Here is a 43,294-nt window from a genome sequence, read left to right as displayed (position 1 = left end):
CGGCCATCTTTGTGTGCTCCTCAATCGCAACCCCTCAGCGTAGATTCAACTACGCCTTCGGGTTTGCTCAATCGGTCGCACTCAAACCTGACCGAAATCTGAGCGCCTAAATGCACAAGTTATTTCATGACAGACCCTTAGAGAACACGGTTTAAAGCTCAGGGTAATGACACCAAAAGGGCTGAATGAAGGGATAGAGTCTGTCCTGATAATAGCAACAAAAGAAGCGAAACATTTCTTAACTGATACAGATATACAAAACCCTACAATATCTGATTTAATGAAAGAGCTGTCAGTGCTTGACCCGGTGTCATGGGCTGAAAAGACCATTGGATATGAGGTGAGGAAATAGAAGAGTGCTATTATAATCTATCTCCCTTGAGGGGGTAGGGTTCTTATATTATTCCCCCTCCCTTGACGGGAGGGGGGTAGGGGGAGGGTGAGCTATGGAGATTTTCGGATGAACTGTCATGAGCGGGGCGCTCACAAAGGGACATGAAAATCAGCGGGACAAGAATGTCCCGCCTATCCTCGTAGAAATGGATAGGCGGGGTTTTCTTACCCCGCCGGAAGAGATTTTCGGATGAAACACTGCGGGAATGACAACAGGAATAAAAACTTCTATGTTGAATCACTTCAAAAGGTAATAATGTCAGGCTGTTTTCTTATAATGTGAAGCATACCAGTCTATCACCTGTCTAATCATTTTTTGATACGAGGTACGCTGTTTTTTTGCCTCATCCTTGAAAAAATCAATACTCGATTTTTTCAAGGCTATTGTTACCTTAACATTCTCCTCTTTCAACACCAGTTGATCCGGAGGTGGAAGGAAATCCTCAATAACTTTCAACTCACCCATTGGTTCTTCTTTGTATTTTATTTTGCTTTTCATATAGCTTCCTCACTTTTCTCCAATATCCTGCGCCATAGATACGACATAACACTGCCTCTGTATGTAAACCTCACGGTTATTATTCCGGCATCAACACGGCCAATGCAATAATATCGTTCTTCATTTGTGTTATGATTAACGTCTTCTGCAATAATACGTTTAGGATCAAGAAACGCATGTTGTGCCAATGAAAAAGAAACCCCGTGCTTTGCCTGGTTTTTCTTATCCTTCTCTTAATCCCATTCAAAGCTGGTTTTCTTCATAGGTACAATATACTACAGGTATGGCAATGGAAGCAATATAAAGATATGGTTGGGAAAATCTAAAGGGGACGGTCATGGCGGCTCTCTGAGGCAACACCAAAGCAGCGGCTTAATTATGAAATCATTGGAGATGGTCAGGGAATACATTGGCCTGACGTTGATGAAGACATTAGTGTTGAAGGTATGTTATACGGCTCACCTGCCCCAAGGCAAAAAAAAATTATTAAGTAATTCTGAAAGTGTAATAAGTCATAGTACAAAACCTCTCTTCAAGGTCTTTTATTCCTCGTTCAAATTCATTCAGGACATCTGTTGAGGAGACAGGATACCTGTGATACCTTGATTTTTGCAAATCTGAGGAGTAATTTAAAGATACCAACAGGATTCTTCCAAATTAGGAGGTGATAACAATGAATGTAGTATCATTAGTGGAAAGGATGAAACAGGGGATTAAAAAGATTAAAGGTGACCTTGAAAAGGATTCCGTTTATCACGGTAGTCATAAACCTCACTGCTGCGACCTCCCAGAGGAATTGCTTCATAAAGAACCTGAACATCATATTGATAAAAAGGCCGCTTGAAAGAAATCCGCATGAGATGGTTTCAAGTTTCAATCAATTCTCAGAGAGATAACCTTAATCTTATTGAGAATACCCTTACAGAGGCAGGTGCATTGTCTGTGTCCATTTCAAATGCAGATAATCAGACAATGCTTTTTCAATCATCAAACGAAGATATTATATGGGAGCATGTCAGAATTACCGGTCTGTTTGATGAAAATACAGACATAGAGTCTGTTAAAGATTTCATCTATTCCGTCATTGATATTAACTCAATACCTGATCTTCATATTGAGCAGATAGAAGATCGTGACTGGACTACTACATGGATGGAGAACTTCAAGCCCATTAAGGTTGGAGATAGAATGTGGATTGTTCCTGAATGGTATACCCCTCCTGAGCCTTCTGCTATCAACATATTAATCAATCCCTGTCAGGCATTTGGTACTGGAACACATCCTACAACGGCATTATGTCTTGAATGGATAGCCGGGGCAAATGTTCTTGGGCTGGATGTTATTGATTACGGCTGTGGTTCAGGGATACTTGCGATTGCAATGGAAAAATCGGGTGCAGGGAGGGTATGGGCAGTGGATAATGACCCGCAGGCCATTATTGTAACAGGAGAAAACATAAAGAAGAATATGTGCGGCCCACGAATAGTTACGACAACACCGGAATCAATAAACGGATTAAAGGTAGATTTAATAATTGCGAATATCCTTGCAACCCCGCTGATAACACTTGCGCACACATTTGCGGGTATGGTACATAAGGGAGGTACAGTCATACTTTCCGGCATCCTGGATGAACAGGCGGATGAGGTAAAAAAGGCTTATGAGCCATGGTTTGATATTATAAAGTGTATCAACAAGGAAAGCTGGATGCTCATTGAAGGGAGATTAAGATGAACACTCATGAGCGGGGCGCTCACAAAGGGGGATGAAAACCCCACCCTCACCCTAACCCTCTCCCTGAGGGAGAGGGGGCTACGTTGATTCCCTCCCCTTCAAGGGGAGGGGTAGGGTGGGGATGGGGTTGATTTTCAAATGAACTCATTACAGGAGCCTGCAAAGCTATTAAAAGATTTTCTGCCGATTCTCCCGATGGGGAAGGCTCTGGACGTGGCAATGGGAAAAGGGAGGAATACAATATTCCTTGCATCACACGGCTTTGAGGTGACAGGACTTGAAAGGGATGAAGAATCCATAAAGATATGTAAGGATGATGCAAAGACAGCAGGCGTTCAGATTGACGCAAGGTGTGTGGATTTAGAAGACCTTGAGTCATACAAGATAGAAAAATCTGCTTATGATTTGGTTATATGCTTTTACTACCTCCAGAGAAATCTTTTTTCACGGATAAAAGATGCCCTCAAGCCGCAGGGAATGATTATTTATGAAACCTTCCTGATTGACCAGCACATCAAAACAGGTCATCCCCGAAGAAGGGAGTATTGCTTTGAACATAACGAGCTTTTAAGACTCTTCCCTGACTTCCGCATCCTTTATTACCATGAAGGACAGGACTCAAAAGGGACTTACAAGGCCGGACTTGTTGCACAGAAAGTCTGATTTGTTTTGAACTTGTAACTTCCTCAAAGGTTCTTGTTACATTATATTGTAATTATGAAATAAATTGTGTTATTATACCTTTTAACAAATCTAACCTGATAACATTAAACCGGAGACATAATATAGACAATGAATTCTTTTTATAAAAATCTAGGGTTATGGATCGTTATAGGCGGTGTAATGATCCTGCTTTATTATCTTTCTCAGCACACCACTGGACCTTCAAAAGAGATAGTTTTCAGTGATTTTCTTAACAGGGTTGAGCAGGGGCAGGTAACAGAGGTCGTTATTAAGCAGAACCAGATAAGCGGCACGATGAAGGACGGTGCCCAGTTCAGCACTTATACGATGGATTATCCGAACCTTGTAACCAGCCTGAGAGACAAGGGTGTCAAGATAACTGTTAAACCGCCTGACGAGACACCATGGTATATCGCATTCTTATTCTCATGGGGGCCGATTCTCCTTCTTGTCGGGGTATGGATATTCTTTATGCGGCAGACCCAGATGGGGGGAAACCGTGCGCTTTCTTTCGGTAAAAGCCGTGCGAGACTCCTGACTGAAGACCGGAAGAAGGTAACGTTTGCGGATGTGGCCGGTGTTGATGAGGCAAAGGATGAGGTGCAGGAGGTTATTGAGTTCCTTAAAGACCCTCCAAAGTTCCAGAAGCTCGGCGGCAGGATACCTAAAGGTGTACTGATTGTAGGGCCTCCCGGTACAGGTAAGACACTCCTTGCTAAGGCAATAGCAGGCGAGGCGAATGTACCCTTTTTCAGCATCAGCGGCTCTGATTTTGTTGAGATGTTTGTCGGTGTCGGTGCATCGCGGGTAAGGGATTTGTTTGAGCAGGGTAAGAAACATGCACCCTGCATAATTTTCATTGATGAAATAGATGCAGTAGGGCGGCTCAGGGGCGCCGGTCTTGGCGGCGGTCATGACGAGCGTGAGCAGACCCTTAACCAGTTGCTTGTTGAGATGGACGGGTTTGAGACAAATGAGGGGGTAATACTTATTGCTGCCACAAACAGGCCTGATGTACTTGACCCTGCGCTTTTAAGACCGGGGAGATTTGACCGTCAGATAGTGGTTGGAAGACCGGATGTGAGAGGAAGGATCGGTATCCTGAAGGTACATACAAAAAAGATTCCTATCTCAAATGATGTTAATCTTGAGACTATTGCAAGAGGAACGCCGGGATTTTCGGGTGCAGAACTTGCGAACCTTGTTAATGAGGCAGCCCTTTCTGCTGCAAGGACAAACAAGAAACTCGTTGAGATGGATGATTTTGAGGCGGCAAAAGATAAGGTGTTAATGGGTGTCGAGAGGAAGAGCCTGCTTATAAGTGAGAATGAAAAAAAGAATACTGCATTTCACGAGGCAGGCCATACCCTTGTGGCAAAGCTCCTTCCAGGAACTGACCCGATACACAAGGTGTCTATTATTCCGAGAGGCAGGGCACTCGGTATAACACAACAACTGCCGACTGATGAGAAATATACCTATTCAAAGGATTTTCTGTATACAAATATCGCTATACTGCTTGGCGGCCGCATTGCTGAGGAACTGATGTTAAACCACATGACCACAGGCGCGGGCAATGACATCGAGAGGGCAACAGAGATGGCACGCAAGATGGTATGTGAATGGGGTATGAGTGAGAGGCTTGGGCCGCTCACCTTTGGGAAGAAACAGGAAGAGATATTCCTCGGAAGGGAGATCAGCCAGCACAGGGATTATAGTGAACATACTGCAATAATGATTGATGAGGAAGTAAAACGCCTTGTAATGGAAAATTATGAAAGAACAAAGAAGCTCTTAAAAGATAATATTAATACTCTGAAGGCACTGTCAGAGGCATTATTGGAACAGGAAACCCTTGATGGTCCGGAGATTGATGAGATAATTCGCACAACAACTGCGGCCGCATAAATTAGAACAACGCAATTACAAATTGACCGCTTATAAAGATAGAACCTATTTAATGGGGATAATTAATGTTACCCCGGATTCTTTCTCAGACGGCGGTCTTTTTTTTGATCCTGACAGGGCAATAGAATATGGCCTGAAACTCGAATCCGAGGGGGCTGACATATTAGATATCGGCGGAGAATCAACCCGCCCCGGCTCTTACCCTGTACCTGTTGAAGATGAGATTAAAAGGGTAATTCCTGTAATAAAGGGTTTATCTGCCCGTGTTAAAATTCCAATATCAATAGACACTTACAAGTCAAGGGTTGCAGAACTTGCAATTCAAGCGGGTGCATCAATTATTAATGATGTGAGTGCACTCAGATTTGACCATAACATGATTAATTCAGCAATTAAGTATAATACACCGGTTGTCCTGATGCATATACTTGGGACGCCACAGGATATGCAGAAAAATCCTGTTTACAAAGATATTGTTCAGGATGTCTATGATTTTCTTAAAGAGCGGATAGAATATGCTGAAAAGTGCGGTATGAAGCGGGATAAAATAATAATAGACCCGGGCATTGGTTTTGGGAAAAGGCTGAGAGACAACATCTCCCTGATAAGAAATCTTGATAAGTTCAACGGCCTCTCTTGTCCTGTACTTATTGGGCCATCAAGAAAGTCATTTATTGGAGAGATACTGGATTTACCTGTTCAAGAGAGGATTTATGGAACAGCAGCAGTAACAGCATTAGCAATTAGTAAAGGGGCAAACATAATACGTGTGCATGATGTCAAGGCTATGAAGCAGGTAGCAAAGATGACAGATGCAATCATTAGAAGTTAGATGCAACAAGTTAGAAGTAAGATTTTAGGGAGAGATTCCCTCCCCGACACTGAATGGGGGAGGGGCAGGGTGGGGATGGGGTTTCCGGAGAATCACAATAAACATGATTGCTTTTCTAAAAGAAATAATTACTGAAATACGCTGGCAGGACATTGTAGATATTACAATAGTTACCTTTGTTATCTACCGCCTCCTTTTGTTAATAAAAGGTACGCGGGCATTTCAGATGCTCATGGGGCTTGTAATTCTTTTCGTTGCATTTGTTGTATCGCGGTGGGCAGGACTCTTCACTGTAGAATGGCTGATCCAGAGTCTATGGTCATATATAGTACTGACGCTTATTATACTTTTTCAGCCTGAAATACGAAAGGCACTGGCCCAGATGGGGCAGAATCCTTTAACCCAGCGTCTCGCGGCTGTGGAAGAGTCAAGGAATATAGAGGAGATTATCAGGGCATCAGTATCATTGGCCAACAAAAAGATAGGTGCAATTATTGTAATTGAGAGGAAATCAGAACTCAAAGATCTCATAGAGATGGGGGTTCAGTTGGACGCAAAGATTACAAGAGAACTGCTGACAAGTATTTTCCTGCCGTATTCACCCATCCATGATGGCGCTATTATTATTAAAGGGGACCGGATAGTGGCTGCAGGATGTTTTCTTCCGCTGACATTGGCTACTGATATAAGCAAATCCCTTGGTACAAGGCATAGGGCGGCTATAGGCGTTACAGAAGAGACAGATGCTGTTGCAATTGTAGTTTCCGAAGAGACCGGAGCTGTGTCTGTCTGTATAGGAGGAGATATTATCAGAGAACTGGATACCAATTCATTGCGGCGAATCCTGACAGATATATTTCAAACAGGGATAAAAAAGGAGAAGACAACGTTCTGGAGCATAATAGAGGCGATCTTTCCTGTCAGTATGAGAGATAGTATTAAAAAGATTGTGGCAGGTGATGAGTTGGGTAAATAAGGGGAGGCATGGGTTCTTTCAGGGGCATTCTTACAAATAATCTGTTTCTAAAGATAATATCCCTTTTCTTTGCATTTACTATATGGTTTTATATAAGTCCGGTTATTTCAAAGGATACCATAGAGATTAATTATGCACTGCCTCTTCAATTAAAAAATATCCCTGAAAATGTTATGGTCTCAGGAAAGGTTGATGATCATATAAACGTGAGATTAAAAGGGAGGCAGAGCGCTGTAAAGGAACTGGATATGGGACAGACTAATGTCAGCATAGACCTTTCACATGGAAAGGAAGGAACCAGAGTGTATACACTTGACAGGAGTAATATCAATATCCCTGCAAATATTGATGTTGTGAGGATTGACCCTAAGATAATAAAGATAGATATGGTGCATGTAGTAAGAAAAAATTTAAAGGTGAAGGTAGAAATCTCAGGGATTCCTGCAAAGGGTTACAGGATAAAAAGAGTTTATGTCAAACCTTCAGAGATTGCAGTGGAGGGGCCGGAGTCTGAGCTTGAATCTTTGATTTTATTAGAGGGATTATCTGTTGATGTATCCGGTAGAAAAAACAGTTTTACGAAAGAGATTAAGGTCAATGTACCTCAGCGTAATGTGAGGGTTATTGGAAATGAAGTCATCATGATAGATGTGGAGGTAGAACGGATATGAAAAGGCTTTTTGGTACAGATGGGGTTAGAGGCGTTGCAAACATAGAGCCGATGACCGTTGAAATGTCTCTCAAACTCGGCAGGGCAGCGGCATATTTCTTTAAGCAAAGGAAGAACAGGAAGGGCCACCACAGGATATTAATCGGGAAGGATACGCGGCTTTCCGGATATATGTTTGAAGGGGCGCTTACGGCAGGTATATGTTCTATGGGCGTTGATGTGTTACTGGTAGGTCCAATGCCTACGCCGGCGATTGCCTTTCTTACAAGGAGCATGAGGGGCGATGCAGGGATTGTAATTTCTGCCTCACATAATCTATTCGAGGATAATGGGATTAAATTCTTCTCTGAAGATGGCGCTAAACTTCCTGATGAGTATGAAAAGGAGATAGAGGAAATTATATCTTCGGGGAGTATTGAGGATGTAAGGCCTACAGGTAATCTTATTGGAAAGGCTTACAGGATTGATGATGCAGAAGGACGCTACATTGAGTTTGCCAAGAACACAATTCCCAAGGGCATGGACTTTGAGGGTATAAAAGCAGTAATTGATTGTGCCAATGGTGCTTCATATAAGATTACCCCTACGGTACTTCAGGAACTCGGTGCAAGCATTATTACATTCGGGAATAAACCTGATGGTACAAATATCAATCTTGGCGGCGGGTCTCTTCATCCTGAAAAAGTACAGAAGGAGGTTGTTACATCTGGTGCAGACATCGGATTTGCCCATGACGGCGATGCAGACAGGGTTATCTTTGTGGATGAAAAAGGTGAGGTTGTGGATGGTGATAAGATTATGGCTATGTGTGCAATTGAGATGAAAAAGGATGGCGTACTAAAAAATAATACCCTTGTAACAACAGTTATGAGCAATATCGGCCTTGAAGTGGCGATGAGAGAGGCTGGGATAGATATTGTAAGGACACCTGTAGGTGACAGATATGTTCTGGAAGAGATGTTCCGCATGAATTGTAATCTCGGCGGTGAGCAGTCGGGGCACTTAATATTTTCTGATTACAACACAACAGGGGACGGACTTATAACAGCACTCCAGGTATTGACAATTATGAAGAAAACCGGTAAATCTCTATCAGAATTATCATCCTGTATGCAGACCTTCCCGCAAAAACTTGTAAACATAAGAGTTAGGGAGAAAAAGTCACTCGATTCTATACCCGAGATAAAGAGTGTAATAAGCGATTCTGAAAAAAAATTAGATGGAAGAGGGAGGGTTCTTGTCAGATATTCCGGCACGGAACCTTTGTTACGCATAATGGTTGAAGGAGACAGAGAGGATAAGATTGAAAGTATAGTTAATGAGATATCGGAGACAGTAAACAGGTTTCTTGGCGTAAATTAAGAAAGGAGAAAATTATGAATTTCAGAAAGACATTCTTAATGTTGTCGTTGGCAGTTGTTTTGTTCCTGCCTTCACTTCTAATTGCAGGAGAGGATCCTACTCTTGCACCCGGCTATTATCCAAAAGAGTACCTCAACATGAAAAATCCTCTTCCATTTTCTCTCCAGACAATGAGAGAAGGGCGGCGCCTCTACTTTGGACATTGTGAGACATGTCATGGGGTATATGGAGATGGTAAGGGAAATTCTGCTGTAATTGGAAAATTTGATCCGATGCCGAGAGATTTTAGTGATGACAATATCATGTCAAAGAAGACAGACGGTATGCTGTTCTACTCAGTATCAAAGGGGGTACATGGTACAAGGATGTTTGCCCGTGAAGAGATTATGCCTGCAAAGGATCGCTGGGCAGTTATTCATTATATAAGGACATTTGCAAAGGGTGAGGAAAAGGTACAGAAGTAAGACAGCAGAAGCAAGAGGTAAGAAGCAAGAGGTAAGAAGTAAGAAGTTAGAAGTAAGAAATAAGAAATCATCAGCCGCAGGCTCACAGAGATGAAGATGATGCCCCCTAACCCGGACACTATCCGTCTATTCAAAAGGGGGGAGAGGGTATTTAGATTATCCCCCCTCCCTTGACGGGAGGGGGTTAGGGGGAGGGTGAGCAACGGTCAGTTTCAGGATAAAGATCAGGAGAAGATATGGAAGAAATATCAAGGCGGAACTTCCTCAGCACGGTCATCAACTCGCTTATAGGGTTATGGGTTATCGGGGCTGGAATTTTATCAAGCTATGCCGGGCTTAAATATTTATGGCCGACAGAGAAGACCGCAGGCAGTGGAGGTGAAAAGAAGCCATCTTTCCCGCTTGCAGAACTCGAAGAAGGCAGCATGAAGAAGGTTGTTATCGGAGGAAAGCCAGCGGGCATTATACGCTTAAACGGGCAGGTTTACGCACTCTCCCTAATTTGCACACACCTCGGTTGTGTAGTAAGCTGGCATCCGGATGAAAAACGCCTTATCTGTCCATGTCACGGAGGTATGTATGATGTTACCGGAACCGTTCTTGGCGGCCCGCCGCCTCGTCCACTCCCAAGCTATGAGGTAAAACTGAGTGGAGACACAGTGGTTATTGGATAGGCAGCGGTGAGCGATTAGCAGAAGTAAGAAGCAAGAGGCAAGAAGTAAGAGGCAAGATGCAAGAAAAAATGAAAATGAGTGGGACAAGAATGTCCCACCTATCCTTGATATATATCTGGATAGGCGGGGTTTTCGTACCCCGCAGGAGAGGATTTTCAGGTGATGAGCAATAAGAACAAAAGAGACTGGCTTGATAAACTGGACAAGAGTGTTAATCTTCGCGGCCTGGTAAACTGGCTTACTCTTGCAACTGGATTTCTATATGGCGAACTTGACGACAGGCTTGATTTCAGATCAGCTCTAAAAAAGGTTTTGAAGAAGCCGGTGCCTCCGCACATAAATTTCTGGTTTTGCTTCGGCGGTTTTACATTCCTTCTTTTTCTTACAAACATTGTTACAGGTATCCTGCTATTAATGTATTACCGTCCTACAGTTGACCATGCCTACGATAGTGTTGTCCATATAACCAATAACGTTCCATTCGGCTGGTTAGTGAGGGGCTTCCATCACTGGGCGGCTAATGTAATGGTAATCACAGTTATGATACACATGTTAAGAATTTATTTTCATGCAGCATATAAACCGCCGAGGGATATGAACTGGGTTATAGGTATATGTCTGTTCATGCTGGTGCTTTCATTTGGATTTACCGGCTACCTTCTTCCATGGAATCAGGTATCCTTCTGGGCAACGACAATAGGCGCTGAAATTCCAAGTACTGCTCCGGTTATTGGTCCATACATAACCTTTCTGCTTAAAGGTGGAAACATTGTAGGTCAGCTTGCACTTACACGTTTTTTTGCATTCCATGTTGTAATCCTTCCATGGATTACCATCGGCCTTTTAGCACTTCACTTTCTTATGGTAAGGAGGCTCGGTATATCCGGTCCATTGTAATATTCTTTCCTGATTAATACCTATATGATTCAAGTCATACAAGTATTTGAAAGCATATATATAATATACTAATGTGCTATGATTCAATGAATAGAAATGAGCAGCAGTTATAGAACAAATAACCATTAAATTATGTTTAGTTAAAAAGGAGGTAGTTAAATTATGGTAGCAACAGAGGCTTTAAAAAAAGATCACAGGGTTATTGAGAAGATGATTGATATTTTGGAAAAGGTTTCACATAAGATTGATAATGGTGAGGATGTATCAGCAGATGTTATGAAAAATTCTGCGGATTTTATAAGGAATTTTGCTGATAATTATCATCATGGTAAGGAAGAGGATCTGCTGTTTAAAAAGATGGAGGAGAAGGGTTTTCCAATAGAAGGAGGCCCAATAGGTGTTATGCTGGTTGAACATGATGAGGGCAGAGGATATGCACGGGCAATGGCAGAGGCTGCTGAGCAGTATGCTGCCGGAGATGCCGGTGCTAAAAAGATTTTTGCTGATAATGCAAGGAATTACGGAAGCCTCTTATTGCCGCATATGCAGAAAGAGGACGGTATACTTTATATGATGGCAAATAACTTAATTCCAGAGAATGCTCAGCAGGAGCTTTTAAATATATTTAATTTAGTTGAAAAAGAGAAATTAGGTGAAAACGGCCGTCAACGATATGTAGATCTTGTGGATGAGCTTGAAAAGACAGTGTAAGTTATAAAGAAAGGGTTCAAGGGGTCAAGTATACAGCAAATACCCTCGAACCCTTGTTTGTTAGCGGACTAAGTAAGAAATAAGCCGAATTTTGTTCCCCTTTCAGGTTACCCTGTCGGGGTGATGATCATTCCTCTGAGATCCCGGTCTCCCGGAACCTTAAGCGACCTAACCCGAAAACTTGGCCGGGCAGACCTTCATCAGGATATCTCTATCCTGAAACGTTTCCCTATTTGGTCTTGCTCCTGGTGGGGTTTACCGTGCCTCCCTTGTTGCCAACGGAGCGGTGAGCTCTTACCTCGCCGTTTCACCCTTACCTGGAAAACAGTGAGAGATGTTAGAGTAAGATGTTAGTGTTTACCACTATTACCTTTTCACTTTCATCTATTAACTGTCTTTCCTGGCGGTTTATTTTCTGTGGCACTTTCCTTAGGGTCACCCCCACTGGGCGTTACCCAGCACCATGCCCTTTGGAGTTCGGACTTTCCTCCCCGTCGTTTTTATCTAAATATAAACAACAAGGCGACCATCTGTCTTACTTAGTCCGCATTCTACTCGAAAATCTTGTAAAATCAAAATTTAAATCTCAAAAATCAAAAATCCATATCAAAACTAAAAAATACACTTACGCCCATGTCCTTATGTTTCTAATTTTGAATTTTTATCTGTCATTTTAACTTTTACATTTTAATTTTTGATTTTCTTTACTTAGGCAGGTTTCCAATAAAGTATCCTCGAACAACTTAAACAGGTAATGATCTTGTCATTTTTCCTGATCTGAGAAAAGATTTGTGGAGGAATACGTATGTGACAACCCATGCAGTGTTCATCCTGAACTGATACTATAGCCTGCCCTCTCTTAGTAGCTATTAATCTTGAATATTCTGCAAGGAGTTTGGAATCAATCTGAGATGTTATAGAACCTTTGTCAGCCTCTATTTCTTTAAGTTTCTCAGTTAAAAGGCTATATTCCTCTTCAACCTTTTTCTTGTGCTCTGAGAATTTTTTTTCTTCTTCCTTTACAACCTTTTCCTCTCTGGTTTTGACCTCTTTCAATGTATCTATTTTCTCAAGGAGTATTAATATCTTTTCTTCAATATCAGACTTTTCTTTTTCAACGGTATTGATTTCTTTTAAAAGGGCCTGATACTCAGTATTTTTCTTGATTTCCGGTATTCTCTCCTTGAGTTTTTTTATTTTATCTTCTAAGGTTTTTAATTCCCCTTCTAATGTCCTTCGTTCTTTAGATGCATTATCAAATTCCTCTGAAGCTGCTGAATGTTCAGCCTGTGCTTTATCAAGATTTACTTTCAGAGAGGATAATAAATCAGGAAGTCCTTTTTGTTTCTCAGCAATCTCTAAAATCCTGCTGTCTTTTTCCTGAATCCGAATAAGTAGTTTCAATTGTTCATTAGAAATATATTCCATAATTTTGGATGCTTGGTGGGCCCACCAGGGTTTGAACCTGGGACCAACCGGTTATGAGCCGGTGGCTCTACCAAGCTGAGCTATGGGCCCTAAAAAATTACTAATCAGTAAAACTTTTGAGACGTTTGCTCCGGCTTGGATGCCTTAATTTTCTCAAAGCCTTTGCCTCTATCTGACGTATTCTTTCCCTTGTTACATCAAATGTCTGTCCCACCTCTTCAAGTGTATGATCCGTCAATTCTCCTATACCAAAACGCATCCTGAGTACCTTTTCCTCTCTTGGTGTAAGAGTCCTTAATACATTGTCAATCTGTCCGTGTAAGTTCGCCTTAATTGCTGCATCAATCGGGGATATTGCCTTCTTATCTTCAATGAAGTCCCCAAGATGACTGTCTTCTTCCTCTCCAACAGGGGTCTCAAGTGATATAGGTTCCTTGGCTATCTTCAGCACTTTCCTTACCTTTTCAACCGGTAACTTCATTTCAGCTGCTATCTCTTCCGGAGAAGGTTCACGCCCGATTTCCTGAACGAGCTGTCTCGATGTACGGATTAGTTTATTGATAGTTTCAATCATGTGAACAGGAATCCTTATTGTCCTTGCCTGGTCCGCAATCGCCCTTGTAATAGCCTGCCTTATCCACCATGTGGCATAAGTACTGAACTTGTATCCACGCCTGTATTCAAATTTATCAACAGCCTTCATAAGACCGATGTTGCCTTCCTGTATCAGGTCAAGGAACTGAAGTCCGCGGTTTGTATACTTTTTAGCAATACTTACAACTAATCTTAAATTGGCCTCGATAAGTTCACTTTTTGCAATCTTGGATCTTAATTCAGCCATTTCCAGAGATTTTACCATCTCTCTTAATTCATTTGATAGAATCCCGGTTTCCTCTTCTATATTATAGAGAGCTTCTGTTGCAGAACAGTAGCTTTGCTCTATCGCCAATATATCATCTTCACTCTTGCCGGAATCCTTTATAAGTTTTTTCATCCTGGCCCTATTCTCTTCAATCTTCTCAAAAAGTGACTGAAGGTCAATGGCCTTGCATTTTAGCTTTCTTGCACATATATTAATCTCATTTTCCTTACGCTGAATCTCTTTATTGTAAAATTTAAGTCTTTCAACAATTGAATCAACAAATTTTACATTCAGATTTATCTCAATCATTAACTCTATTATTTTCCCACGAAGCTCTGATACCTTTGCCCTAACCTTTTCTTTTTCAGATACTTTTAGCTCTCCACTTTTTAACTTTTTTCTATTAGTTTTGTACTCTCTTGATAATTTTTTAAGTTTTTCAATTGCCAGTAAGGTCTTTTGCTTCAGCTCCTCAGTGTCTTCCTCAATAATCTCTTCAAACTCTTCTTCGCCTTCTTCTTCAAATGTCCCCACAAAATCGTGAACTGCTGCCTTGTCTTCCCTTAAGTTATCCCCAAAGGATATAACCTCATTAATAGTGAGGGGCATACTGAATATTATAGATTCAATCTCCCTTTTCCCTTCTTCAATCCTCTTTGCAATCTCAATTTCACCTTCTCTGCTGAGAAGGGAAACGTCTCCCATCTCCTTTAAATAAAGGCGCACAGGGTCATCAGTCCTGGCAATGCCGAGACCGATCTCTCTCTCCTCCTTATCCTCTTCTTCCAGTTCTTCTTCAGCAAGGAGTTTGTGATACCCTTCCTCTTCAACCTGGTCAACGATATCAATATCCATTTCACCGAACATCATCATTATACTGTCCATCTCATCTGATGAGATTAAATCGTCAGGCAATGCATTATTAAGTTCATCATAAGTAAGATAACCCTTTTCTTTACCTACTGAAATAAGCTGCTGAACATCTGAAATTTTTTCGTCTTTTGACATTTTCTTATTAATCCCCCGGTTTTTAATAAAAGACTATAATAACCACCTATAGTCTCCTTTTACAAATATACAACTTTTTTACTTAGTTTTCATAAAGCAACTTTCTTTGTTGCAGAAGGCCCTGTTTTAATACAAGTAGACTTCTTACCTTGTCAAAAGCCCCCGCTAGTTCTGCTTTAGATATCTCTTGTTCAATTCCTTTTAATTCCCTGTTAAGGCTTTCCCTCCGGATAGCCCGCATACAATCCAGAAGGTTTTTTTCAGGTAAATCGAAATGCAGGTCACTCAATGCCAGCCTTGTAATTATATCCCGCATTTCCTGCGTATCCTGAGAGTCCTTACCAATAAACTCTGTATTTAAAAGGTCATTCAGGTCTTTATCTGAATTTATAATATATTCTACTGTTTTTTGAAATTTAGTATTAACCAGATATCTAACATCAAATTTTTCTCTTGCCTGTTTTCTAAGTTCCTTATATTTAATTACAAGGGCAAGCAGGGTCTCTTCAACAGATACGTTTTGTACATCATTATTTTTCGCTGTCTCCGGTTGTACTGACTTTTTCCCTTTACCTTTCCTTCTAAGTTCAGCATATAGCACATCTTTTTCTATCTTCAGATCATTTGAAACCCTGTTCAAATGATAATCCTGCTCAATCCTGTTGGGTATCTTCCTTATTAAGTTCAAACATTCCTCAGCATTTTTAAACTTTGCATCTATGTGTGTTTTAGGTATTGCAATATTCATACTTGTCTTTTTGTTAATTATCATATCTATAGCAAATTCAATAATGCCCTTTGATTTGCTGATAAGTTCATCAAAGGCAGTCTTTCCATATTTTCTAATAAAACTATCAGGGTCCTCTCCTTCCGGCAGGAGTAAGACCTTGGCCTCTACTTCACTACCAACAAAGTTATCCACTGTTCTTAATGCAGCTTTTATGCCTGCTGTATCAGAGTCAAAGGTTAATATGACCTCTTTGCAAAACCTTTGAAGTATTCTTATGTGGTTCGGGGTTAATGCAGTTCCAAGAGTAGCTACTACGTTTAATACTCCCGCCTGATGAGCAGTTACCACATCTATATACCCCTCAACAATTATTGCAAATCCTGACTCTTTTATCCCTTCTTTGGCAGTTTCAAGTCCATATAACAGATTACCTTTTGTAAAGACAGGGGTTTCAGGTGAATTAAGGTATTTGGGTGTCGAATTATCCATTACCCGGCCGCCGAACCCAACCACCCTTTTCTGTATATCAAAAATAGGAAACATTATCCTTTTTCTGAACCTGTCATAATATCCTGTCCCTTTATTTTGGGGAATGATTACACCTGATTTGAGCATCAGGTCCTCATGGAATCCCTTTTTTTTAAGCAAATTATAAATACTGTTCCATGAGTCCGGACTGTAACCAATATTAAATCTCTTTATTATTTCTATAGTAAGGCCACGTTTTAACAGATATGCCCTTGCAGGTTCTGCCTCGTTTGTTTTTATCAGATTTTCATGATAAGAGGCAGATACTATATTGTTTATATCGAATATAAAGTTTTCGCTTTTATTTTCCTTTACAGCCCTTTCAATTATGATCCCTGCATCATTGCCCAACCTTCTTACAACTTCAGTGAAGGTAGAATTCTCATGCCTCATGAGAAATGATATTACATTTCCCCCGGTACCACATCCAAAACAATGGAAAAGCTGTTTTGCCTGGCTTACGACAAATGAAGGAGTCTTTTCTGAGTGAAACGGGCAAAGTCCTATATGATTCTGGCCCTTTTTCTTGAGAGATATATACCTGGAAATTACCTCTACTATATCCTGACTTTCAATAACCTTTGTTACTATTTCTTCAGGTATATGCCCATCCAAGTGGAGCATCCCCCTACGATCATCTTGAAGAGGATTCCATTAGCTCTTTAACAATAGTGCTAACTTTTGTGCCATCAGCCCGTCCTTTAATCCGGGGAATTAGGATCTTCATAACCTTTCCCATATCCTTAGGAGATGAAGCGCCTGCTTCATTAATTACTGTCCTAACCTCATTCATTATTTCTTCATCACTTAGTTGTTGAGGGAGAAAGGTCTGAAGTATCTCTATCTCACTGGTCTCTTTCTGAACTAAATCTTCTCTGTTGCCTTTTTTAAACTGTTCTATTGCCTCTCTTCTCTGCTTAACAGCAGAACTTATTACACCAATTATCTCTTCATCTGTAAGAGGGGACATCTTTTCGATTTCTTTGTTCTTAATTGACGACTTCAACAGTCTTATAACACTTAACTTTATCTGATTTCCGGCCTTTAATGATTCTTTTAATTCTGTTGAAAGTCTGTCAAGTAGTGACATAAGCTTAAACCTTTTGCCTTTTTGTTGCTTTTTTTCTTGCGGCTAATGCCTTGCGTTTACGGCGGACGCTAGGTTTTTCATAGTGTTCTCTTTTTCGCATCTCGGATAAAATCCCAGCCTTTTCGCACTGTTTTTTAAACCTGCGAAGGGCGCTTTCAAAGGATTCATTATCCTTTACTTTTACACCCAGCATATAATCCCCCCCCTCACAATATATTTTTGTATTTTCATGTATATAAATTTTATTTAATAAATTTAATAAGTTCCAACTGTAAAATTGGATTTTCAACTATAGCAGATTCAAATTATGAATGTCAAGTATTAGTTGACATGGATTATTGTTGTATGTATCATCATATGTACTTTATGAAAGGATTTAAACTTGACTACAAAATATGAGCCAAAAGAGATAGAGATTAAGTGGCAAAGATACTGGGAAGATAATAATACCTTCAAGGTTACAGAAGATATTTCCAGAGCCAAATACTATTGTCTTGAGATGTTCCCTTACCCATCAGGCAGGATACACATGGGGCATGTTCGTAATTATGCGATAGGAGATGTAATTGCCCGTTACAAAAAAATGAAGGGGTATAACGTCTTACACCCAATGGGATGGGATGCATTTGGACTTCCGGCAGAGAATGCAGCGATTAACAAGGGTATTCATCCGTTTGCCTGGACTTATGACAATATTGCTTATATGAAGGAACAGCTCAAAAAGATGGGGCTGTCTTATGACTGGGACCGGGAGGTCACTACATGTGACCCTTCATATTATAAATGGAACCAGTGGTTTTTTCTGAAGATGAATGAGAAGGGGCTTGCATATAAAAGGAAATCGTTTGTCAACTGGTGTAATTCATGTGATACGGTACTTGCAAATGAACAGGTTATTGATGGGCAGTGTTGGAGGTGCAGTTCAACAGTCGAGCAAAAGGAACTTGAGCAGTGGTTTTTTAAGATAACTGCTTATGCAGAAGAACTTTTGGCAGGATGTGAAAAACTGACAGGCTGGCCTGAGAGAGTGCTTACAATGCAAAGGAACTGGATTGGTAAGAGTACAGGTGTGGAAGTGGATTTCCCTATTGCTGACAGCGAAAGGAATATCAGGATATTTACCACCAGACCTGATACCATATTCGGGGCCACCTTTATGAGTCTCGCACCCGAATATCCGCTTGTAGAATTACTGGTTAAAGGAACTGAGCAGGAACGCGCGGTCATGGAGTTTGTGCAAAGGGTCAGGCGGCAGGATAAGGTGATAAGGACTTCTGCTGATATTGAAAAAGAAGGGGTATTTACAGGACACTATGCAATTAATCCCCTTACTAATGAACAGATTCCTGTTTGGATAGCCAATTTTGTGCTAATGGATTATGGAACAGGCGCTGTTATGGCAGTGCCGACCCATGACCAGAGGGATTTTGAATGTGCTAAAAAATATAATCTTTCTATGAAAGTAGTGATTCAGCCCCCCTCGCAAGCCCCCCCTCCCCTTAATCCCATCCCGCAAGGGGAGGGGAGATTAGATGAGCGATTGAGATGTGAGATGTCTGAGCTTATTCTCTCTCCCTTGACGGTAGTGGGGCAGGGTGGGGATGGGGTATTTTCTACTGAACTCCATGAGGCATACACCGGCGAAGGTATTCTTGTTAACTCAGGACAGTTCAGCGGCATGAATTCAACTGAGGCAATAGACAAGATTGCAGAGTACATAGAACTCCATGGAATGGGAAAACGGACAGTAAATTATAAGATTCGTGACTGGGGGGTATCAAGGCAGAGATATTGGGGTACTCCGATTCCTATCATATATTGTGAGAGGTGTGGAACTGTTCCTGTTCCGGAAAAAGACCTTCCTGTCATACTTCCACGGGATGTTGCTTTTACGGGTAAGGGTGGGTCGCCATTACACCATGTCCAGTCCTTTGTGGAGGCTGAGTGTCCTTCCTGCGGCGTAATGGCAAAAAGGGAGACAGATACTATGGACACCTTTGTAGACTCGTCATGGTATTTTATGCGTTATACCTCACCTGCTTCAGAAAATGTCCCGTTTGAGAAAAAATCTGCCTCTTATTGGATGGGTGTAGACCAGTATATAGGCGGGATAGAACATGCAGTGCTTCACCTCCTTTATTCAAGGTTCTTTACCAAAGTGCTCAGGGACCTCGGGCTTACAGATGTTGATGAACCGTTCCAAAACCTGTTGACGCAGGGGATGGTAATAAAAGACGGGGCTAAGATGTCCAAATCAAAAGGGAATGTAGTTGACCCTGACCATCTCATAAATAATTATGGGGCTGATACAGCAAGGCTCTTTGCACTCTTTGCAGCACCGCCGGAGAAAGATCTGGATTGGAGTGACCGCGGGGTTGAGGGTGCCTTCAGGTTCTTATCAAGGGTATACAGAAAGGTGGATGAGTTAACTCCATACTTAAACCCGGGACAGAATCATGAGGCAAAGGATATTGAATCTTATAAGATCAAGCTACTGAACATGGTTGAGAAGGGTAATGACATACCGCAGGATTTAAAAACCCTGAGGAAGTTTACACATCAAACAATAAAGAAGGTAACTGATGATATAGAGGTCTTTCATTTTAATACTGCCATCAGCTTTATAATGGAGCTTATCAACAACATATACCTTATTCCGGTTGAAGAAGGCTGCTTTAATGACAAGGCTTTTTTATATGTAATGAAAGAGGCGATGGATAGTGTCATACTGATGTTGTATCCTTTTGCACCCCATATCTCTGAGGAGATGTGGCAGATGCTTGGGTATGTAGAATCTGTTGCCAAAAGTCCCTGGCCCATATATTGTACTGAGATTGCACAGGAAGAAGAGAGGCTGATAGTAATACAGATAAACGGCAAGGTAAGGAGTAAGGTGACTGTTCCTGCAGGTACTAATGAGGAAGCTATAAAAAACATGGCGCTGCAGGATGGCAGGATTAAAGAACTTTTAGGTGATATTGTTCCCAAAAAGGTATTTGTGGTTAAAGATAAGCTCGTAAATATTGTAATGTAATGAAGTCTGTCTACCCAATTATTATTATCATTTCCCTTGTACTTTCTTCCTGTGGATACCGGTTTGCTGAAAAAAGTGCTCATATACCTCCTTCAGTAACATCAATCTCTATACCGGTGTTTGAAAACAAGACTATGGAGCCTGTAATTGAGGAGGAGATTACACCTGCTGTTATTAGAGAGTTTATTAAGGACCGGCGGCTTCAGGTTGTAGATAAATCTCAGTCTGATTTAGTTCTAAATGGCATCGTAACATCATATAAAGAATCTCCGCTTTCTTTTGACAGTAATCAGAATGTACTTGAGAACAGGATAACAATCTCAGTACATTTAAGATTGCTTCAGCCATCTTCCGGCAATATCCTTATGGAAAAGGATGTTACTAAAACAGCAGAGTACAGGGTTAATAGTGACGTCATGATAACGCGTGCCGGAAGGTTTTCTGCTATAAAGGAACTTGCACGGATACTTGGTGAAGAGATTACAGACAGGGTGCTTGGGGGATGGTAGGGAAAAGATGATATTAAATTTTACAGAATTCTCAGACTGCTTCGGGGCGAGTAAAGCCTATCCTGTATATATGTTTTCAGGTGAAGAGAGGTTCTTTATTGATGAAGGGGTGAAGGTTGTAAAAGATAAATTTCTTGATGCAGGCCTGAGGGATTTCAATTATGATGCCTATTCTGCCGCAGAGGTTGATGCATCAAAGGTCATTAATACAGCAGAGACGCTTCCTGTTATGGCAGAGAAGAGGGTTATTGTAGTAAAAGAGGCCGATGAATGGGGGGCAAAGGATAAGGAGATAATAGTCGGGTATTTGAAAAATCCATCAACCTCCACATGCATGATACTCACTGCATCAAAATTAGATAAAAGGGAGAAGTTTTACAATTCATTTGATAAAAGTGGGGTTGTAATATTATGTCAGCCGCTCTACAAAGATGGTCTTAAGAAATGGATATTTCAACAAATCAAAAAGGCCGGCAAGAGTATTGATAAGGAAGCTGTGGATATACTGATTGAGGTTGCAGGAAATGAGATGCTGTCTTTGAATAATGACCTTGAAAAGCTTATCCTTTATTGTAATGAGCGTAAGAATATATCTGTTAAAGACGTGACAGCGGTTTCAGGCAGTATGAGGAGTTTTACAGTGTTTGAGGTTGTGAACGCCATAATTGACAGGAGGCTAAAAGATGCTGTGTTTTCCCTGCACCGTGCAATTGATGATGGTGAACCGCCTGTAAGGATATTTTATTTTATACTCCGTGAGTTCAGGATGATGTTAAAGGCGAAGACTCTTATCAGCACCGGTAAATCGCTTGAAGAGGCTGCTAAGTCAGCGGGCGTACCCCCATTTAAAGTTAAGGAGTTTTCTCAAAAGGTTAATAAAATTTCAAGAGATGACCTGTTTAAACTATTTGATAAACTCATTGATATAGACAGCAGGCTCAAGGGAAGCGCTCTAAAGCCTGCAATGATACTGGAAGAGTTATTGTTGTTTATATATTGTATGAAAAATTAATCATCCTTAGACAAGCTCAGGATGACAATTATAGTATCACTAGCGGGAAACTCACAAATGGGGATAAAAATGAGTGGGACAAGAATGTCCCACCTATCCTTAGAAATATGAGAAATATGTCTGGGAAATATGTCTGGATAGGCGGGGTTTTCTTACCCCGCCGGAGGTACCTTATTGAGCAGCAGCCTTATTAATCCTGGCATTCAACCTTGATACGATCCTGCTTGCCCTGTTTTTATGGATAATCCCTTTATCTGCTATCTTATCAATATACGACGTAGCCTCTTTCAGATTCACACCGGCATCCTGAGTATTTTTACCCTCAATAGCGGTTTGAACTTTCTTTATCAATGTCTTCATAGTTGACATTGCGGCCTTGTTCCTTAACTTTCTCTTCTCTGATTGTCTTGCCCTCTTTATTGCCGATTTGTGTGTTGCCAATTTACTTCTCCTTTTTTATATCAATTATGGACATATCTTTTAACATGAAATATAGTAGTCTGTCAAATTTATCTTTTGAATGGATTCATGCCGTGCTTGAACTGCTTTATACTTTAGTCATTTCACAACATGCGGGGGCGGATCGGCTGTTTATCATGTTAGTGTCTGAATCGCAATAAAAAAAACTTTGATTAACCCCTTGACAAATAAAAAATCTTTCTTTAATGTGATACCTTACCAAGTCGGGGGGGGTATTAAAAATTATGCTGCTCACTTATTTCCCTGTCTTAATTATTATAGGATTTGTGGGTTTTATTGCATTTATGGTATTTGCAATAAACTCGCTAATAAGTTCAAAAAGGGCAAACTCTGAAAAGCATACTCCATGGGAGTGCGGCATGGAGCCTTTTGGTAATGCTGATACAGGGCATTTCAGGGTGCACTTTTTTATTGTTGCAATTCTTTTCCTTGTCTTTGACGTAGAAACTCTCTTCTTATTTCCATGGGCTGTTGTTTTGAGAAGCACCGGCCTCTTTGCCTTTGTAGAAATGTTTATATTCGTTGCCATACTTGTAATCGGGCTTGTTTATGCATGGAAGAAGGGGGCTCTTGAATGGACGTAAGAGACGGGAATGTAATCTTTACTACAATTGATAATATTGTGAACTGGGGCAGGCAGTCCTCACTCTGGCCTATGACATTCGGTCTTGCCTGTTGTGCAATAGAGATGATAGCCGCAGGATGTTCAAGGTATGACACAGACCGCTTTGGATTAGTCTTCAGGCCTTCGCCGCGTCAATCGGATGTTATGATAGTTGCAGGCACAATGACCAAGAAGATGGCGCCTGCAGTGAAAAGATTGTATGCACAGATGCCGGAACCAAGATGGGTAATTGCAATGGGCGGATGTGCATCTGCAGGGGGGCCGTTCAATACTTACAGTGTGGTACAGGGTACAGACCTTGTGGTTCCTGTGGATGTTTATATACCAGGATGTCCGCCGAGACCTGAGGCACTGATGTATGGTTTCCTGCAGTTACAGGAGAAGATAAAACGGGAGAACCCTTCAGTATTGATGAGGTTTAAGAGCTGAACTGCCATGAGCCGGGGGGCTCACAAAGGGCCATGAAAATCAGCGGGACAAGAATGTCCCGCCTATCCTCAATTTTTTTGCTGGATAGGCGGGGTTTTCCAACCCCGCCGGAGAGGATTTTCGAGTAAATATTATGGATGAGAAAGACTTGGAAAAAGAAATATCTTCGCAAAAATATTCAACCCTTGTTACAAAATTAAAGGGAAGGTTCGGCAGGTCTATACTTGAGACATCTGTCTTCAGGGGTGAAGTGACTCATGTAGTAGAGAAGGATGTTATTGCAGATGTGTGCAGCTTTGTGAAACGTGAAAATGATATGCAGTTTAACTTTTTATCGGATGTGCTCGGTGTTGACAGCCGTGCAACGCTCTCATGTTTTGAGGTAGTTTATCATTTGTACTCTATTCCTTTTAAGATGCGGATCAGATTAAAAGTAAGGGTTAAGGAGAATGAGACAGTGCCCACAGTTACATCAGTATGGAGGAGCGCTGATTTTGCAGAGCGGGAGACCTTTGATATGTTCGGCATTGTCTTTGACGGACACCCGAATATGAAGCGTATTTATCTGCCGCAGGATTGGGAAGGGTATCCGCTTAGAAAGGATTATCCGCTTGTAGGATATAAAGATGAATATAATCCGTTTGGAGTGGAGAAGAAGTAAGAAGCAAGAAATTAGAAGTAAGAATTTAGATGCAAGAAGCAAGAAGTAAGAAAATGCAGGAAACTTAAACATGGCTGAAATTATTCCAATAGAGAATGGCGATACGGATTTGATGACGAGGGAGGTTACCCTTAATATGGGGCCTCAGCATCCGTCTACACACGGGGTTATGCATCTCATACTGCATCTGCAGGGTGAGAAGGTTGTAAAGGCAGAGCCTGATATTGGTTTTCTGCATCGAGGCATGGAAAAGATAGCAGAAAATCTTTTGTATCCACAGTTTGTTCCATACACAGACAGGCTTGATTATCTCAGCAGTATGACAAACAACCTTGGTTATGTCATGGCAGTGGAGAAACTGATCGGGATTGAAATTCCTGAGAGGGGAAAGTATGTCAGGGTAATTGCATCAGAGTTGTCGCGTATCTCCAGTCATCTGCTCGCTGTCGGTGCATGGGGGCTTGATCTGGGGGCAATAACCCTGGTCCTTTATGCCTTCAGAGAACGAGAGATGATTATGGACCTGTTTGAGATGCTCTGCGGTGCGCGGCTGACATACAATTATATGAAGATTGGCGGCGTACGGGGCGACCTTCCTCCCGGGTTTAAGGAAAGGTGCAGGGAGTTTGTGCGTCTCTTTCCAAAACGTGTAGATGAATACGAAGGACTTCTTACAGGAAACAGGATCTGGTTACAGAGGAATAAAGGTATCGGGATTGTGTCGGCAGAAGATGCTATTAATCTGGGACTTACCGGGCCTTCCCTAAGAGGTTCCGGAGTTTCATGGGATATAAGAAAAGATGAGCCGTATCTTGTATATGACAGATTTGATTTTAAGGTTCCTGTCGGTGAGAACGGGGACTGCTTTGACCGCTATATGTGCAGGGTTGAAGAGATGAGGCAGGCGGCAAGGATTGTTGAACAGGCGCTTGATCAGTTGCCTGAGGGGCCGGTAAATGCCGATGTCCCTGAGTTTGTTGCACCTTCAAGGAAGGATATTACAACAAACATGGAGGCACTCATACATCATTTTAAATTGATTGCACATGGGTTCAAGCCCCCTGTCGGTGAGGTTTATACATCTATTGAAGCACCCAAGGGTGAGATTGGTTATTATATAAAGAGCGATGGGACTGAGAAACCCTTCAGGGTAAAAATCAGGGCACCGTCTTTTGTTAATCTTCAGAGTGTTGACCCGTTGTCACGAGGCTTGTACTTTGCAGATGTGGTTGCAGTTATATCGAGTTTGGACCCTGTTTTTGGGGAAGTGGATAAGTAAAGAATAGGTAATGGGTTATAGGCTGAAGACTGAAGACTGAAGGTAAAGGCAAGAGGTTAGAAGTAAGAAGTTAGATGGAAACAGAGGAAAAAAGTAAGAAGGATAAAATATGCTTTCAGAAAATTCGGTTAAAGAGATAAGTGAACTGACTTCAAAGTATGCGACGAAACGGTCTGCTATAATGCCTGCCCTTTCTGTTGTTCAGAGGGAGCATGGTTATGTTACAGAAGAAGGGATGAGGGATGTTGCGAGGATACTCGGAGTAAGGCCCGTCCTTGTGTTTGAGGTTGCCACCTTTTATACGATGTACAATAAAAAACCTGTCGGTAAATACCATATTCAGGTTTGTACGAACATAGCCTGTTCATTACTTGGTGCTGAACATCTGATGGATTTCCTTTCAAGGAGACTTGGGATAAAAACTAAGGAGACTACTTCTGACAAGAAGTTTACTCTCTCAGCAGTTGAATGTCTTGGTTCATGCGGGACTGCCCCGATGATGCAGATTAATGATAATTATTACGAGAACCTTACAGAGAGTAAGGTAGAGGAGATATTAAACGGCTTACGCTGATATCTGATTTATTTTATGTTTGAACCTGTACTACTGAAAAATATTAATACACCTGAATCATATAAGATAGACACTTATATTAAAAACGGTGGCTATGAGGCGCTTAAAAAGGCCCTTGAAATGAATCCTGATTCTATAATTCAGACAGTAAAGGATTCCGGTTTAAGGGGCAGGGGCGGCGCAGGGTTTCCTACCGGTCTAAAGTGGAGTTTTATTACCAAAGACCCCACTATTGCCAAGTATCTGTGCTGTAATGCTGATGAGGGAGAACCTGGGACTTTTAAAGACCGGGCTATTATAGAGTATGACCCACATGAGCTTATAGAAGGTATGGCAATAGCATGTTATGCCATCGGCGCTGCAAATTCCTACATATATATTCGTGGTGAGTTTGCACTCGGTGCACAGAGGCTTGAAGATGCCATTTCAGAGGCAAATGCAAAGGGGTACCTCGGTAAAAATATACTCGGCAGTAAATTCAGCCTTAATATGTATGTTCACAGGGGGGCAGGCGCATATATATGCGGAGAGGAAACCGCACTCCTTGAATCCATAGAAGGACGCCGTGCCTTGCCAAGAATTAAGCCCCCTTTTCCTGCCCAGGTTGGGTTATTTGGAAAGCCTACTGTAATCAATAACGTAGAGACCTTAGCATGTGTCCCTCACATAATAAATAACGGGGCCGCATGGTTTGCTGCAATCGGACCTGCAAAGAGTCCAGGACCTAAGATTTACGGTATCAGCGGGAATGTCAACAAACCCGGACTTTATGAACTGCCGATGGGTACGCCTCTCAGAGAGATTATTTATGACCACGCCGGCGGTATGAGAGCGGGAAAGACATTAAAGGCTGTTATACCCGGAGGTGTGTCAGCGCCTATGCTTATTGAGCCTGACCTTGATATACCAATGGACTTTGAATCACTGGCAGCAAAGGGTTCAATGCTTGGAAGCGGTGCGATTGTTGTTATAGATGACTCTTACTGTATTGTAAAGGCAGCCCTCAGGACTCATGAGTTTTTTCATCATGAATCCTGCGGCAAATGTACACCATGCAGGGAAGGGCTTGACTGGTTAGTTAAGGTATTGAGAAGGGTAGAGGGCGGTGAGGGAGAGCAAGGGGATATTGACCTGATACTCAAGCTATGCGTTGATATTTTTGGACGGACATTCTGTCCCCTCGGAGATGGCGCTGTAATGGCCCTGAGGGGTGCTATAAATCACTTTAGAAACGAGTTTGAATACCATGTGACTCATAAGAGGTGCATGGTAGGCGGCAGGTAGCATAGGCAAACAGAAGTTAGAAGCAAGAAGTAAGAAGCAAGAAAGAAACTATGGCAACAATAAAAATAAACGGAAAAGAAATTACAGTGGATGATGGGACTCTTATCCTTGAGGCGGCGAAGGCTGCGGGGTATGAGATACCTACGATGTGTTACCATGCAAGGCTCAGTAAGCTGGCATCATGCAGGGTTTGCCTTGTGGAGATAGTAGGGCAGAAGAAGCTCCAGCCATCCTGTGTGACTCCGGTAATGCATAATATGGAGGTACTAACCGAGTCGCCTGTTGTTAAATCTGCAAGGTCGGCGATGATTGAACTGCTTCTTGCGAATCACCCTCTTGATTGCCCTGTATGTGATAAAGGTGCAGAGTGTGAACTTCAGGATGTTACATACAAGTTCGGGCCGAGGCACAGCCCATTCAGTGAAAATAAGAGGAGATTCCACGAAGAGGATTATATATTAAGCCCTGTTATTGTACAGAATTCAAACAGGTGTATTCAGTGCAAGAGATGCGTAAGAATTTGTGCTGAGGTTGTAGGCGCCGGTGTTCTCGGCTCTATAGACCGCGGGGCTAAGACTGCTGAGACAAGTTTTGTCCGTGAATATTTGGACTGCGACCACTGCGGAAATTGTATTGAGGTGTGCCCTGTCGGCTCACTGATGAGCAGGTCTTTCAGATACAAGTCGAGACCATGGGATTTAAAAGGGGTGGATACTGTTTGTACTTACTGCGGTACAGGTTGTCAGATGACAGTGCAGTCAAGGAACGGCGAGGTGTTGAGGGTTATTTCAAAGCCTGACCAGGGAATAAATAATGAAACATTGTGTGCCCGCGGGCGGTATGGTTTCTCCTTCATCAGCAGCCATGAAAGGCTTGTAACCCCTATGGTAAAAAGGGGTAACGTACTTGAGCCTGTCACATGGAATGAGGCTATAAAGGCGGTGAGGGACGGCCTGACAGAGGCATCAAATAACAATGGGATTCTTGGAGGTATAGCATCAGCACGGCTTTCCAATGAAGAACTGTATCTCTTCCAGAAATTTATGAGATATGTGTTAAAGACAAACAATGTTGATTCAGGCAGTAGGTGGAATTCCGGCACTGTAAAGGCTTACGCAGAAATTATGGGTCTGGATAACGGAGGATTCTCCATATACGATGCACTTAATACGGATTCCTTATTTGTTATAGGTTCTCATATTTCTGATGAGGTACCTGTTACTGATTATATTATCAGACGCATATCAAGCAACCGGAGGATGAATATTATCATTGCATCTCCACGGGGGATGAAGCTTGACAGCTCTGCTTCTCTTTCCATAAGACTGCGCCCGGGCACTGAAGAGACCCTACTTGCAGGGATTTCCCGGATTATTTATGACAGGAATGTTGATAAGGTCAAAGAAGTTTATGGTGCAGAGGATGTAAAAGGTATTACAAAAGAAGCAGTATCCAATATAACCGGGGTTGACTGGGCAAGTATTGAATCTGCATCAAGTACGCTTTTGACATCCAATTCTATTACTATTGCTGTAGGAAATGATGTATGGAGAACACCTTCACAGCTTCAATACTTAAATGTATTAATAAATGTATTGAAGGTTGTTGGAAAGAGTGTTAAACTCTTCCCACTTTTCGATAGGGCAAATCAGAGGGGCGCACTGGATATGGGGGTGCATCCCGACATTCTGCCCGGTTATAAATTCTTTGAGAGCAACGGCATGGGTTCTGAAGATATGATTGATGCTGCTTATAAAGAAGAGATAACAGCCATGTATATTGCAGGGGAAGATGTGCTCTCTAATTTTCCTGATGGAAAAATGGTAAGAGAGTCTCTTCGCAAACTTAAATTCCTTGTAGTGCAGGATATATTCATGACAGAGACGGCAAGAATGGCTAATGTTGTCCTCCCTGGTGCAAGTTTTGCTGAGAAGGAAGGCACATTTACAAATCAGGAGGGAAGGGTACAGAGATTAAATAGACTGATTGAACCGCAGGGTGATGCAAGGGAAGACTGGCAAATTATTTCATCCCTCGCTGAAGCTATGGACTCATCTTTTTACTATAAATCATTAAATGATGTATTCGATGAAATAAAATCTGTTGTACCGATGTATGGGGAAATTTCTTTCGGCAGTCTGAATGGAAATGGGGAATTAACAAAAACAGCAGTAAGCAGTAAACAGTTAGCAGTTAGCAGTAAAAGGACTCCTTCTGCTGACAGCTTACTGCTTACTGCTCACTCAACTGATCCGGAGTATCCGTTCACACTCATTACCGGTAACAATCTGTATCATTCAGGAAGGCTGTCGCAGAGGTCTGAGGTATTAAGGGATATTCTGTCTGAGGCAATAGTAGAAATGAACAGGGAGGATGCGCTGGAGCTTGGCCTCAGCAAAGGGGATAAGGTGAAGGTCAGGAGCAGTCGTTATGAGGCAGCATTAACTGTACGCACTAATGAGAACTCCATAAGGGGAGTGGTATTCATACCGGAGAACTTTAATGATGTGCGCGTGAATATGTTTTTCACAAAGGGAGAGGGTTTCCCAAGGGTTAAGGTAGTTAAGGCTAGTTAGGAAGTCGGGAAGATAATGAAGTCCTGTACCACAGGAGGGTAAAATGATTGACCCAAAGTTGCTTCGTGACATAAGTTTTTTATCAGAGCTGAATGACCAGGATAAAGAGACTTTAGCCAATGTATTAAGAGAACAGGATTTTCCACTCGGCACCACCATATTCAAAGAAGGGGAAGACGGGGCTTCCCTTTATATAATAAAGAGGGGAGAGGTAAAGGCGTGCAAATCCACCCCACAGGGTGACCTGCTTACCCTGACCCTTCATAAAGATGGCGAAATATTCGGTACCATGTCTTTCCTTGACGGCAGGCCCCGTTCAGCAACAATCGTAGCAATCGCAGACACAAAGGCTTATGTACTTGATAAGGGTGATTTTGAATCACTCATAGATAATCATCCTCGGCTTATTTATAAGTTACTAAAAAATATCGTATTCAGCATCCATTCAATTGTTAGGGGAATGAATGCAAGATACTCTGAAATGATTGACTATATGTGGGGGAGAAGAAGGTAAGTATAAGCAGTGAGCAGAAGTTAGAAGATAGAAGTAAGAAGAAAAACAGTGAACAGTGAATAGTGAATAGTAAAGACATAAATCAAGAAGAAGATATTCCCTCCCCTTCAAGGGGAGGGTTAGGGTGGGGATGGGGTTGATATTAAGATGAACTCGGGGAACTTATGTTAGAAGTGCTGATAATAATCATAAAGGTTGTAGTTATTACGCTGGTGGTTTTTACCCTTCCGCTTCCATTGACATATATGGAGCGTAAGGTAGCAGGCCATATTCAGGTACGACTTGGACCTATGAGGGTCGGCCCTCACGGGTTACTTCAGCCCTTTGCTGATATGGTAAAACTCTTCTTTAAGGAAGATGTTGTTCCGGCAAAGGCGGATGTGTGGCTGTTTAAAATCGCCCCTGTGGTGGGCATGATCCCTGTGTTTGCAGTGTTTGCAACTGTCCCGTTCGGCGACAAGTTTACTATCCCGTTTATCAATAAAGAGATTACCATGTATATCGCTGACATGAATGTCGGGATATTGTATGTCCTTGCAATTGCAGGTCTCAGTGTATACGGCATAATCCTCGGCGGATGGGCATCGAACAGCAAATATGCAATGTTGGGCGGCCTCCGTTCCTCAGCACAGATGATCAGTTATGAGCTTGCTTTGAGTTTTTCCTGTATAGGTGTGGTAATGGTGGTAAACTCCCTCAGTCTGGTAGATATTGTAAAATCACAGGCAGGGTGGCACTGGAACGTATTCTATCAGCCATTGGGATTTATAATATTTTTCATCGGCGGACTTGCTGAGATAAACCGCATACCATTTGACCTTCCGGAAGACGAGGGCACCCTTGGTGCGGGTTATCATGCAGAATATAGTTCAATGAGATTTGCATTCTTTATGCTGACAGAATATGTAGCAATGGTCTCCATGTCTGTTCTTATGGTGGTGCTGTATTTTGGAGGCTGGGATGGACCTTCATTTATTCCTATTCCGGGAATAATATGGTTTGTACTCAAGGTACTATTTTTAATTTATGTATTTATGTGGACAAGGTTCACTTATCCGAGGTATCGCTATGACCAGCTTATGAATATTGGATGGAAGATACTGTTACCTCTGTCTCTGGTGAATATATTAATAACAGGATTGGCCGTAGTGAAGTGGTGATATGAGCGATAATACCGGCATATTAAAACGCTTTCTTAAAAAGGTCTTTTTGATTGACCTTATACAGGGATTGACTATAACTTTCCCATATACATTTTCAAAGACCATAACACTCAGATACCCTGATGAGGAAAAGTGGATACCCTATCAGAGATTCAGGGGATTGCATACCTTGAATAAGAACAAAGAGGGTAAGGAGTTATGTGTCGGGTGTGAGTTATGTCAGAAGGCATGTCCTACCCAGTGTATCACAGTAATTCCGGGAGAGGATAAGACAGGAAAAGGTATATCAGACAGGATCGGATACAGATGGGAGATTAATCTTCTCCGCTGTATGTATTGCGGGTTATGTGAGGATGCCTGTCCTACTGAGGCACTCAAGCTTGGAAGGGAATATGAGCTTGCAAGCTATTCCATGCTGAGACAGATACGCACAAAAGAGGAATTGCTGAATCCTCAGCCGATCCCTGTTGAAATTGAAGGCGGTGTAATTGTAAAGGCAAGGCTTGAGGCAGATGATAAAGGGATAAAGGTTGTTCCGGATTTAAGTACGCAGAAAAGATGGTGGTAGGTTTAAAGACAGTGAATAGTGATTAGTGGTTAGTGATTAGGAAGAAAGAATAGAGGGGCTATGTTTATTCCCTCCCCTTCAAGGGGAGGGTTAGGGTGGGGATGGGGTTATTTTCAGGTGAATGGTGAATAAATGATTGAGCAGATTTTTTTCTTTATATTTGCAATATTAGCGGTGGTGTCGGCAATGGCAGTTGTGTCATTTAAAAACCCTGTGCACAGCGTTATTTCTTTACTTGTCTGTTTTATTCAGATGGCAGCCCTTTTTGTACTGCTTCGCTCTCCGTTTCTTGCTGCGGTTCAGATATTTGTGTATGTAGGTGCGGTATTGGTGTTGTTCCTGTTTGTGATAATGATGCTCGATATCCGGAAGGCCAGTATGGATAGATTTGTGCCGGGCGGTCATTTCTGGCCGGTTGCAATACTCGTTGTGCTGATAATTGAGATGGTTCTTATTGTCTCAAAGAGCAAAATATCTTCAATAGTCGTGTCGTCTCCTATCAGGCTTGACGGCAGCGTGAAGGAGGTCGGTGAGGCCCTTTTCAGCAAATACATACTGCCGTTTGAGGTAGTCTCATTTATTCTGCTTGTAGCCCTGTTAGGGGCTATAGTGTTGGGTAGAAAGGAATTGAGATAATGGTTCCATTGTCATGGTACATAATACTAAGCTCAATACTCTTTGTTATAGGGTTGGGCGGGGTACTATTACGGAGAAATATCCTGATAGTCCTTATGTCAGTGGAGCTGATATTGAATTCAGTAAATATTAATATGGTGGCGTTTTCCTATTTTCACCAGAATCTTCGCGGACAGATTTTTTCGATTTTTGTTATAGCTATTGCTGCTGCTGAGGTGGCTGTGGCACTCGGCATCCTGATTGCGCTTGTGCGTAATAAGGCCGCCATTAATGTAGATGATATTCAGATAATGAAAGGGTAGATGGTTGGAGACTGTTCAGTCTATAACGCCGATACTTGCACTTAGTGTTCCATTCGTAACCATTGGACTTATATTTGCATTTAATAAGATACCGAACCTCAGGGATGTTACTGCATTCGTTGCAGCCATCATAACCTTCTCAATAGTCATTTCAATGGCGCCGGCAATTTTGTCCGGGGAAAATTTAGAGTTCACACTATTTCACACACTTCCGGGGGTTGACTTTAAATTCCATGTTGATGCACTGAGCATGGTCTTTGCTACGATATCGTCGTTCCTATGGATACTGGCCTCAGTATATTCTGTAGGATATATGCGGAGTGCTAAAGAACATGCACACACCAGGTTTTTCGGTTCATTTGCCACAAGTATTTTTGCGGCTGTGGGCGGCGCCTTCTCAGGGAATCTTTTTACACTGGTTGTATTCTATGAGATATTAAGCCTTGCAACATACCCTCTTGTCTATCACAAAGAAAATAAAGATTCATGGGATGGGAGTAAAAAATATGTTGTTTATTTAGTAGGTACGTCAAAGACCTTCCTGCTTGCCGCAATAGCACTGACCTATTATGTGTTGGGAAACCTGGATTTTACACAGCACGGTATGCTGGAGAATGTGCATGCATCACCTGTGCTTCTGACAATAATATTTATATGTTTCATGATTGGTTTCTCTAAGGCAGCCATTATGCCGTTCCATGCATGGCTTCCTGCGGCAATGGTTGCACCTACACCGGTCAGCGCACTGCTCCATGCAGTGGCAGTGGTGAAGATGGGTGTCTTCTGTGTGCTCAGGGTTGTCTTCAATGTATTTGGAACCGGCCTTCTCACCAAACTGCATCTTGGGATTCCGACTGCTTATGTGGTTTCATTTACGATAGTTATGGCCTCGGTTTATGCACTTACTCAGGACAACCTGAAGAGAAGGCTTGCATATTCAACCGTCAGTCAGCTCTCTTATGTTATCCTTGGGGCTGTTCTTCTTACACCGAGCAGTATGGTGGGTGGTATTGTACATATCGCAAACCATGCCTTTTCCAAGATTACACTCTTCTTCTGTGCAGGTTCGATTTACTGTGCTGCACATAAAACTGAGATCAGTCAACTGTCAGGTATCGGGCGGAAACTCCCGTGGACAATGACGGCCTTCTTTATCGCATCCCTGAGCATGATCGGTATCCCGCCTGTTGCAGGCTTTATAACCAAATGGTACCTTGTGATGGGTGCGGTTGAGGCAAAAGAGATTCCTATCCTGATAGTCCTCCTCGTCAGTTCAGTGTTAAATGCAGCGTATTTTTTACCAATAACATTCAAGGCATTTTTTGAAAAACCTAAAGAGCATCATTCAGCAAATGAACATCATGGCGACAGTCATGGACATCATGAAGAGATTAAAGAGATACCGATGGTTGCCATACCTTTGGTAATTACAGCGATCATCTCAGTTGCAATAGGATTATACCCGGAGTACTTCCTTAGTCTTGCGAGAGAGGTTATAAAATAATGAGTGAGCAGTGAGCAGAAGCAAGAGGTAAGAAGCAAGAAGGAAGTTGAAAGATGAAAGTTTAAAGTTGAGATTCCCCCTCCCTTGATGAGGTGTGAATAACGAAAGTCCCCTCCCCCTTGAGGGGGGAGGGTCAGGGTGGGGGTGAGCTATGGAGATTTTTGGATGAACCCACATGAACCAGGGTTCACAAAGGGCCATGAAAATCAGCGGGACAAGAAAGTCCCGCCTATCCTCGTAGAAAGGGATAGGCGGGGTTTTCCAACCCCGCCGGAGGTGATTTTCGGATGAAGATAATAAATTATATAGGTGACCCTGCAAACTGGAATAAAATAAAGATTGTGTTTTATATCAGCCTCGCAGTAGTTTTTGCAGCGGATTTTCTGGTAGAGCGGCACCATGCTGAGACATGGTGGGATAAGACGCCCGGATGGAGCGCCTTTTACGGTTTTGTATCCTGTGTCTTTCTGATATTTATTGTGAAATTTATCGGGGCTATATGGCTGTACAAAAAAGAGGACTACTATAATGACTGACGGATTCCTAAAAAGTCCAACTGCGGCGTTGAGCTGCATCCTTCGTCATTGCGGCGTAGCTGCAAGTACGCCTCATTTCTCAGGATTTGCTCGCCTTGCATTTGGAGCTTTTTATGAACCCGTTCGGGTAGTTAGGGGATATAATGACTGAGTGGTGGTTACACCCATCCATACTGTTTATAGCCGGTGCATTCCTTATACCTTTCCTGAAGGGGAAGGTTCAGAAGGCGTATCTCTTATTGATACCTGTAGTGGCCTTTGCAATGGTTGTTTCAATAACTCCAGGGACTTACGGCGTATATAAATTCCTCGGTTATGACCTGATATTCGGCAAGATAGACAAGCTCAGTCTGATCTTTGCATACATATTTACCATTATGTCGTTCATCGGAATGATCTACGCGATTCATGTAGAAGATGACGGTCAGCATGTAGCCGCATGGTTATATATAGGAAGCTCTCTCGGGGTAATTTTTGCAGGTGATTATTTCTCCCTCTTTGTCTTCTGGGAGATTATGGCCTTTGCCTCAGTCTATCTGGTCTTTGCCAGAAAAAGGAAGGAATCATACAATGCAGGTTACAGGTATATCCTCATCCATGTATTCAGCGGTGTATGCCTGCTTGCCGGTATACTATTACATTATTCCGACACCGGTTCATTCCTTTTTGGACCTATTCATCATGACGCCAGTCTCGGCTTCTATATGATCCTGATAGGATTTCTGATTAACGCAGGAATGCCGCCGCTCCACACATGGCTGCCGGATGCCTATCCTGAGGCCACTATTACAGGTTCAGTATTCATGTCGGCCTTTACTACTAAGGTAGCTGTATATGTATTGTTAAGGGCTTATTCAGGGACAGAGATATTAATTATATTTGGAACTATAATGGCTATATATGGTGTCAGTTTCGCTACACTGCAAAATGATTTCCGTAAACTGCTGTCTTATCATATTATAAGCCAGTTAGGTTATATGGTGGTTGGTATCGGGCTTGGAACGGACCTGGCTATGAATGGTGCTGCTGCACATGCGATCAATAATATCCTTTATAAGGGGATCCTCTTTATGGGGGCAGGAGCAGTTATCCAGATGACAGGGAAACATAAACTCTCGGACCTTGGAGGTCTGCATAAGACCATGCCTGTTACCCTGATACTGTATATGATTGGAGGCTTCTCCATATCTGCATTCCCTCTGTTTGCAGGATACATAAGCAAATCCATGATACTTGGAGCGGCCAATCATCACCACATGCCTATATTAGTATTGCTCCTGCTTATGGTCTCGGCAGGTACGTTTGTTTCAACTACACTTAAAATTCCCTATTTTATGTTTTTTGGTAAGGATAAAAAGATCGAGGCCAAAGAGCCTCCTGTTAATATGCTCATTGCCATGGGAATTGCGGCAATACTCTGCATTGCAATAGGTTCATTCCCGGGACTGTTTTACAGTGTCCTCCCTTTCCCGATTGAATTCGAGGCATATACAGGGGATCATATAACAAGCACACTCGGTATCCTGATGTTTACGGCCCTCGGCTTCTGGGTGATGTTGAAGAAGCTTACCCCGCATCATGTTATCAGTCTTGATACAGACTGGTTCTTGAGAAAAGGCACAATGGTGTTCATGTGGGTTGCAAGGAAACCAATAGGGGTATATGAACTTTTTATTACGGATGTATCAAACACAGGGATATTACCCGCTATTTTTAAACTCTCCCGTGTCGGACTCTGGATTGACAGGAATGTAGTGGACTGGATTGTAAACAGCGTAGCTGCATTTATATTAAATCTTAGTGCATTTGTCAGAAGGGTGCAGACCGGGCTTGTTCAGCATTATGCAGTCGGGATGGCAGTGGGTATTGTAATAATTATACTAATCTATTCTCTTATCGGAGGTTGACGTAGTGATTGATGCGGTTCATAACTGTACGGGTTATCCAATCTTATCGCTTGTAACATTTGTACCGCTTATCGGTGCCGCTATTCTTTTGTTTGTTAAGAACGCAACAGCAGCCCGGTGGATAGCACTAATCTTTACAGTAGTTGATTTCCTGATTGCAATCCCGCTTGTCCTCAACTTTGACAGGACAACTTACCAGATGCAGTTTGTGGAACATTATCTATGGATTCCATCATGGAATATTACATATCATCTGGGCATAGACGGCATAAGTGTACTGTTTGTTTTTCTTGCGGCCCTGCTTGGATGGATATGTGTGCTTGCATCATGGAAGGCTATTGATAAAAAGGTCAAGGAGTTTATGATAGCCATCCTTGTTATGCAGACTGCCATGATAGGGGTCTTCTGTGCCCTGGACTTTTTCCTATTCTACCTTTTCTGGGAGGCAATGCTTATCCCAATGTACCTTATTATTGGGGTATGGGGCGGCAAGGACAGGATATATGCGGCAATCAAGTTTTTTCTTTATACGCTTGCCGGTAGTATCTTCATGCTGATCGGTATTATTGTCCTCTATTTTACAGGCGGACAGACTTTCGATATTATGGCGCTTATGAGTCAGAAATATGCAATGAATATTCAGATATGGGTATTCCTTGCATTCTTCATTGCATTTGCAATCAAGGTACCGATGTTCCCGTTCCATACGTGGCTGCCTGATGCCCACGTTCAGGCCCCGACAGCCGGAAGTATTATCCTTGCGGGTGTCTTATTGAAGATGGGGACTTATGGTATGTTAAGATTTCCGATGCCCATGTTCCCTGATGCGTCTAAATATTTTGCAACACCAATATTGATACTCTCTGTTGTCGGTATAGTTTATGGCGGGTTCCTTGCACTTGCACAAACGGACATCAAAAAACTAGTTGCCTACTCAAGTGTAAGCCACATGGGTTTTGTAACACTCGGACTGTTTGTATATAACACAATGGGTATTGAAGGCGGCATCATGCAGATGTTTAATCACGGAATATCCACAAGCGCACTGTTCCTGTGTATCGGTGTTATATATGAGAGGACACATACAAGGGAATTGTCCGACTATGGCGGCCTTTCCAAGGCAGTGCCGATTTACACCTTTTTCTTTACCATATTTATGCTTTCATCACTTGCCATACCTGGGACAAATGGATTTATCGGGGAGATTATGGTGCTGGCAGGCACATTCAGATATAACAGTATTATTGCGGCAATCTCAATAATAGGCGCTGTTATGGGCGCTGTATACCTTCTTAGTATGTATAGAAAATTTGCAATCGGTGAGATTACAAATCACCACATTAAAGAGGCCCATGATATCGGAGGCAGAGAAATAATTGCCATGGTCGGCCTGGCAATTTTCGTATTCTGGATAGGATTGAACTCAAAACCATTTTTAGATATTATGCACGTGTCAGTAGGCCACCTGCTTGATCAGATGAATGCTGTGAGCAGTAATATCGCAGCGATTAAGTAGCAGAAAACAGAGGCAAGAAGTAAGAAGTTAGAAGTAAGAAATAAGGAGAAACACCTAAAACCATCCCCCTACTTTGTTGGGATGGTGTTAGGCAATAAATAAAGAATCCCCCTCCCTTGACGGGAGGGGGTTAGGGGGAGGGTGAGCATTGGTAGTAACTGGGATAACGAATGAAGTTTGAAATGATAAACATAATATTCAGTATGCCGGAGATAATAGTCCTTGCCGGCGCATCACTGCTAATCCTTCTTGACCTCTTGCTGGACAAGAACCAGAAGAGTGTTATCGGATATTTATCTTTGCTTGTTGTCATAGTTGCAGGAATAAGCACATGGTTAATCGCAGGCAATTCAGTCTCCATCTTCGACAGGATGTTTGTTGTAGATTCTTATGCCACATTCTTCAAGATGGTCTTTTATCTTTCGACCTTCCTCGCAATCCTCATGTCAATAAATTACATAAAGATTGAACAGGTAGAGCATGGTGAATACTATATCCTGATGTTGTTTGCATTAAGCGGGATGATGATAATGGCGTCCTCCACTGACCTGTTGAGTATTTACGTCGGACTTGAGCTTATGGCGTTGTCAATATATATTCTTACAGGTTTTCTTCAGCACAGGAGACGTTCCAATGAGGCTGCAATGAAGTATGTTATTCTTGGGGCCTTTTCTTCCGGCATACTCCTGTATGGTATCTCTCTCTTATATGGTATTACCGGGACGACCCAGTTGGCTGACATAGCCGCAGTATTAGCAAAGAACGGGACTTCAGACACAGGTCTTGTACTTGCATTAATCTTCCTGATTGGAGGATTCGGATTTAAAGTAGCCGCTGTCCCATTCCACATGTGGGCGCCTGATGTGTATGAGGGTGCACCGACATCCATTACTGCATTCATGTCAGTCGGTCCAAAGGCAGCATCCTTTGCAGTTATCCTCCGTGTATTCTTAGAGGCGTTGGGGCCGGTATCTGCAAACTGGGTATACATTGTTTCCGGGCTTGCGATCTTAACTATGGCAACCGGCAGTCTCCTTGCACTTTCACAAACCAACATCAAGAGGATGTTGGCATATTCAAGTATTGCCCATGCCGGTTATGCAATGCTCGGTCTTGTTGCAGGCGGGCCGGATGGGATTGCAAGTGTTATGCTGTACATGCTTATTTACACGTTTATGAATATGGGTATATTCGGCGTTATTATCATGCTTAGGAAAGGTGATTTTAAGGGAGAGGCTATTGAAGATTATTCCGGTCTCTCAAAGTCCAATAAACTTGCAGCATTCCTCATGCTGATCTTCCTTTTCTCTCTTGCCGGCATCCCGCCTACCGCCGGTTTTGTAGGAAAATTCTACATCTTCATGGCACTGATAAAGAGCGGCTTTGTCCCCCTTGCTGTAATCGCCGTCATGTTCAGTGCCGTATCTGCATACTTCTATATCCGCATCGTTATGCTGGTATACATGAAAGAGCCGGTCCGTGAATTTGACCTTGCCCGCTCACTCCCAAACAGCCTTGCCCTCGCCATCGCAGTTATCGGCACCATAGTCATCGGCATCCTCCCCGCATGGTTCCTCGAAATGGCAAAGACCGCTATTTTTCATAGCTGAAGCGGATAGATATATTATGCCGTGAAGATTAAATCTTGAAATATCTATGCATAAAAATTATGAGCCTGCAAAAGAGGTATATATTGAAAACAACACTTACAAAGGAACATGTAATCAAAATCCTTAGAAAGGATCTGCCGTTTCTGAAGGAAAGGTATGGCGTAGAAAAGATAGCTATTTTCGGGTCTTTTGCAAAAGGAAAACAAAGAGGAAAAAGTGACGTAGATATTCTTATATACCTTAAAAAGTCTATAGGGCTTGATTTCATAGAACTTGCAGACAGACTCGAGGAGAAATTAGGGAAAAGAGTAGATATTGCTACTTTTGAGTGCTATAGAAAAAGTTTTAATAAACCAAGATATAAGCATATTGCTGAGGACGTTGAAAAGAGCCTGATCTATGTCTAAGAAACGAAGGGATAAAGATTTCTTATGCGAAACCGACAAAACGGTCAAAATAGGAAAATCTCACACATACCCACCGCTGATGCCCCTTGAAAAACCCCCAAAAAACAAATAAAATCTTCTTGACGCTTTAGATTTTGGAGAGTAAGATGAGGCTCAATTTTTTGATTTCCCTGTATGCCGTGAAAACTGTTATCACCATCCAGGCCATTCATAACCCCGTTGTCCAGTACCTTGAGACCGATGTTGTAATTACCAGGGGTATTCCACCTACTGCAACACAGATTCCTTTGATAATACAAGCGGTAGTATTGATGGAAAACACTATAGTAGCTATACTGACTCTTTCGGTAATACTACTGGAAAGTTCGGTAGGGAACGATTTCGAACATATACCGATTCCTTCAGAAATACAACAGGAGCTATAGGTGGCATTAGATAGCGAAGTTATACGGATTCATTTGGCAATACTGCTGGAAGGATTGATAGCAATAGTTTTCGTTGTTACACCGATTCGTTTGGCAATACCGTATGTCGATAGACATCTCAGCCCAATAATAGCTTTGCGATATGAACATTGGAAAACTGTTGAGGTTGACGAAAGATAAGTTTCTTTCCACTAAAAAGGGAGAGGTTTAAACTTTGGAAAAAAGAGAAACAAAACTCTCAAAAGGGAATAAATTACTTATTGTTATTTACAAGATGTCATCTGGAGAGCAAAATACTTTGAAATATGAAGACATATTCGTAAAAGCATTCAAAAAATATCCAGGTGATTTTCATTTAAGGGGATATCCTCAATATCCAGATACAGGAGATTCTACTCAGAGACCTTTATACAGTCTTCGTAAGAATGGTTTCATACAGATTCACAATAAATTCGTCACGTTAACTGAAAAGGGTTTGACGTTAGCCCAGCAACTTATAAATACACAAACTTATATTCCTGATAATTCATCTCAGAAATTAAGTCGAGATATGATGAACGAGATTGATAGAATAAAAAATACTGATGCATTTCAGTTGTTCGTTGCAGATAAAAAAGACCAAGTAGTTGACACTGATTTTTTTTCTTATCTTGGAACAACTGTTAAGACCGAAAGAACAGATTTCAGATCACGCATTAAAACAATTAAAGATGTTATTGATGCTGTTGAAATGAACAATGAATATAAAATAATTGTTGACTTGCACAATTATCTTTTTGAGCGTTTCAAGAATGTCATAATAGCAAAATCATCAATAGGTTATCCAAGGAGGAAAAAACATGAGTGAAGTATTAGAAATAATAGAAGAGAAAAATATAATAGATGACCACTTACTTGATATCATTGGCAACGAGTTTAAATTCATTCACGAAAAAGGCCTTTCCGAATGGCTTAAAAACTCTGCTGATGCCTACCTTAGGTCGGGGAGAGAGGATGAGGAGAGTTATATTATATTTAGGTTTAATGACAAGGATGAGGTTATATTTGAATGCATAGACTTCGTAGGAATGACTTCAGATGATATAGATAATGCACTAAAACGGTGGGGCGATCCTGAAGCTGCTTAAAGAGGAACCGGTAAGAGAGTATTCGGCGGCCATGGAAATGGTGGTAAGTTTTACATGAGACAAATGTTTGAGCAATCATACTTTATAACATACAGGGATGGTAGACTTAATATTTTTGGGTTTAATACAAACCGCCGGTATGGTTTTGCAAAAGGTTTTAAGGATAAAAATGTTAGTCCTGATGATGCAATGAGATTTGCAGAAATACATGACATGGATTTTCCTCCAAATGTAAGGAAAGATATTTTGAGTGGAACTATTGGATTTACAGTGGCAAGAGGGATACGTCCACATAATATAAATAGAAGGAAATTTAATTTGGAAAAACTTTGTGATAAATTTAAAATTTATCACAAAGCAAGGTTGATACTGAAATATAAACCTATTTCTGTTATTTACAATGATAATATACTTAACCTTCATCTCCTTCCTGAGGAAATCCCACCAATGCCAGAATTTGAGAGTCCGATAGAGATTCCAGTCCCTCAAACTATTATTTGGGAAGAAGATGGAGATACAGAAACAGTGATATTTGCAGACGAAAAATATCATCAGGGGAAACTTGTCCTTTACACATCTACTGAACCACTTTCAAGAAATAGTCGTCTTGGAGACTTAAATCGCATTGATATTATTGGTGAGATAGGAGTAATAGCTTCATATAAGATACAGGAACTTGGATATGTTAACCGTTTATCGCCAGCAGAATTTATTTATGGTGAGTGCTATTGCCCTATGCTTGAAGATCTTGATGACGACTGTGTAAAAAATGATAGGAGTATACTTGTTGAAAATATCAAGACTAAGGCACTTAGGAAATGGATAGGGGGACAGATAGACACACTTGCTGAAAAAATCGAGGAAAAGGAAAAGAAAGAAGTACGTGCAAAAAATATTGAGACCTTATTTGAGATTAATAAAGTCCTCAATGATTGGAAAAATAATTTTATGTCAAAAGTAATGAGGGAAATTCTCGGTGGCCTGGGTGAAGGCCCAGGTGCCGGTTATGGTACTGGAGGTAGTAGTGGTAACCCTTCAGTGAGGCGTGGGAACCCGGTCGTGGGGTAAGCCTCCTTTCCAATATTATGGGGGTTGTATGTACTATAGGTTTGATGGCGGTGAAGTCCCTGAAGGGAAGAGAAGTTTGAAGGGATCGAGGGTCATGT

Annotated in this window: 47 protein-coding genes, 1 tRNA gene, 1 other RNA gene and 1 pseudogene; 40 read left to right on the top strand and 10 right to left on the bottom strand. The window is 41.8% G+C overall.

Annotation, left to right across the window (positions count from 1 at the left end):
• The first annotated feature begins 166 nt into the window (after window positions 1-166).
• Window positions 167-352: a hypothetical protein gene (locus HZA08_00875; GenBank protein ID MBI5191976.1), complete on the top strand. Its 186-nt coding sequence runs from the start codon at window positions 167-169 to the stop codon at window positions 350-352.
• Window positions 353-652: 300 nt separating this feature from the next.
• Here the strand turns inward: HZA08_00875 and HZA08_00870 are convergent, their stop codons facing one another.
• Both HZA08_00870 and HZA08_00865 read right to left on the bottom strand, forming a co-directional pair.
• The gene (locus tag HZA08_00870) at window positions 653-892 is read right to left on the bottom strand and encodes a CopG family transcriptional regulator (protein MBI5191975.1); all 240 of its coding nucleotides are present in this window, start codon (window positions 890-892) and stop codon (window positions 653-655) included.
• Window positions 852-1,155 (bottom strand): annotated as a pseudogene (locus tag HZA08_00865) (BrnT family toxin). The gene HZA08_00870 and the pseudogene HZA08_00865 overlap by 41 nt, the downstream one beginning before the upstream one ends.
• Window positions 1,156-1,275: 120 nt before the next feature.
• Between HZA08_00865 and HZA08_00860 the strand changes: the two are divergent.
• The 13 genes from HZA08_00860 to HZA08_00800 all read left to right on the top strand — a co-directional run bounded on the left by HZA08_00860 (window position 1,276) and on the right by HZA08_00800 (window position 11,804).
• Window positions 1,276-1,386 carry a DUF2442 domain-containing protein gene (locus HZA08_00860; protein MBI5191974.1) on the top strand — a complete coding sequence of 37 codons (111 nt, stop codon included), beginning with the start codon at window positions 1,276-1,278 and terminating at the stop codon, window positions 1,384-1,386.
• A gap of 179 nt (window positions 1,387-1,565) precedes the next feature.
• Window positions 1,566-1,736 carry a hypothetical protein gene (locus tag HZA08_00855; GenBank protein MBI5191973.1) on the top strand — a complete coding sequence of 57 codons (171 nt, stop codon included), beginning with the start codon at window positions 1,566-1,568 and terminating at the stop codon, window positions 1,734-1,736.
• A gap of 11 nt (window positions 1,737-1,747) precedes the next feature.
• Window positions 1,748-2,626, top strand: a complete 879-nt coding sequence (prmA, locus tag HZA08_00850; protein ID MBI5191972.1) for a 50S ribosomal protein L11 methyltransferase — start codon at window positions 1,748-1,750, stop codon at window positions 2,624-2,626.
• Between the two features lie 138 nt (window positions 2,627-2,764).
• Entirely contained in the window at window positions 2,765-3,289 is a 525-nt protein-coding gene (locus tag HZA08_00845; protein MBI5191971.1) for a class I SAM-dependent methyltransferase, read from the top strand.
• 129 nt (window positions 3,290-3,418) lie between these two features.
• On the top strand, window positions 3,419-5,218 hold the full coding sequence (locus tag HZA08_00840; protein ID MBI5191970.1) for an ATP-dependent metallopeptidase FtsH/Yme1/Tma family protein: 1,800 nt from the start codon (window positions 3,419-3,421) through the stop codon (window positions 5,216-5,218).
• Between the two features lie 52 nt (window positions 5,219-5,270).
• Window positions 5,271-6,050 (top strand): dihydropteroate synthase, encoded by a 780-nt coding sequence (gene folP / locus HZA08_00835; GenBank protein ID MBI5191969.1) that lies wholly within the window; start codon window positions 5,271-5,273, stop codon window positions 6,048-6,050.
• Between the two features lie 103 nt (window positions 6,051-6,153).
• On the top strand, window positions 6,154-7,026 hold the full coding sequence (locus tag HZA08_00830) for a TIGR00159 family protein (GenBank protein MBI5191968.1): 873 nt from the start codon (window positions 6,154-6,156) through the stop codon (window positions 7,024-7,026).
• Window positions 7,027-7,034: 8 nt separating this feature from the next.
• The gene (locus HZA08_00825; GenBank protein MBI5191967.1) at window positions 7,035-7,697 is read left to right on the top strand and encodes a hypothetical protein; all 663 of its coding nucleotides are present in this window, start codon (window positions 7,035-7,037) and stop codon (window positions 7,695-7,697) included.
• Entirely contained in the window at window positions 7,694-9,058 is a 1,365-nt protein-coding gene (locus tag HZA08_00820; protein ID MBI5191966.1) for a phosphoglucosamine mutase, read from the top strand. The genes HZA08_00825 and HZA08_00820 overlap by 4 nt, the downstream gene beginning before the upstream one ends.
• Window positions 9,059-9,072: 14 nt before the next feature.
• Complete coding sequence (locus tag HZA08_00815; GenBank protein MBI5191965.1) at window positions 9,073-9,522, top strand: cytochrome c; 450 nt, start codon at window positions 9,073-9,075, stop codon at window positions 9,520-9,522.
• Window positions 9,523-9,758: 236 nt separating this feature from the next.
• Window positions 9,759-10,196 (top strand): Rieske (2Fe-2S) protein, encoded by a 438-nt coding sequence (locus HZA08_00810; GenBank protein MBI5191964.1) that lies wholly within the window; start codon window positions 9,759-9,761, stop codon window positions 10,194-10,196.
• A 162-nt stretch (window positions 10,197-10,358) separates the two neighbouring features.
• Entirely contained in the window at window positions 10,359-11,093 is a 735-nt protein-coding gene (locus HZA08_00805; GenBank protein MBI5191963.1) for a cytochrome b N-terminal domain-containing protein, read from the top strand.
• A gap of 162 nt (window positions 11,094-11,255) precedes the next feature.
• Complete coding sequence (locus HZA08_00800; protein ID MBI5191962.1) at window positions 11,256-11,804, top strand: hemerythrin domain-containing protein; 549 nt, start codon at window positions 11,256-11,258, stop codon at window positions 11,802-11,804.
• A gap of 65 nt (window positions 11,805-11,869) precedes the next feature.
• On the opposite strand, the gene rnpB is transcribed toward HZA08_00800, so the two are convergent.
• The 7 genes from rnpB to HZA08_00765 all read right to left on the bottom strand — a co-directional run bounded on the left by rnpB (window position 11,870) and on the right by HZA08_00765 (window position 17,643).
• Window positions 11,870-12,346, bottom strand: an RNA gene (rnpB, locus tag HZA08_00795) — RNase P RNA component class A.
• A gap of 166 nt (window positions 12,347-12,512) precedes the next feature.
• A complete protein-coding gene (locus HZA08_00790; protein ID MBI5191961.1) occupies window positions 12,513-13,208 on the bottom strand; it encodes a hypothetical protein in 696 nt (231 codons plus the stop codon).
• A gap of 37 nt (window positions 13,209-13,245) precedes the next feature.
• Window positions 13,246-13,322, bottom strand: a tRNA-Ile gene (locus HZA08_00785).
• A 10-nt stretch (window positions 13,323-13,332) separates the two neighbouring features.
• Window positions 13,333-15,102 (bottom strand): RNA polymerase sigma factor RpoD, encoded by a 1,770-nt coding sequence (gene rpoD / locus HZA08_00780; protein MBI5191960.1) that lies wholly within the window; start codon window positions 15,100-15,102, stop codon window positions 13,333-13,335.
• A gap of 82 nt (window positions 15,103-15,184) precedes the next feature.
• On the bottom strand, window positions 15,185-16,975 hold the full coding sequence (locus HZA08_00775; protein ID MBI5191959.1) for a DNA primase: 1,791 nt from the start codon (window positions 16,973-16,975) through the stop codon (window positions 15,185-15,187).
• A 19-nt stretch (window positions 16,976-16,994) separates the two neighbouring features.
• Entirely contained in the window at window positions 16,995-17,450 is a 456-nt protein-coding gene (locus HZA08_00770; protein MBI5191958.1) for a GatB/YqeY domain-containing protein, read from the bottom strand.
• A gap of 4 nt (window positions 17,451-17,454) precedes the next feature.
• Window positions 17,455-17,643, bottom strand: a complete 189-nt coding sequence (locus HZA08_00765; protein MBI5191957.1) for a 30S ribosomal protein S21 — start codon at window positions 17,641-17,643, stop codon at window positions 17,455-17,457.
• A gap of 189 nt (window positions 17,644-17,832) precedes the next feature.
• Between HZA08_00765 and HZA08_00760 the strand changes: the two genes are divergently transcribed.
• Genes HZA08_00760 through holA form a run of 3 tightly spaced genes read left to right on the top strand, consistent with a single transcriptional unit; the run spans window position 17,833 to window position 22,005 of the window.
• Window positions 17,833-20,484 (top strand): leucine--tRNA ligase, encoded by a 2,652-nt coding sequence (locus HZA08_00760; GenBank protein ID MBI5191956.1) that lies wholly within the window; start codon window positions 17,833-17,835, stop codon window positions 20,482-20,484.
• Window positions 20,484-20,993, top strand: a complete 510-nt coding sequence (locus HZA08_00755; GenBank protein ID MBI5191955.1) for an LptE family protein — start codon at window positions 20,484-20,486, stop codon at window positions 20,991-20,993. Before HZA08_00760 ends, HZA08_00755 begins: the two co-directional genes overlap by 1 nt.
• Before the next feature lie 7 nt (window positions 20,994-21,000).
• Window positions 21,001-22,005 carry a DNA polymerase III subunit delta gene (holA, locus tag HZA08_00750; protein ID MBI5191954.1) on the top strand — a complete coding sequence of 335 codons (1,005 nt, stop codon included), beginning with the start codon at window positions 21,001-21,003 and terminating at the stop codon, window positions 22,003-22,005.
• A gap of 171 nt (window positions 22,006-22,176) precedes the next feature.
• Here the strand turns inward: holA and rpsT are convergent, their stop codons facing one another.
• Window positions 22,177-22,446, bottom strand: coding sequence for a 30S ribosomal protein S20 (gene rpsT, locus HZA08_00745; GenBank protein ID MBI5191953.1), 270 nt, complete (start codon window positions 22,444-22,446; stop codon window positions 22,177-22,179).
• A 263-nt stretch (window positions 22,447-22,709) separates the two neighbouring features.
• Between rpsT and HZA08_00740 the strand changes: the two genes are divergently transcribed.
• The 23 genes from HZA08_00740 to HZA08_00630 all read left to right on the top strand — a co-directional run bounded on the left by HZA08_00740 (window position 22,710) and on the right by HZA08_00630 (window position 43,196).
• On the top strand, window positions 22,710-23,069 hold the full coding sequence (locus HZA08_00740; GenBank protein MBI5191952.1) for an NADH-quinone oxidoreductase subunit A: 360 nt from the start codon (window positions 22,710-22,712) through the stop codon (window positions 23,067-23,069).
• Window positions 23,060-23,539: an NADH-quinone oxidoreductase subunit NuoB gene (gene nuoB, locus HZA08_00735; GenBank protein MBI5191951.1), complete on the top strand. Its 480-nt coding sequence runs from the start codon at window positions 23,060-23,062 to the stop codon at window positions 23,537-23,539. The genes HZA08_00740 and nuoB overlap by 10 nt, the downstream gene beginning before the upstream one ends.
• A 133-nt stretch (window positions 23,540-23,672) precedes the next feature.
• Window positions 23,673-24,200, top strand: a complete 528-nt coding sequence (locus HZA08_00730; GenBank protein ID MBI5191950.1) for an NADH-quinone oxidoreductase subunit C — start codon at window positions 23,673-23,675, stop codon at window positions 24,198-24,200.
• Window positions 24,201-24,270: 70 nt separating this feature from the next.
• The gene (gene nuoD, locus HZA08_00725) at window positions 24,271-25,479 is read left to right on the top strand and encodes an NADH dehydrogenase (quinone) subunit D (protein MBI5191949.1); all 1,209 of its coding nucleotides are present in this window, start codon (window positions 24,271-24,273) and stop codon (window positions 25,477-25,479) included.
• A gap of 109 nt (window positions 25,480-25,588) precedes the next feature.
• A complete protein-coding gene (nuoE, locus tag HZA08_00720) occupies window positions 25,589-26,053 on the top strand; it encodes an NADH-quinone oxidoreductase subunit NuoE (GenBank protein ID MBI5191948.1) in 465 nt (154 codons plus the stop codon).
• Window positions 26,054-26,068: 15 nt separating this feature from the next.
• Window positions 26,069-27,337 carry an NADH-quinone oxidoreductase subunit NuoF gene (gene nuoF / locus HZA08_00715; protein ID MBI5191947.1) on the top strand — a complete coding sequence of 423 codons (1,269 nt, stop codon included), beginning with the start codon at window positions 26,069-26,071 and terminating at the stop codon, window positions 27,335-27,337.
• 50 nt (window positions 27,338-27,387) lie between these two features.
• Window positions 27,388-29,913: an NADH-quinone oxidoreductase subunit NuoG gene (gene nuoG / locus HZA08_00710; GenBank protein ID MBI5191946.1), complete on the top strand. Its 2,526-nt coding sequence runs from the start codon at window positions 27,388-27,390 to the stop codon at window positions 29,911-29,913.
• Window positions 29,914-29,956: 43 nt separating this feature from the next.
• Window positions 29,957-30,427: a cyclic nucleotide-binding domain-containing protein gene (locus HZA08_00705; protein MBI5191945.1), complete on the top strand. Its 471-nt coding sequence runs from the start codon at window positions 29,957-29,959 to the stop codon at window positions 30,425-30,427.
• 164 nt (window positions 30,428-30,591) lie between these two features.
• Complete coding sequence (nuoH, locus tag HZA08_00700; GenBank protein MBI5191944.1) at window positions 30,592-31,587, top strand: NADH-quinone oxidoreductase subunit NuoH; 996 nt, start codon at window positions 30,592-30,594, stop codon at window positions 31,585-31,587.
• 1 nt (window position 31,588) lies between these two features.
• Window positions 31,589-32,158, top strand: coding sequence for an NADH-quinone oxidoreductase subunit I (locus tag HZA08_00695; protein MBI5191943.1), 570 nt, complete (start codon window positions 31,589-31,591; stop codon window positions 32,156-32,158).
• 135 nt (window positions 32,159-32,293) lie between these two features.
• A complete protein-coding gene (locus HZA08_00690; GenBank protein MBI5191942.1) occupies window positions 32,294-32,794 on the top strand; it encodes an NADH-quinone oxidoreductase subunit J in 501 nt (166 codons plus the stop codon).
• Window positions 32,794-33,096 carry an NADH-quinone oxidoreductase subunit NuoK gene (gene nuoK, locus HZA08_00685; GenBank protein MBI5191941.1) on the top strand — a complete coding sequence of 101 codons (303 nt, stop codon included), beginning with the start codon at window positions 32,794-32,796 and terminating at the stop codon, window positions 33,094-33,096. Before HZA08_00690 ends, nuoK begins: the two co-directional genes overlap by 1 nt.
• 4 nt (window positions 33,097-33,100) lie before the next feature.
• Window positions 33,101-34,600 carry a monovalent cation/H+ antiporter subunit D family protein gene (locus tag HZA08_00680; protein ID MBI5191940.1) on the top strand — a complete coding sequence of 500 codons (1,500 nt, stop codon included), beginning with the start codon at window positions 33,101-33,103 and terminating at the stop codon, window positions 34,598-34,600.
• Between the two features lie 144 nt (window positions 34,601-34,744).
• Window positions 34,745-34,891 (top strand): hypothetical protein, encoded by a 147-nt coding sequence (locus HZA08_00675; GenBank protein MBI5191939.1) that lies wholly within the window; start codon window positions 34,745-34,747, stop codon window positions 34,889-34,891.
• Entirely contained in the window at window positions 34,888-35,136 is a 249-nt protein-coding gene (locus HZA08_00670) for a hypothetical protein (protein MBI5191938.1), read from the top strand. The genes HZA08_00675 and HZA08_00670 overlap by 4 nt, the downstream gene beginning before the upstream one ends.
• Before the next feature lie 143 nt (window positions 35,137-35,279).
• Window positions 35,280-37,043 carry a Na(+)/H(+) antiporter subunit D gene (locus HZA08_00665; protein MBI5191937.1) on the top strand — a complete coding sequence of 588 codons (1,764 nt, stop codon included), beginning with the start codon at window positions 35,280-35,282 and terminating at the stop codon, window positions 37,041-37,043.
• A 7-nt stretch (window positions 37,044-37,050) separates the two neighbouring features.
• Complete coding sequence (locus HZA08_00660) at window positions 37,051-38,559, top strand: NADH-quinone oxidoreductase subunit M (protein ID MBI5191936.1); 1,509 nt, start codon at window positions 37,051-37,053, stop codon at window positions 38,557-38,559.
• 170 nt (window positions 38,560-38,729) lie between these two features.
• Window positions 38,730-40,169 (top strand): NADH-quinone oxidoreductase subunit N, encoded by a 1,440-nt coding sequence (locus HZA08_00655; protein ID MBI5191935.1) that lies wholly within the window; start codon window positions 38,730-38,732, stop codon window positions 40,167-40,169.
• 59 nt (window positions 40,170-40,228) lie between these two features.
• Window positions 40,229-40,576, top strand: a complete 348-nt coding sequence (locus HZA08_00650) for a nucleotidyltransferase domain-containing protein (GenBank protein ID MBI5191934.1) — start codon at window positions 40,229-40,231, stop codon at window positions 40,574-40,576.
• Between the two features lie 146 nt (window positions 40,577-40,722).
• Window positions 40,723-41,001, top strand: coding sequence for a hypothetical protein (locus tag HZA08_00645; GenBank protein MBI5191933.1), 279 nt, complete (start codon window positions 40,723-40,725; stop codon window positions 40,999-41,001).
• Between the two features lie 214 nt (window positions 41,002-41,215).
• Window positions 41,216-41,848: a hypothetical protein gene (locus HZA08_00640; GenBank protein MBI5191932.1), complete on the top strand. Its 633-nt coding sequence runs from the start codon at window positions 41,216-41,218 to the stop codon at window positions 41,846-41,848.
• Window positions 41,841-42,128, top strand: a complete 288-nt coding sequence (locus tag HZA08_00635; GenBank protein MBI5191931.1) for a hypothetical protein — start codon at window positions 41,841-41,843, stop codon at window positions 42,126-42,128. Before HZA08_00640 ends, HZA08_00635 begins: the two co-directional genes overlap by 8 nt.
• 63 nt (window positions 42,129-42,191) lie before the next feature.
• Window positions 42,192-43,196: a hypothetical protein gene (locus tag HZA08_00630; protein MBI5191930.1), complete on the top strand. Its 1,005-nt coding sequence runs from the start codon at window positions 42,192-42,194 to the stop codon at window positions 43,194-43,196.
• Window positions 43,197-43,294: the final 98 nt, after the last annotated feature.

Source organism: Nitrospirota bacterium (assembly GCA_016212215.1).
Taxonomy (GTDB): domain Bacteria; phylum Nitrospirota; class 9FT-COMBO-42-15; order HDB-SIOI813; family HDB-SIOI813; genus JACRGV01.
This window is presented reverse-complemented; position numbering and strand designations above follow the sequence as displayed.

What these genes read in the sequence shown, in the direction of transcription:
- nuoK (MBI5191941.1), top strand. Translation starts at nt 32,794, where the DNA reads ATGGTTCCATTGTCATGGTACATAATACTAAGCTCAATACTCTTTGTT.
- HZA08_00845 (MBI5191971.1), top strand. Translation starts at nt 2,765, where the DNA reads ATGAACTCATTACAGGAGCCTGCAAAGCTATTAAAAGATTTTCTGCCG.
- nuoD (MBI5191949.1), top strand. Translation starts at nt 24,271, where the DNA reads ATGGCTGAAATTATTCCAATAGAGAATGGCGATACGGATTTGATGACG.
- nuoH (MBI5191944.1), top strand. Translation starts at nt 30,592, where the DNA reads ATGTTAGAAGTGCTGATAATAATCATAAAGGTTGTAGTTATTACGCTG.
- HZA08_00765 (MBI5191957.1), bottom strand. Translation starts at nt 17,643, where the DNA reads ATGCTGGGTGTAAAAGTAAAGGATAATGAATCCTTTGAAAGCGCCCTT.
- HZA08_00655 (MBI5191935.1), top strand. Translation starts at nt 38,730, where the DNA reads ATGAAGTTTGAAATGATAAACATAATATTCAGTATGCCGGAGATAATA.
- HZA08_00875 (MBI5191976.1), top strand. Translation starts at nt 167, where the DNA reads ATGACACCAAAAGGGCTGAATGAAGGGATAGAGTCTGTCCTGATAATA.
- HZA08_00770 (MBI5191958.1), bottom strand. Translation starts at nt 17,450, where the DNA reads ATGTCACTACTTGACAGACTTTCAACAGAATTAAAAGAATCATTAAAG.
- HZA08_00815 (MBI5191965.1), top strand. Translation starts at nt 9,073, where the DNA reads ATGAATTTCAGAAAGACATTCTTAATGTTGTCGTTGGCAGTTGTTTTG.
- HZA08_00730 (MBI5191950.1), top strand. Translation starts at nt 23,673, where the DNA reads ATGGATGAGAAAGACTTGGAAAAAGAAATATCTTCGCAAAAATATTCA.
- HZA08_00820 (MBI5191966.1), top strand. Translation starts at nt 7,694, where the DNA reads ATGAAAAGGCTTTTTGGTACAGATGGGGTTAGAGGCGTTGCAAACATA.
- HZA08_00825 (MBI5191967.1), top strand. Translation starts at nt 7,035, where the DNA reads ATGGGTTCTTTCAGGGGCATTCTTACAAATAATCTGTTTCTAAAGATA.
- HZA08_00740 (MBI5191952.1), top strand. Translation starts at nt 22,710, where the DNA reads ATGCTGCTCACTTATTTCCCTGTCTTAATTATTATAGGATTTGTGGGT.
- prmA (MBI5191972.1), top strand. Translation starts at nt 1,748, where the DNA reads ATGAGATGGTTTCAAGTTTCAATCAATTCTCAGAGAGATAACCTTAAT.
- HZA08_00830 (MBI5191968.1), top strand. Translation starts at nt 6,154, where the DNA reads ATGATTGCTTTTCTAAAAGAAATAATTACTGAAATACGCTGGCAGGAC.
- HZA08_00635 (MBI5191931.1), top strand. Translation starts at nt 41,841, where the DNA reads ATGAGTGAAGTATTAGAAATAATAGAAGAGAAAAATATAATAGATGAC.
- HZA08_00630 (MBI5191930.1), top strand. Translation starts at nt 42,192, where the DNA reads ATGTTTGAGCAATCATACTTTATAACATACAGGGATGGTAGACTTAAT.
- nuoB (MBI5191951.1), top strand. Translation starts at nt 23,060, where the DNA reads ATGGACGTAAGAGACGGGAATGTAATCTTTACTACAATTGATAATATT.
- HZA08_00870 (MBI5191975.1), bottom strand. Translation starts at nt 892, where the DNA reads ATGAAAAGCAAAATAAAATACAAAGAAGAACCAATGGGTGAGTTGAAA.
- HZA08_00705 (MBI5191945.1), top strand. Translation starts at nt 29,957, where the DNA reads ATGATTGACCCAAAGTTGCTTCGTGACATAAGTTTTTTATCAGAGCTG.
- HZA08_00695 (MBI5191943.1), top strand. Translation starts at nt 31,589, where the DNA reads ATGAGCGATAATACCGGCATATTAAAACGCTTTCTTAAAAAGGTCTTT.
- HZA08_00855 (MBI5191973.1), top strand. Translation starts at nt 1,566, where the DNA reads ATGAATGTAGTATCATTAGTGGAAAGGATGAAACAGGGGATTAAAAAG.
- HZA08_00670 (MBI5191938.1), top strand. Translation starts at nt 34,888, where the DNA reads ATGAAGATAATAAATTATATAGGTGACCCTGCAAACTGGAATAAAATA.
- HZA08_00840 (MBI5191970.1), top strand. Translation starts at nt 3,419, where the DNA reads ATGAATTCTTTTTATAAAAATCTAGGGTTATGGATCGTTATAGGCGGT.
- HZA08_00805 (MBI5191963.1), top strand. Translation starts at nt 10,359, where the DNA reads ATGAGCAATAAGAACAAAAGAGACTGGCTTGATAAACTGGACAAGAGT.
- folP (MBI5191969.1), top strand. Translation starts at nt 5,271, where the DNA reads ATGGGGATAATTAATGTTACCCCGGATTCTTTCTCAGACGGCGGTCTT.
- nuoE (MBI5191948.1), top strand. Translation starts at nt 25,589, where the DNA reads ATGCTTTCAGAAAATTCGGTTAAAGAGATAAGTGAACTGACTTCAAAG.
- rpoD (MBI5191960.1), bottom strand. Translation starts at nt 15,102, where the DNA reads ATGTCAAAAGACGAAAAAATTTCAGATGTTCAGCAGCTTATTTCAGTA.
- HZA08_00810 (MBI5191964.1), top strand. Translation starts at nt 9,759, where the DNA reads ATGGAAGAAATATCAAGGCGGAACTTCCTCAGCACGGTCATCAACTCG.
- holA (MBI5191954.1), top strand. Translation starts at nt 21,001, where the DNA reads ATGATATTAAATTTTACAGAATTCTCAGACTGCTTCGGGGCGAGTAAA.
- HZA08_00755 (MBI5191955.1), top strand. Translation starts at nt 20,484, where the DNA reads ATGAAGTCTGTCTACCCAATTATTATTATCATTTCCCTTGTACTTTCT.
- nuoG (MBI5191946.1), top strand. Translation starts at nt 27,388, where the DNA reads ATGGCAACAATAAAAATAAACGGAAAAGAAATTACAGTGGATGATGGG.
- HZA08_00800 (MBI5191962.1), top strand. Translation starts at nt 11,256, where the DNA reads ATGGTAGCAACAGAGGCTTTAAAAAAAGATCACAGGGTTATTGAGAAG.
- HZA08_00645 (MBI5191933.1), top strand. Translation starts at nt 40,723, where the DNA reads ATGAGGCTCAATTTTTTGATTTCCCTGTATGCCGTGAAAACTGTTATC.
- nuoF (MBI5191947.1), top strand. Translation starts at nt 26,069, where the DNA reads ATGTTTGAACCTGTACTACTGAAAAATATTAATACACCTGAATCATAT.
- HZA08_00665 (MBI5191937.1), top strand. Translation starts at nt 35,280, where the DNA reads ATGACTGAGTGGTGGTTACACCCATCCATACTGTTTATAGCCGGTGCA.
- HZA08_00650 (MBI5191934.1), top strand. Translation starts at nt 40,229, where the DNA reads ATGAGCCTGCAAAAGAGGTATATATTGAAAACAACACTTACAAAGGAA.